58 protein-coding genes, 1 tRNA gene and 1 pseudogene (2 of these 60 only partly in view) are annotated in these 57,006 nt (G+C 67.4%); 8 read left to right on the top strand and 52 right to left on the bottom strand.

The window, feature by feature from the left end; genetic code table 11:
* From truA to HEP85_RS23675, 36 genes are all read right to left on the bottom strand, one after another.
* Positions 1-801 carry the 5' portion of a tRNA pseudouridine(38-40) synthase TruA gene (gene truA, locus HEP85_RS23850; RefSeq protein ID WP_168529669.1) on the bottom strand. It extends 66 nt beyond the left edge of the window, so 801 of the gene's 867 nt are visible here — the first part of the coding sequence; its start codon is at positions 799-801; its stop codon lies off the left edge, out of view.
* 91 nt (positions 802-892) lie between these two features.
* Positions 893-1,390, bottom strand: a complete 498-nt coding sequence (rplQ, locus tag HEP85_RS23845; protein WP_168529668.1) for a 50S ribosomal protein L17 — start codon at positions 1,388-1,390, stop codon at positions 893-895.
* Positions 1,391-1,564: 174 nt separating this feature from the next.
* A complete protein-coding gene (locus HEP85_RS23840; RefSeq protein WP_003966937.1) occupies positions 1,565-2,587 on the bottom strand; it encodes a DNA-directed RNA polymerase subunit alpha in 1,023 nt (340 codons plus the stop codon).
* 154 nt (positions 2,588-2,741) lie between these two features.
* On the bottom strand, positions 2,742-3,146 hold the full coding sequence (gene rpsK / locus HEP85_RS23835; protein ID WP_006376016.1) for a 30S ribosomal protein S11: 405 nt from the start codon (positions 3,144-3,146) through the stop codon (positions 2,742-2,744).
* A 64-nt stretch (positions 3,147-3,210) separates the two neighbouring features.
* Positions 3,211-3,591 carry a 30S ribosomal protein S13 gene (gene rpsM, locus HEP85_RS23830; RefSeq protein WP_148010033.1) on the bottom strand — a complete coding sequence of 127 codons (381 nt, stop codon included), beginning with the start codon at positions 3,589-3,591 and terminating at the stop codon, positions 3,211-3,213.
* A gap of 210 nt (positions 3,592-3,801) precedes the next feature.
* On the bottom strand, positions 3,802-3,915 hold the full coding sequence (gene rpmJ, locus HEP85_RS23825) for a 50S ribosomal protein L36 (RefSeq protein WP_003974245.1): 114 nt from the start codon (positions 3,913-3,915) through the stop codon (positions 3,802-3,804).
* Between the two features lie 70 nt (positions 3,916-3,985).
* Positions 3,986-4,207 (bottom strand): translation initiation factor IF-1, encoded by a 222-nt coding sequence (gene infA, locus HEP85_RS23820; protein ID WP_003948620.1) that lies wholly within the window; start codon positions 4,205-4,207, stop codon positions 3,986-3,988.
* 187 nt (positions 4,208-4,394) lie between these two features.
* Positions 4,395-5,231 carry a type I methionyl aminopeptidase gene (gene map, locus HEP85_RS23815; protein ID WP_168529666.1) on the bottom strand — a complete coding sequence of 279 codons (837 nt, stop codon included), beginning with the start codon at positions 5,229-5,231 and terminating at the stop codon, positions 4,395-4,397.
* A gap of 114 nt (positions 5,232-5,345) precedes the next feature.
* Complete coding sequence (locus tag HEP85_RS23810; protein WP_168529664.1) at positions 5,346-6,008, bottom strand: adenylate kinase; 663 nt, start codon at positions 6,006-6,008, stop codon at positions 5,346-5,348.
* Complete coding sequence (gene secY / locus HEP85_RS23805; protein WP_168529662.1) at positions 6,008-7,324, bottom strand: preprotein translocase subunit SecY; 1,317 nt, start codon at positions 7,322-7,324, stop codon at positions 6,008-6,010. The genes HEP85_RS23810 and secY overlap by 1 nt, the downstream gene beginning before the upstream one ends.
* A gap of 224 nt (positions 7,325-7,548) precedes the next feature.
* Positions 7,549-8,004 carry a 50S ribosomal protein L15 gene (gene rplO / locus HEP85_RS23800; protein ID WP_007443991.1) on the bottom strand — a complete coding sequence of 152 codons (456 nt, stop codon included), beginning with the start codon at positions 8,002-8,004 and terminating at the stop codon, positions 7,549-7,551.
* A 2-nt stretch (positions 8,005-8,006) separates the two neighbouring features.
* On the bottom strand, positions 8,007-8,189 hold the full coding sequence (rpmD, locus tag HEP85_RS23795; RefSeq protein WP_060901490.1) for a 50S ribosomal protein L30: 183 nt from the start codon (positions 8,187-8,189) through the stop codon (positions 8,007-8,009).
* Between the two features lie 2 nt (positions 8,190-8,191).
* A complete protein-coding gene (gene rpsE / locus HEP85_RS23790; protein ID WP_055513610.1) occupies positions 8,192-8,794 on the bottom strand; it encodes a 30S ribosomal protein S5 in 603 nt (200 codons plus the stop codon).
* 41 nt (positions 8,795-8,835) lie between these two features.
* A complete protein-coding gene (gene rplR / locus HEP85_RS23785; RefSeq protein WP_067367094.1) occupies positions 8,836-9,219 on the bottom strand; it encodes a 50S ribosomal protein L18 in 384 nt (127 codons plus the stop codon).
* A gap of 3 nt (positions 9,220-9,222) precedes the next feature.
* Positions 9,223-9,762 carry a 50S ribosomal protein L6 gene (gene rplF, locus HEP85_RS23780; RefSeq protein WP_168529660.1) on the bottom strand — a complete coding sequence of 180 codons (540 nt, stop codon included), beginning with the start codon at positions 9,760-9,762 and terminating at the stop codon, positions 9,223-9,225.
* Positions 9,763-9,786: 24 nt separating this feature from the next.
* Entirely contained in the window at positions 9,787-10,185 is a 399-nt protein-coding gene (gene rpsH, locus HEP85_RS23775; RefSeq protein ID WP_055614920.1) for a 30S ribosomal protein S8, read from the bottom strand.
* A 210-nt stretch (positions 10,186-10,395) separates the two neighbouring features.
* A complete protein-coding gene (locus HEP85_RS23770) occupies positions 10,396-10,581 on the bottom strand; it encodes a type Z 30S ribosomal protein S14 (protein WP_003948630.1) in 186 nt (61 codons plus the stop codon).
* Between the two features lie 5 nt (positions 10,582-10,586).
* Positions 10,587-11,144 carry a 50S ribosomal protein L5 gene (gene rplE, locus HEP85_RS23765; protein ID WP_148010026.1) on the bottom strand — a complete coding sequence of 186 codons (558 nt, stop codon included), beginning with the start codon at positions 11,142-11,144 and terminating at the stop codon, positions 10,587-10,589.
* Positions 11,144-11,467 (bottom strand): 50S ribosomal protein L24, encoded by a 324-nt coding sequence (gene rplX / locus HEP85_RS23760; protein WP_168529657.1) that lies wholly within the window; start codon positions 11,465-11,467, stop codon positions 11,144-11,146. The genes rplE and rplX overlap by 1 nt, the downstream gene beginning before the upstream one ends.
* Positions 11,468-11,469: 2 nt before the next feature.
* Entirely contained in the window at positions 11,470-11,838 is a 369-nt protein-coding gene (gene rplN, locus HEP85_RS23755) for a 50S ribosomal protein L14 (protein WP_003992364.1), read from the bottom strand.
* A 103-nt stretch (positions 11,839-11,941) separates the two neighbouring features.
* Positions 11,942-12,226, bottom strand: coding sequence for a 30S ribosomal protein S17 (gene rpsQ / locus HEP85_RS23750; RefSeq protein ID WP_168529655.1), 285 nt, complete (start codon positions 12,224-12,226; stop codon positions 11,942-11,944).
* Positions 12,226-12,450, bottom strand: a complete 225-nt coding sequence (gene rpmC / locus HEP85_RS23745; protein WP_003998824.1) for a 50S ribosomal protein L29 — start codon at positions 12,448-12,450, stop codon at positions 12,226-12,228. Before rpmC ends, rpsQ begins: the two co-directional genes overlap by 1 nt.
* A complete protein-coding gene (gene rplP, locus HEP85_RS23740) occupies positions 12,450-12,869 on the bottom strand; it encodes a 50S ribosomal protein L16 (RefSeq protein ID WP_010986348.1) in 420 nt (139 codons plus the stop codon). The genes rpmC and rplP overlap by 1 nt, the downstream gene beginning before the upstream one ends.
* 5 nt (positions 12,870-12,874) lie before the next feature.
* Positions 12,875-13,723 carry a 30S ribosomal protein S3 gene (gene rpsC / locus HEP85_RS23735; RefSeq protein WP_168529653.1) on the bottom strand — a complete coding sequence of 283 codons (849 nt, stop codon included), beginning with the start codon at positions 13,721-13,723 and terminating at the stop codon, positions 12,875-12,877.
* Positions 13,723-14,070 (bottom strand): 50S ribosomal protein L22, encoded by a 348-nt coding sequence (gene rplV, locus HEP85_RS23730; RefSeq protein ID WP_006604878.1) that lies wholly within the window; start codon positions 14,068-14,070, stop codon positions 13,723-13,725. Before rplV ends, rpsC begins: the two co-directional genes overlap by 1 nt.
* 41 nt (positions 14,071-14,111) lie before the next feature.
* Complete coding sequence (gene rpsS, locus HEP85_RS23725; protein WP_168529651.1) at positions 14,112-14,393, bottom strand: 30S ribosomal protein S19; 282 nt, start codon at positions 14,391-14,393, stop codon at positions 14,112-14,114.
* Between the two features lie 12 nt (positions 14,394-14,405).
* Positions 14,406-15,242 carry a 50S ribosomal protein L2 gene (gene rplB / locus HEP85_RS23720; protein WP_168529649.1) on the bottom strand — a complete coding sequence of 279 codons (837 nt, stop codon included), beginning with the start codon at positions 15,240-15,242 and terminating at the stop codon, positions 14,406-14,408.
* A 39-nt stretch (positions 15,243-15,281) separates the two neighbouring features.
* Complete coding sequence (gene rplW / locus HEP85_RS23715) at positions 15,282-15,698, bottom strand: 50S ribosomal protein L23 (protein ID WP_168529647.1); 417 nt, start codon at positions 15,696-15,698, stop codon at positions 15,282-15,284.
* Positions 15,698-16,354, bottom strand: a complete 657-nt coding sequence (gene rplD / locus HEP85_RS23710; RefSeq protein WP_168529645.1) for a 50S ribosomal protein L4 — start codon at positions 16,352-16,354, stop codon at positions 15,698-15,700. The genes rplW and rplD overlap by 1 nt, the downstream gene beginning before the upstream one ends.
* A gap of 4 nt (positions 16,355-16,358) precedes the next feature.
* Positions 16,359-17,003 (bottom strand): 50S ribosomal protein L3, encoded by a 645-nt coding sequence (gene rplC, locus HEP85_RS23705; RefSeq protein ID WP_168529643.1) that lies wholly within the window; start codon positions 17,001-17,003, stop codon positions 16,359-16,361.
* A 17-nt stretch (positions 17,004-17,020) separates the two neighbouring features.
* A complete protein-coding gene (gene rpsJ, locus HEP85_RS23700; RefSeq protein ID WP_003948644.1) occupies positions 17,021-17,329 on the bottom strand; it encodes a 30S ribosomal protein S10 in 309 nt (102 codons plus the stop codon).
* Positions 17,330-18,205: 876 nt separating this feature from the next.
* Complete coding sequence (locus tag HEP85_RS23695; protein WP_168533948.1) at positions 18,206-18,703, bottom strand: hypothetical protein; 498 nt, start codon at positions 18,701-18,703, stop codon at positions 18,206-18,208.
* Between the two features lie 106 nt (positions 18,704-18,809).
* Positions 18,810-20,615: an alpha/beta hydrolase gene (locus HEP85_RS23690; RefSeq protein ID WP_168529641.1), complete on the bottom strand. Its 1,806-nt coding sequence runs from the start codon at positions 20,613-20,615 to the stop codon at positions 18,810-18,812.
* A gap of 8 nt (positions 20,616-20,623) precedes the next feature.
* Positions 20,624-21,067, bottom strand: coding sequence for a hypothetical protein (locus HEP85_RS23685; protein ID WP_168529639.1), 444 nt, complete (start codon positions 21,065-21,067; stop codon positions 20,624-20,626).
* Positions 21,068-21,272: 205 nt separating this feature from the next.
* Positions 21,273-22,373 carry a type VII secretion-associated serine protease mycosin gene (gene mycP / locus HEP85_RS23680; protein WP_369657817.1) on the bottom strand — a complete coding sequence of 367 codons (1,101 nt, stop codon included), beginning with the start codon at positions 22,371-22,373 and terminating at the stop codon, positions 21,273-21,275.
* Positions 22,374-24,216: 1,843 nt separating this feature from the next.
* Positions 24,217-24,783, bottom strand: a complete 567-nt coding sequence (locus HEP85_RS23675) for a hypothetical protein (RefSeq protein WP_348772507.1) — start codon at positions 24,781-24,783, stop codon at positions 24,217-24,219.
* Between the two features lie 452 nt (positions 24,784-25,235).
* Here HEP85_RS23675 and HEP85_RS23670 point away from each other — a divergent pair.
* Together HEP85_RS23670 and HEP85_RS23665 are read left to right on the top strand one after the other, a co-directional pair.
* Positions 25,236-26,101: pseudogene (locus HEP85_RS23670) on the top strand (helix-turn-helix domain-containing protein).
* Between the two features lie 350 nt (positions 26,102-26,451).
* Positions 26,452-27,702, top strand: a complete 1,251-nt coding sequence (locus HEP85_RS23665; RefSeq protein ID WP_168529635.1) for a cytochrome P450 — start codon at positions 26,452-26,454, stop codon at positions 27,700-27,702.
* Between the two features lie 163 nt (positions 27,703-27,865).
* Here HEP85_RS23665 and tuf read toward each other — a convergent pair whose 3' ends face one another.
* From tuf to rpsL, 4 genes are all read right to left on the bottom strand, one after another.
* The gene (gene tuf, locus HEP85_RS23660; protein ID WP_153289127.1) at positions 27,866-29,059 is read right to left on the bottom strand and encodes an elongation factor Tu; all 1,194 of its coding nucleotides are present in this window, start codon (positions 29,057-29,059) and stop codon (positions 27,866-27,868) included.
* 143 nt (positions 29,060-29,202) lie between these two features.
* Positions 29,203-31,332 (bottom strand): elongation factor G, encoded by a 2,130-nt coding sequence (gene fusA, locus HEP85_RS23655; RefSeq protein WP_168529633.1) that lies wholly within the window; start codon positions 31,330-31,332, stop codon positions 29,203-29,205.
* Between the two features lie 39 nt (positions 31,333-31,371).
* Positions 31,372-31,842: a 30S ribosomal protein S7 gene (gene rpsG, locus HEP85_RS23650; RefSeq protein ID WP_003992340.1), complete on the bottom strand. Its 471-nt coding sequence runs from the start codon at positions 31,840-31,842 to the stop codon at positions 31,372-31,374.
* A 3-nt stretch (positions 31,843-31,845) separates the two neighbouring features.
* Positions 31,846-32,217: a 30S ribosomal protein S12 gene (gene rpsL, locus HEP85_RS23645; protein WP_003948652.1), complete on the bottom strand. Its 372-nt coding sequence runs from the start codon at positions 32,215-32,217 to the stop codon at positions 31,846-31,848.
* A gap of 458 nt (positions 32,218-32,675) precedes the next feature.
* On the opposite strand from rpsL, the gene HEP85_RS23640 reads away from it, so the two are divergent.
* The 5 genes from HEP85_RS23640 to HEP85_RS23620 all read left to right on the top strand — a co-directional run bounded on the left by HEP85_RS23640 (position 32,676) and on the right by HEP85_RS23620 (position 40,755).
* Entirely contained in the window at positions 32,676-33,482 is an 807-nt protein-coding gene (locus HEP85_RS23640) for a Crp/Fnr family transcriptional regulator (protein ID WP_369657816.1), read from the top strand.
* A gap of 1,185 nt (positions 33,483-34,667) precedes the next feature.
* On the top strand, positions 34,668-36,935 hold the full coding sequence (locus tag HEP85_RS23635; RefSeq protein ID WP_369657815.1) for a hypothetical protein: 2,268 nt from the start codon (positions 34,668-34,670) through the stop codon (positions 36,933-36,935).
* Positions 36,936-37,012: 77 nt separating this feature from the next.
* A complete protein-coding gene (locus tag HEP85_RS23630) occupies positions 37,013-38,650 on the top strand; it encodes a hypothetical protein (protein WP_369657814.1) in 1,638 nt (545 codons plus the stop codon).
* A 168-nt stretch (positions 38,651-38,818) separates the two neighbouring features.
* On the top strand, positions 38,819-39,448 hold the full coding sequence (locus HEP85_RS23625; protein WP_168529629.1) for a Pycsar system effector family protein: 630 nt from the start codon (positions 38,819-38,821) through the stop codon (positions 39,446-39,448).
* 47 nt (positions 39,449-39,495) lie between these two features.
* Positions 39,496-40,755 (top strand): M48 family metalloprotease, encoded by a 1,260-nt coding sequence (locus HEP85_RS23620; RefSeq protein ID WP_168529627.1) that lies wholly within the window; start codon positions 39,496-39,498, stop codon positions 40,753-40,755.
* 57 nt (positions 40,756-40,812) lie between these two features.
* Here HEP85_RS23620 and HEP85_RS23615 read toward each other — a convergent pair whose 3' ends face one another.
* The 12 genes from HEP85_RS23615 to HEP85_RS23560 form a co-directional block, all read right to left on the bottom strand.
* Positions 40,813-41,346 (bottom strand): DUF1707 and DUF4190 domain-containing protein, encoded by a 534-nt coding sequence (locus HEP85_RS23615; RefSeq protein ID WP_248002048.1) that lies wholly within the window; start codon positions 41,344-41,346, stop codon positions 40,813-40,815.
* Positions 41,347-41,508: 162 nt separating this feature from the next.
* The gene (locus HEP85_RS23610) at positions 41,509-45,408 is read right to left on the bottom strand and encodes a DNA-directed RNA polymerase subunit beta' (RefSeq protein WP_168529625.1); all 3,900 of its coding nucleotides are present in this window, start codon (positions 45,406-45,408) and stop codon (positions 41,509-41,511) included.
* Between the two features lie 111 nt (positions 45,409-45,519).
* Entirely contained in the window at positions 45,520-49,005 is a 3,486-nt protein-coding gene (rpoB, locus tag HEP85_RS23605) for a DNA-directed RNA polymerase subunit beta (protein ID WP_168529623.1), read from the bottom strand.
* A 638-nt stretch (positions 49,006-49,643) separates the two neighbouring features.
* Positions 49,644-50,024 carry a 50S ribosomal protein L7/L12 gene (rplL, locus tag HEP85_RS23600; RefSeq protein WP_168529621.1) on the bottom strand — a complete coding sequence of 127 codons (381 nt, stop codon included), beginning with the start codon at positions 50,022-50,024 and terminating at the stop codon, positions 49,644-49,646.
* 109 nt (positions 50,025-50,133) lie between these two features.
* Positions 50,134-50,664 (bottom strand): 50S ribosomal protein L10, encoded by a 531-nt coding sequence (rplJ, locus tag HEP85_RS23595; RefSeq protein WP_164373166.1) that lies wholly within the window; start codon positions 50,662-50,664, stop codon positions 50,134-50,136.
* A 291-nt stretch (positions 50,665-50,955) separates the two neighbouring features.
* Positions 50,956-51,789 (bottom strand): DUF1396 domain-containing protein, encoded by an 834-nt coding sequence (locus tag HEP85_RS23590; protein WP_168533940.1) that lies wholly within the window; start codon positions 51,787-51,789, stop codon positions 50,956-50,958.
* Between the two features lie 120 nt (positions 51,790-51,909).
* Positions 51,910-52,809, bottom strand: coding sequence for a hypothetical protein (locus tag HEP85_RS23585; protein ID WP_168529619.1), 900 nt, complete (start codon positions 52,807-52,809; stop codon positions 51,910-51,912).
* A gap of 167 nt (positions 52,810-52,976) precedes the next feature.
* Positions 52,977-53,702, bottom strand: coding sequence for a 50S ribosomal protein L1 (gene rplA, locus HEP85_RS23580; RefSeq protein WP_067367164.1), 726 nt, complete (start codon positions 53,700-53,702; stop codon positions 52,977-52,979).
* A 105-nt stretch (positions 53,703-53,807) separates the two neighbouring features.
* Positions 53,808-54,242 (bottom strand): 50S ribosomal protein L11, encoded by a 435-nt coding sequence (gene rplK / locus HEP85_RS23575; protein ID WP_019072313.1) that lies wholly within the window; start codon positions 54,240-54,242, stop codon positions 53,808-53,810.
* A 168-nt stretch (positions 54,243-54,410) separates the two neighbouring features.
* Positions 54,411-55,322, bottom strand: a complete 912-nt coding sequence (gene nusG, locus HEP85_RS23570) for a transcription termination/antitermination protein NusG (RefSeq protein WP_168529617.1) — start codon at positions 55,320-55,322, stop codon at positions 54,411-54,413.
* Between the two features lie 77 nt (positions 55,323-55,399).
* Complete coding sequence (secE, locus tag HEP85_RS23565; protein WP_153289137.1) at positions 55,400-55,681, bottom strand: preprotein translocase subunit SecE; 282 nt, start codon at positions 55,679-55,681, stop codon at positions 55,400-55,402.
* Positions 55,682-55,790: 109 nt separating this feature from the next.
* A tRNA-Trp gene (locus tag HEP85_RS23560) sits at positions 55,791-55,863 on the bottom strand.
* Positions 55,864-56,111: 248 nt separating this feature from the next.
* Between HEP85_RS23560 and HEP85_RS23555 the strand changes: the two genes are divergently transcribed.
* On the top strand, positions 56,112-57,006 hold the 5' portion of the coding sequence (locus HEP85_RS23555) for a pyridoxal phosphate-dependent aminotransferase (RefSeq protein WP_168529615.1). It continues 332 nt past the right edge of the window; the window shows 895 of its 1,227 coding nt (coding positions 1-895); its start codon is at positions 56,112-56,114; its stop codon lies beyond the right edge, outside the window.

The raw sequence follows: 57,006 nt of genomic DNA, 5'->3' as shown, positions 1-57,006 counted from the left end.
GGCCAGCAGCTCGTCGGCGGGATAGCCGACCTCCTCCAGCGTCAGCCCGTGCGGCCGTACGACATGGACGGCCGAGTCCCGTACGGCGGCGGCCAGCACCTTGGCGGGCCACTCGGGCCCGCGGTGGCCGTCCCCCACGAACAGCAGCGCCCCGATCAGCGAACGCACCATGTTGTGGCAGAAGGCGTCGGCGCGGACGGTCGCGGTGATGATCCCGTCGTCCCCGCGCACCAGGCTCAGCTCCTGGAGCGTACGGATGGTCGTCGCGCCCTCACGCTTCTTGCAGTAGGCGGCGAAGTCGTGCTCGCCCACGAGCCCGGCCGCCGCCTGGTTCATGGCGTCGACGTCCAACGGCCAGTCGTGCCACAGGACGTGGTCGCGCAGCAGCGGATCCACACCCCCGGCGTTGTCGGTGACGCGATAGGCGTAACGCCGCCAGATCGCCGAGAAACGCGCGTTGAACCCGGCGGGCGCCTCGGCCAGGGCCCACACCCGCACGTCCTTCGACAGCCGCCCGGCCAGCCGCTTCAGCAGCTTCTCCCGGTGTTCGGCCCACAGCTCCGCCGGCAGATCGACGTGTGCCACCTGCCCGCGCGCGTGCACCCCGGCGTCGGTGCGCCCGGCGACGGTCAGCTCGTACGTGGTGTCCTTCGTCCGCGTCACCGTCCGCAGCGCGTCCTCGATCTCGCCCTGGACGGTCCTGCGGCCCCCGGCCTGCTTCGCCCACCCGGAAAACTCGCTCCCGTCGTACGACAGGTCCATCCGCACCCGTACGAACCCGGGCTCCGCTTCGTCACTCACTCCTGGATCCTCTCAAGCCCGGCTCTCCTGCCGGAACGCGAAAGCGGGCCCGCCCCCGAAGGGACGGACCCGCTCACAGCAAGGCAGTGCCTCAGGCGTCCTTCGACTCCTCGGCAGGAGCCTCAGCGGCGTCCTCGACCTTGGTGTCCTCGACCTTGGCCGGAGCCTCGGCGTCCTTGGCGGAACGCTTGGTGGCCGCCTCGGCCTCACCGGTGGCCTGCTGGGCCACGGTCAGGGCCTCCACCAGCTCGATGACAGCCATGGGCGCGTTGTCGCCACGGCGGTTACCGATCTTGGTGATACGGGTGTAGCCACCCGGGCGGTTCTCGTAGCGCGGGCCGATCTCGGTGAAGAGCGTGTGCACGATGCTCTTGTCCGTGATCACCGAGAGCACCTGACGGCGGTTGTGAAGGTCACCCTTCTTCGCCTTGGTGACCAGACGCTCCGCGTACGGGCGCAGGCGACGGGCCTTCGCCTCGGTGGTGGTGATGCGGCCGTGCTCGAAGAGCGACTTCGCGAGGTTCGCGAGGAGCAGCTTCTCGTGCGCGGCGCTGCCGCCCAGACGGGCACCCTTGGCGGGCTTCGGCATGGTGTTTCTCCTAGGTGTCTGCCCCGGCCGTACGAGGTACCGAGGTCAGTATCCGAGCAGACGGTCGCCTGTCGGAGATCCAGGTCCCCGAAGGGGCCTGGAGGGGGCGCGGGGAACTGCGCGACAAACCACAGCGCACCCGCGCCCTACAACCGGACCAGTGGCCCCGAGCTCTTAGTACTGCTCGGTCTCCACGAAGCCCGCGTCCGCGTCGTCGTCGGCGCCGAAGGCGTCGGCGGCGGCGGTCGGGTCGAATCCGGGCGGGCTGTCCTTGAGGGCCAGGCCCATGCCGGCCAGCTTCGCCTTGACCTCGTCGATGGACTTCGCACCGAAGTTGCGGATGTCCAGGAGGTCGGCCTCGGAGCGGGCGACGAGCTCACCCACGGAGTGGATGCCCTCACGCTTGAGGCAGTTGTACGACCGAACGGTGAGCTCGAGCTCCTCGATCGGCAGGGCGAGATCAGCGGCGAGGGCGGCGTCCGTGGGGGACGGGCCCATGTCGATGCCCTCGGCGTCGATGTTGAGCTCACGGGCGAGACCGAACAGCTCGACCAGGGTCTTACCGGCCGACGCCATGGCGTCACGGGGACGCATGGCCTGCTTGGTCTCGACGTCGACGATCAGCTTGTCGAAGTCGGTGCGCTGCTCGACACGGGTCGCCTCGACCTTGTAGGTGACCTTCAGAACGGGCGAGTAGATGGAGTCGACCGGGATACGGCCGATCTCCTGGCCCACCTGCTTGTTCTGCACGGCGGAGACGTAGCCGCGACCGCGCTCGACGGTCAGCTCCATCTCCAGCTTGCCCTTGCCGTTGAGCGTGGCGAGGACGAGGTCGGGGTTGTGCACCTCGACACCGGCCGGGGGCGCGATGTCGGCGGCGGTGACGAGACCCGGACCCTGCTTGCGCAGGTACATCACGACCGGCTCGTCGTGCTCCGAGGAGACGACGAGCTGCTTGATGTTGAGGATCAGGTCGGTGACGTCCTCCTTGACGCCCGGCACGGTGGTGAACTCGTGCAGCACGCCGTCGATGCGGATGGACGTGACCGCCGCACCCGGGATCGAGGACAGGAGGGTCCGACGCAGGGAGTTGCCGAGGGTGTAACCGAAGCCCGGCTCCAGCGGCTCGATCACGAACCGGGAGCGGAATTCGTCGACGACCTCTTCGGTCAACGAGGGACGCTGAGCGATCAGCATGTGTGGATCAGATCCTTCTTTCGTGGACGCCCGCTATTTGACGCCCGACAAAACCGTACGTTTTCACCGTACGGGTACTGCAAGGGTACGGGCGATACGGCCCTTTTACGGAGCCGTACCGCCCGGAAACCTCAAACCGACAAGCGGCCGTGCGTCAGACGCGGCGGCGCTTGGGCGGACGGCAACCGTTGTGCGGGGTCGGCGTCACGTCCTGGATGGAGCCGACCTCGAGACCGGTCGCCTGCAGCGAACGGATCGCCGTCTCACGACCCGAGCCCGGGCCCTTGACGAAGACGTCGACCTTGCGCATGCCGTGCTCCTGCGCGCGGCGGGCGGCCGACTCGGCGGCCATCTGCGCGGCGAAGGGGGTGGACTTGCGCGAGCCCTTGAAGCCGACGTGGCCGGCGGAGGCCCAGGAGATCACGTTGCCCGCGGGGTCCGTGATCGAGACGATCGTGTTGTTGAACGTGCTCTTGATGTGAGCGTGCCCGTGAGCGACGTTCTTCTTTTCCTTGCGGCGCACCTTCTTGGCAGCGCCCTGACGACCCTTGGGGGGCATCTATTACTCCTACGGGAGGTGGTCGGTCCTACAGCGAAGACCGCTGATAAGCGTCCGCTGAGGACTACTTCTTGCCCGGCTTCTTCTTACCGGCGATGGCGCGACGCGGGCCCTTGCGGGTACGAGCGTTCGTGCTGGTGCGCTGACCGTGGACGGGCAGGCCACGACGGTGGCGCAGACCCTGGTAGCAGCCGATCTCGACCTTGCGGCGGATGTCGGCCTGAATCTCGCGACGGAGGTCACCCTCGGTCTTCAGGTTGGCGTCCACGTACTCGCGGATCTTGACCAGCTCCTCCTCGGAGAGGTCACGAACGCGGGTGTTCGGGTTCACGCCGGTCTCGGCCAGCGTCTGCTGGGAAAGGGTCCGGCCGATGCCGAACACGTAGGTCAGGGCGACCTCCACACGCTTTTCGCGCGGGATGTCAACACCGGAAACGCGTGCCATTCAATGGCTCCAGTTGTCGTTCGGAGGTCTTCCGCAGAACCGGATCCCGCCCGCCGTCCTCTTCGCTGCTGAAGATTCGGTACGAACCGGGTCCCCGGCCTCCGACCGGGGGTGTCAGGCCTGATGGGAATCAGCCCTGGATTCTGCGTATGAACATGTACTGCTTGCGTCGCGCGAAGTATCTGCGGGTGCAGAAGGTGCGGTCGTGCGTCAGCCCTGGCGCTGCTTGTGGCGCGGGTTGTCGCAGATGACCATGACCCGACCGTGACGGCGGATCACCCTGCACTTGTCGCAGATCTTCTTGACGCTCGGCTTGACCTTCATTAGGTGAGGTTCTCCGGGTCAGTGCCACCACCCGCGTCCCGGAACCGGGAACACGGAGTAAGGGCAAGATCTACTTGTACCGGTAGACGATCCGGCCACGCGTCAGGTCGTACGGAGACAGCTCCACCACGACCCGGTCGTCAGGGAGGATGCGGATGTAGTGCATACGCATCTTGCCGCTGATGTGTGCCAGAACCTGGTGGCCGTTCTGGAGCTCAACCTTGAACATGGCGTTCGGAAGAGACTCGACGACAGTGCCCTCGATCTCGATGGCACCTTGCTTCTTGGCCACGCTTCGCCCTTCGAATCGACTACCTTGATCGACTCCGTGCGAGCGCATGCAGGCATGCGGGTGCACGAGAGCCGACGAGTCAGTCTACGTCAGGGCACTCGGAAAGACGAATCGAGGAAGAATGCCCCATCCGGGAGATCCTTAACCTGGTCCCCCCGGTGATTGAGCGCGAGCCGGCCGAGGCCGGCTACGCCAGCGGGTCCGGCGCCGCCGTCACGCCGTACTCCGCCAGCTTCGCCCTGCCGCAGTCCGGAGCCGTCAGGACCAGCGGGCCCTCCTCCGTGACCGCCACCGAGTGCTCCCAGTGCGAGGACCACGTACCGTCCGTCGTGATGACGGTCCAGTCGTCCTCCAGCACCTCGGTCTTCGGCGTACCCAGGGACACCATCGGCTCGACGGCCAGGCAGAGACCGGGGACGAGCTTCGGGCCCTTGCCGCGCCGGCGCTCCACGTAGTTCAGCAGGTGCGGGTCCATGTGCATCTCGGTACCGATGCCGTGGCCGCCGTAGTCCTCGATGATCCCGTAGCGGCCGCCACCCGGCTTCGGCTGGCGGCGGATGTACGTCTCGATCGCGCGGGAGACGTCGACGAGCCGGTTCCCCGGCTTCATCGCCGCGATACCCGCCCACATCGACTCCTCGGTCACCCGGGAGAGCTCGACCAGCTCAGGAGCGTGGCCGGAGCCCACGAACGCCGTGAACGCCGCGTCCCCGTGCCAGCCGTCCACGATCGCGCCCGCGTCGATGGAGATGATGTCGCCGTCCTTCAGGACGGTCTTGTCGTCCGGGATGCCATGCACGACGACCTCGTTGGCCGAAGTGCAGATGGTCGCGGGGAACCCCCCGTATCCCAGGAAGTTCGACTTCGCGCCGTGTTCCGCGAGTACCTTGCGCGCCACCTCGTCGAGGTCCCGCGTCGTCGCACCCGGCACCGCCGCCTCGCGCGTGGCCGCGTGCACGGCGGCTACGACCAGGCCCGCCTCACGCATCTTGGCGATCTGCTCGGGGGTCTTGATCTGCACCATGGCGGCCCGCGCTCTCCGTCTTCTCCGTCAACCGACTGCGTACACGAACAACTACCTGTACAACACTACGGCCGCGACGCCCCGGAGGGCACCGCGGCCGAAGCAGCGTGACGACTACTTGTCGTCGGCCTTGCTCTTGAGCGCCTCCATGGCGCGCGCCGTGACTTCTTCCACCTTGCCGAGCGCCGAGATCGTGACGACCAGGCCCTGGGCCTTGTAGTAGTCGATGATCGGCTCGGTCTGTGTGTGGTAGACCTCCAGCCGCGTGCGGACGGTCTCCTCGGAGTCGTCGTCGCGCTGGTACAGCTCGCCGCCGCAGATGTCGCAGACACCGTCCTGCTGCGGCTTCTTGTACTCCACGTGGAAGACGTGGCTCGAGTCCTTGCGGCAGATACGGCGGCCGGCGATGCGCTTGACCACCTCGTCCTCGGGGACCTCCAGGTCCAGCACCGCGTCCAGCTTCATGCTCTCGGCCTTCAGCATCTCGTCGAGCGCCTCGGCCTGCGAGACGTTACGAGGGAAGCCGTCCAGCAGAAAGCCGTTCGCGGCGTCGGGCTGCTCCATGCGGTCCTTGGCCATCCCGATGGTGACCTCGTCCGGCACCAGGTTGCCGGCGTCCATGTACGCCTTCGCCTGCTTGCCGAGCTCCGTGCCCTGGCTGATGTTGGCACGGAAGAGGTCGCCCGTGGAGATGTGCGGAATCCCCAGGTTCTTGGCAAGGAACGCGGCCTGCGTTCCCTTCCCGGCACCGGGCGGCCCGACGAGGACGATTCGCATCAGCGGAGGAACCCTTCGTAATTGCGCTGCTGAAGCTGGCTCTCGATCTGCTTCACCGTCTCAAGGCCCACACCCACGATGATCAGGATGCTGGTACCACCGAACGGGAAGTTCTGGCTTGCCCCGAAGCCAACCAACGCCATCGTCGGTACGAGAGCGATCAGACCCAGATACAGCGACCCCGGCCAGGTGATCCGGTTGAGTACGTAACTCAGGTACTCAGCGGTCGGCCGGCCAGCCCGGATGCCCGGGATGAAGCCACCATACTTCTTCATGTTGTCGGCTACTTCCTCGGGGTTGAAGGAGATCGCCACGTAGAAGAACGCGAAGAAAACGATCAGGAGGAAGTACATGGTGATGTAAATCGGGTGGTCGCCCTTGGTCAGGTTCTGCGTGATCCAGGTCTTCCAACCGGAGTTGCCCTTGGAGAACTGGGCGACCAGCGCCGGGATGTAGAGGAGCGACGACGCGAAGATGACGGGGATCACACCCGCCTGATTGACCTTCAGCGGGATGTACGTGGACGTACCCCCGTAGGACCGGCGGCCGATCATGCGCTTCGCGTACTGGACGGGAATGCGGCGCTGAGCCTGCTCGACGAAGACCACCAGGCCGACCATGACCAGGCCGACGAGGATGACGGTGCCGAACTCGATCCAGCCTCCGGCCAGGGTGCCCTGGGTCTTGATGGCCCACAGCGCGGTCGGGAAGCTCGCGGCGATCGAGATGAACATCAGAATCGACATGCCGTTGCCGATGCCGCGGTCGGTGATGAGCTCGCCCAGCCACATGACGACGCCCGTACCGGCGGTCATGGTGACGACCATGACGACGGTCTGGAAGATCGACTGGTCCGGCACGATCTGGTTGGCCACCTGGCAGCCGCTGAACAGGGCGCCGCTGCGCGCGGTCGCGACCAGACCGGTGCCCTGGAGGATGGCGAGAGCCACCGTCAGATACCGGGTGTACTGCGTGATCTTCGCGGTACCGCTCGAGCCCTCCTTCTTCAGGGCTTCGAGGCGCGGGATCACCACCGTCAGCAGCTGCAGAATGATGCTCGCCGTGATGTACGGCATGATACCGAGCGCGAAGATCGTGATCTGCAGCAGCGCGCCACCACTGAACAGGTTGACCAGACCGAACAGCCCCTGGTTGCCCTTCGAGGCCGCGTCGATACAGGTCTGGACGTTCTTGTAGTCGACGCCTGGGATCGGAATGTGCGTACCGATCCGGTAGACCACGATGATGGCGAGAGTGAAGAGCAGCTTCTTGCGCAGGTCGGGCGTCCTGAACGCCCGGGCGAACGCGGTGAGCACGGTGCCTCCTGCGACCCCCGCGCAACTGCGTCAAGGGTGATGGTCTTGAGGTTCGACGAATAGGTATCGGTCAACTGCCGCCCAGCGGGACGCCGGACGAAAGTCGGCAGTGCAGGCCACCTTACCGGCGACACCGCCCCCCTTGGAACGACCAACCGGGGATGCCCCATTTGTTGGGGCATCCCCGGTCGGGATCGCTCAAGTCATCGAGGCGCCTGAAGTGATCAGACGAGCTCGGTGACGGTACCGCCGGCGGCGGTGATCTTCTCCTTGGCGGAGCCGGAGACGGCGTCGACCGTCACCTGCAGCGCCACGGAGACCTCGCCCTGGCCGAGGACCTTGACAAGGCTGTTCTTGCGAACGGCACCCTTGGCGACGAGACCCTCGACGGTGACCTCGCCACCCTCCGGGTACAGCGCGGCCAGCTTGTCGAGGTTCACGACCTGGAACTCGGTCTTGAACGGGTTCTTGAAGCCCTTCAGCTTCGGGAGGCGCATGTGGAGGGGCATCTGCCCGCCCTCGAAGCGCTCCGGAACCTGGTAACGGGCCTTCGTGCCCTTGGTACCACGACCGGCCGTCTTACCCTTCGACGCCTCACCACGACCCACACGGGTCTTGGCGGTCTTGGCGCCCGGGGCGGGACGGAGGTTGTGGATCTTGAGCGGGTTGTTCTCCGCCATGATCAGTCGACCTCCTCAACCGTCACGAGGTGGCGGACGGTGTGCACCATTCCGCGGAACTCGGGGCGGTCCTCCTTGACGACCACGTCGTTCAGGCGCTTGAGCCCGAGCGAACGCAGCGTGTCGCGGTGGTTCTGCTTGCTACCGATGTACGACTTCGTCTGCGTGATCCTGAGCTGAGCCATGATTACGCACCCGCTCCCGCACGCGCACGCAGCAGAGCCGCCGGGGCGACGTCCTCGAGGGGCAGACCACGGCGAGCCGCGATCTCCTCGGGACGCTGCAGACCCTTGAGGGCCGCCACCGTCGCGTGCACGATGTTGATCGCGTTGGACGAGCCGAGCGACTTCGACAGGATGTCGTGAACGCCGGCGCACTCGAGCACAGCACGCACCGGGCCACCGGCGATAACGCCGGTACCGGGGGAAGCAGGCTTGAGCAGGACGACGCCCGCGGCCTTCTCGCCCGTGATCGGGTGCGGGATGGTGCCCTGGATACGGGGGACCTTGAAGAAGTGCTTCTTGGCCTCCTCAACACCCTTGGCGATCGCGGCCGGCACCTCCTTGGCCTTGCCGTAACCGACACCGACGGTGCCGTCACCATCGCCCACCACGACCAGCGCGGTGAAGCTGAAGCGACGACCACCCTTCACGACCTTGGCGACGCGGTTGATCGCGACGACGCGCTCAACGTACGCGGTCTTCTCGGCAGCAGCGCCGCCGTCACGGCCCTTCCGGTCCCGCCGCTCGCCGCCACCGGCACCGCTTCCGCGGCGCTGGGGTCCAGCCATTGGAATTACCTCTCTCTGTTTCCGCTAGCTACGGAACCGACTCAGAACTTGAGTCCGGCTTCGCGGGCGGCGTCCGCCAGAGCGGCAATGCGCCCGGCGTACTGGTTACCACCACGGTCGAATACGACAGCCTCGACACCGGCGGCCTTGGCGCGCTCGGCGACCAGGGCGCCGACCGACTTGGCCTGCGCGGACTTGTCGCCCTCGCCACCACGGACCGTGGTGTCCAGGGTCGACGCCGACGCGAGGGTGTGACCCTTAACGTCGTCGATGACCTGGGCCACGATGTGGCGGTTGGAGCGCGTCACGACCAGGCGAGGACGTTCAGCCGTACCCGAGATGTGCTTACGGATCCGGATGTGACGACGCTTGATGGCAGCACGCTTGTAAGCGTCGCCCTTAGCAATCTTGACACCGTATGCCATGGCTTACTTACCCGCCTTTCCGACCTTGCGCCGGACGACTTCGCCCTCGTACTTGACGCCCTTGGCCTTGTACGGGTCGGGCTTGCGCAGCTTGCGGATGTTGGCCGCAACCTCGCCGACCTTCTGCTTGTCGATTCCCTCGACCGAGAAGTGCGTCGGGTTCTCGACCTTGAACGAGATGCCCTCGGGCGCCTCGACCGTGATCGAGTGGCTGTAGCCGAGCGAGAACTCCAGGTTGGAGCCCTTCGCCAGGACGCGGTAACCGACACCGCTGATTTCGAGCTTCTTCACGTAACCCGTGGTCACGCCGGTGATCATGTTCGCCACCAGCGTGCGGGACAGGCCGTGCAGGGCCTTGTTCTGACGCTCATCGTTCGGGCGGGTGACGTTCAGAACGCCTTCCTCACCCTTGACGATCTCGATCGGCGCGACGACGGTGTGGGAGAGGGTGCCCTTGGGGCCCTTCACCTGGACCGTACGGCCATCGATGGTGACGTCCACGCCGGCGGGAACCGTGATGGGGAGCTTGCCAATACGCGACATAGCTGTTTCCTCCGTTCCCTTCCGCTACCAGACGTAGGCGAGGACTTCTCCGCCTACGCCCTTCTTGCCGGCCTGCTTGTCGGTGAGGAGACCGTGCGACGTGGAGATGATCGCCACGCCGAGGCCACCGAGCACCTTGGGCAGGGAGGTGGACTTCGCGTACACACGCAGACCCGGCTTCGAAATCCGCTTGATGCCCGCGATGGAGCGCTCACGGTTCGGGCCGAACTTCAGCTCGAGGACGAGCTTCTTGCCGACTTCGGCGTCCTCGACCTTCCAGCCGGTGATGAAGCCCTCCTGCTGGAGGATCTCCGCGATGTGCGACTTGATCTTGCTGTGCGGCATCGCGACATCGTCGTGGTACGCCGAGTTCGCGTTACGCAGACGGGTCAGCATGTCTGCGATCGGATCAGTCATGGTCATGAATTGGCCTTCGGCCTCTCTCGCCGGGGTTTCCTGTATGCGCCATCCCTCTCCCCACTCAGTGGCGGGACGGGTGCGGTGCGGGGACCTACGGCGTAGTAAGTCGTACGGGCGTCAGGCGCCCAACCCTCCTAGCCTAAGCCATGGAGGGGTGGGCACCCGACAGCGCCCTTTACTTACCGAGAGCCTCTGGAATCCCGAAGTACGGGACTACCAGGAGCTCTTGGTCACGCCCGGCAGCTCGCCACGGTGAGCCATCTCACGAAGGCAGACGCGGCACAGGCCGAACTTGCGGTACACGGAGTGCGGACGACCGCAGCGCTGGCAGCGCGTGTAGCCACGCACACCGAACTTGGGCTTACGAGCAGCCTTGGCAATCAGAGCCTTCTTCGCCATCTCGCTTACGCCTCCTTGAAGGGGAAGCCGAGGTGACGGAGAAGGGCACGGCCCTCAGCGTCGTTGGTCGCCGTGGTCACCACGGTGATGTCCATACCCCGGACGCGGTCGATCTTGTCCTGGTCGATCTCGTGGAACATGACCTGCTCCGTGAGACCGAAGGTGTAGTTGCCACGGCCGTCGAACTGCTTGGGGGACAGACCGCGGAAGTCGCGGATGCGCGGCAGCGCGAGCGACAGGGTGCGGTCCAGGAACTCCCACATGCGGTCGCCACGAAGCGTGACGTGGGCACCGATCGGCTGACCCTCACGCAGCTTGAACTGCGCGATGGACTTGCGGGCCTTGGTGATGGCCGGCTTCTGACCGGTGATCGTGGTCAGGTCACGGACGGCACCGTCCATGAGCTTCGAGTCACGGGCGGCGTCGCCGACACCCATGTTGACCACGATCTTGACGAGGCCCGGCGTCTGCATGACGTTCTCGTAGGAGAACTCTTCCTGCAGCTTCGCCGCGATCTCCTCGCGGTACTTCGTCTTGAGACGCGGAGTCGTGGTGGTAGCCATCAGATGTCCTCACCCGTCCGCTTGGCAACGCGGATCTTGTTGCCCTCGTCGTCGAAGCGGTAACCGACACGCGTGACGACCTTGTTGCCGTCCTTCTCCACGACGAGCTGAACGTTGCTCACGTGGATCGGGGCCTCGGTCGTCACGATGCCGCCGGCCTGCGAACCGCTGGCGGTCGGGCCGGCCTTGGTGTGCTTCTTGACCCGGTTGACACCCTCGACCAGGACGCGCTCGTCGCGCGGGTAAGAGGCAATGACCTTGCCCTGCTTGCCCTTGTCCTTGCCGGTGATGACCTGAACCGTGTCACCCTTCTTGATCTTCATGCTTACAGCACCTCCGGCGCGAGCGAGATGATCTTCATGAACTTCTTCTCGCGCAGCTCACGGCCGACAGGGCCGAAGATACGGGTGCCACGAGGGTCGCCGTCGTTCTTCAGAATGACGGCGGCGTTCTCGTCGAAGCGGATGTACGAGCCGTCCGGACGGCGGCGCTCCTTCACGGTGCGAACGATGACGGCCTTGATGACGTCACCCTTCTTCACGTTGCCACCGGGGATCGCGTCCTTGACGGTGGCGACGATGACGTCACCGATGCCCGCGTAGCGGCGACCGGAGCCACCGAGCACACGGATGCAAAGGATTTCCTTCGCACCAGTGTTGTCGGCGACACGCAGTCGCGACTCCTGCTGGATCACGTCTATCTCCTGATTTGTCTGCCGGTTCCCGGGGCGGGGCCGACCTTACGGCGGCCCCGCCCCGAGCCTGGCGGAACGAACCTGAGGGAAACCCCTCAGGTAATTACTTGGCCTTCTCGAGGATCTCGACGATGCGCCAGCGCTTCGTCGAGGACAGCGGACGCGTCTCCATGAGGAGGACACGGTCGCCGACACCCGCGGCGTTCTGCTCGTCGTGGGCCTTCAGCTTGCTCGTACGGCGGATGACCTTGCCGTACAGGGCGTGCTTGACGCGGTCCTCGACGGCGACGACGACGGTCTTGTCCATCTTGTCGCTGACGACGAGACCCTCACGGGTCTTGCGGAATCCGCGCGCCTCAGTCGTTTCAGTCACGTTGCTCTCGCTCATCAGGCGCTCTCCACCGTTTCGATGCCCAGCTCGCGCTCACGCATCAGGGTGTAGATCCGCGCGATGTCCTTGCGGACGGCCTTGAGCCGACCGTGGTTCTCGAGCTGACCGGTCGCCGCCTGGAAGCGGAGGTTGAACAGCTCTTCCTTGGCTTCGCGAAGCTTCGCGAGAAGCTCCTCGTCACCCAGTTCGCGCAGCTCGGACGCCTTGGTACCGGCCGACATCACGCTTCACCTGCCTCGCGCTTGACGATCCGGCACTTCATCGGCAGCTTGTGGGCTGCGCGAGTGAGGGCCTCACGGGCGATCTTCTCGTTGGGGTAGGACAGTTCGAACATGACCCGGCCCGGGTGCACGTTCGCGATCCACCACTCCGGCGAACCCTTACCGGAACCCATGCGGGTCTCGGCAGGCTTCTTCGTGAGCGGGCGGTCCGGGTAGATGTTGATCCAGACCTTGCCGCCACGCTTGATGTGGCGGGTCATCGCGATACGGGCGGCCTCGATCTGGCGGTTCGTCACGTACGCCGGCGTGAGGGCCTGAATGCCGTACTCGCCGAACGAAACCTGCGTACCGCCCTTGGCCTGACCACGGCGCTTGGGGTGGTGCTGCTTGCGGTGCTTGACCCTACGGGGGATCAGCATGTCGGTCAGGCCTCCGTTCCGGTGCTCTCAGCCGGAGCGGCAGCCGCCGGAGCCTCGGCCTTGGGGGCCTCGGCAGCGGGCGCGGACTGCTGCTGCGGCTTGCGGCCGCGGCCGCCACGCTCGCCACCACGGCCACCGCCGCGGGCAGGACGGTCGCCGCCCGCACCGCCACCACGGGCCGGGCGGTTACCCGCACGGGCCGCGGCGTTCTCGGCGCGGACCTCGGCGATGTTCTTGACGTCGCCCTTGTAGATCCAGACCTTCACACCGATACGGCCGAAGGTCGTCTTGGCCTCGAAGAAGCCGTAGTCGACGTTCGCACGGAGCGTGTGCAGGGGCACACGGCCCTCGCGGTAGAACTCCGAGCGGGACATCTCGGCGCCGCCGAGACGGCCACCGCACTGGATCTTGATGCCCTTGGCGCCGGCCTTCATCGTGCCCTGCATGCTCTTACGCATGGCGCGACGGAAGGAGACGCGGGAGGACAGCTGCTCGGCAACGGCCTGAGCAACCAGCTGAGCGTCGGTCTCGGGGTTCTTGACCTCGAGGATGTTCAGCTGGACCTGCTTGCCCGTGAGCTTCTCGAGGTCACCGCGGATGCGGTCGGCCTCGGCGCCACGGCGGCCGATGACGATGCCGGGACGCGCGGTGTGGATGTCCACCCGCACGCGGTCACGGGTGCGCTCGATCTCAACCTTCGAGATACCGGCGCGCTCCATGCCGGACGACATCATCCGACGGATGGCGACGTCTTCCTTGACGTAGTCCTTGTACAGCTTGTCGGCGTACCAGCGGGACTTGAAGTCCGTGGTGATGCCGAGCCGGAACCCATGCGGGTTAACCTTCTGGCCCATTACCGGGTTCCTTCCTTGCTGCTGACGACCACGGTGATGTGGCTGGTCCGCTTGCGGATCCGGTAGGCGCGGCCCTGGGCACGCGGACGGAACCGCTTCAGGGTCGGACCCTCGTCGACGTACGCCTCGGAGATGACGAGGCTGCCGGCGTCGGTGTGGTCGTAGTTGTGTGCGGCGTTGGCAATGGCGCTGTCAAGCACCTTGCCGACCGGCACGCTCGCGGCCTGCGGGGCGAAACGCAGGACCGCCTGAGCCTCCGTGGCATCCATGCCACGGATAAGGTCCACCACGCGGCGGGCCTTCATGGGCGTAACGCGGATGTACCGCGCCTGGGCCCTGGCTTCCATGGTTGTCCTTCCAGTGTCTGTCATGGTCATTCCACCCCGCGTTAGCGGCGCTTCGACTTCCGGTCGTCCTTGACGTGACCCCGGAAGGTGCGCGTCGGCGAGAACTCGCCGAGCTTGTGGCCGACCATCGACTCGGTGACAAACACCGGGATGTGGATCTTGCCGTTGTGCACCGCGATCGTGTGACCGAGCATGGCCGGGATGATCATCGAGCGACGGGACCAGGTCTTGATGACGTTCTTGGTACCGGCTTCGTTCTGTACGTCCACCTTCTTGATCAGGTGGTCGTCGACGAAGGGCCCCTTCTTGAGACTGCGCGGCATCTAAACCCGCTCCTAGCGCTTCTTGTTCGTCTTGCGGCGGCGGACGATGTACTTGTTCGAAGCCTTCTTCGGCGAACGAGTACGACCCTCCTTCTGACCCCACGGGGAGACCGGGTGGCGACCACCGGAGGTCTTGCCCTCACCACCACCGTGCGGGTGGTCAACCGGGTTCATCGCCACACCGCGGACGGACGGGCGAACGCCCAGCCAGCGCTTACGGCCGGCCTTACCCCAGTTGATGTTGCTCTGCTCGGCGTTGCCGACCTCGCCGACCGTGGCGCGGCAGCGCTGGTCGACCAGGCGGATCTCACCCGACGGCATGCGGAGGTGGGCCATGGTGCCCTCCTTCGCGAGCAGCTGCACCGAGGCACCGGCGGAGCGGGCGAACTTGGCACCGCCACCGGGACGGATCTCGATCGCGTGGATCGTGGTACCGACCGGGATGTTGCGGAGGGCCAGGTTGTTGCCCGGCTTGATGTCGGCCCCAGGACCGTTCTCCACGCGGTCGCCCTGCTGCAGGTTGCGCGGGGCGAGGATGTAGCGCTTCTCGCCGTCCGCGTAGTGCAGCAGCGCGATGCGCGCGGTGCGGTTGGGGTCGTACTCGATGTGCGCGACCTTCGCCGGCACGCCGTCCTTGTCGTGACGACGGAAGTCGATCACTCGGTAGGCGCGCTTGTGTCCGCCACCCTGGTGGCGAACGGTCACACGACCGGCGTTGTTACGGCCGCCCTTGCTGTGCAGCGGGCGGACCAGCGACTTCTCCGGCGTGGACCGCGTGACCTCGACGAAGTCGGCGACGGAGGAGCCACGGCGGCCCGGCGTCGTCGGCTTGTACTTGCGGATTCCCATTTCTCAGTCCTCGTCCGATATTCGGACCAGGGCGCTCCGTTAGGAGGCCTGGCCGAAGATGTCGATACGGTCGCCCTCAGCGAGGGTCACGATGGCGCGCTTGGTGTCAGCACGCTTACCGAAACCGCTCTTGGTCCGCTTGCGCTTACCCTGACGGTTGATCGTGTTGACGCCGGTGACCTTGACCGAGAAGACCGCCTGGACGGCCTGCTTGATCTGGGTCTTGTTGGCGCCCGGCGCGACGACGAAGGTGTACTTGCCCTCGTCGAGCAGCGCGTAGCTCTTCTCGGAGACGACCGGCTTGAGCAGAACGTCACGGTGGTCCGTGAAGCTCTTGCTCATCGGCGTCTCTACGGTGTTCTTGCCCTCGGCCTCGTGGCGCTTCGCCTTGGCGACGCGCGCGACCTTCTTGGCCTTGGCGGCCTTCGAGGCAATGCTCGGGTGACGCGTAGCCATCAGGCTTCGCTCCCTTCGGTGTCAGCGGCCTGGGGGCCAGACACGAAGGACTCGAAAGCGGCCTGGGTGAAGACCACGTCGTCCGAGACGAGAACGTCGTACGTGTTCAGCTGGCCCGGCTCCAGGATGTGGACCTGGGGCAGGTTGCGCGCGGAAAGCAGCGCGGCCTCGTCGGAGCGCTCGATGACCAGGAGCACGTTCTTGCGCTCGCTGACCTTGCCGAGGAAGCTCTTCGCGGCCTTGGTGGAGGGGGTCTCGCCCTCGATCACGCCGGTGATGACGTGGATGCGAGCGTTGCGGGCCCGGTCGGTGAGGGCGTGGCGCAGGGCCGCGGCCTTCATCTTCTTCGGGGTCCGCTGCGAGTAGTCACGCGGGGTGGGGCCGTGAACGACGCCACCGCCGGCGAACTGCGGCGCGCGGGTCGAACCCTGACGGGCGCGGCCGGTGCCCTTCTGGCGGTAAGGCTTCTTACCACCACCGCGGACCTCGCCACGACGCTTGACCTTGTGCGTGCCCTGACGGGCGGCGGCCAGCTGCGCGACGACGACCTGGTGAAGCAGCGGGATGCTGATCTTCTCTACATCGAAGATCTCGGCCGGGAGCTCAACGGTCCCGGCGCTGTCGCCGGAGGGCGACTGAATGTCAATGGTGCTCATGTCCTCAGGCCCCCTTGGCCGCGGTACGGACCAGGACGAGGCCGCCGTTCGGACCAGGGATCGCTCCCTTGATGAGGAGCAGGCCCTTCTCCGCGTCAACGGCGTGAACGGTCAGGTTCTGGGTGGTGACCCGCTCGTTGCCCATGCGGCCCGCCATGCGGACGCCCTTGAACACACGGCCCGGGGTGGCACAGCCACCGATGGAGCCGGGAGAGCGGTGCTTGCGCTGGACACCGTGTCCGGCGCCGAGGCCCTTGAAGTTGTGACGCTTCATGACACCGGCGAAGCCCTTGCCCTTGCTCTTGCCGGTCACGTCCACCTTGAGGCCGGCCTCGAACACCTCAGCGGTGATCTCCTGTCCGAGGGTGTACTCGCTGGCGTCAGCGGTACGGATCTCGACGAGGTGGCGGCGGGGAGTGACGTCGGCCTTGGCGAAGTGACCCTTGAGGGGCTTGTTCACCTTGCGCGGGTCGATCTCGCCGAAGGCGATCTGGACCGACTCGTAGCCGTCGGAGTCATTCGTACGGACCTGGGTCACGACGTTCGGGCCGGCCTTGACGACGGTGACGGGAACAACACGGTTGTTCTCGTCCCACACCTGCGTCATGCCGAGCTTCTCGCCCAGGATGCCCTTGATCTGCTTACCCATTCTCAGATCACCGGCCCTTAGAGCTTGATCTCGATGTCGACACCGGCCGGGAGGTCGAGTCGCATCAGAGAGTCAACGGTCTTGGGCGTGGGGTCGAGGATGTCGATCAGGCGCTTGTGCGTGCGCATCTCGAAGTGCTCGCGCGAGTCCTTGTACTTGTGCGGCGACTTGATGACGCAGTACACGTTCTTCTCAGTGGGCAGCGGCACCGGGCCCGCGACCGACGCACCAGTGCGCGTCACCGTCTCGACGATCTTCTTCGCCGAGGAGTCGATGACCTCGTGGTCGTAGGCCTTGAGCCGAATGCGGATCTTCTGTCCCGCCATGGCTACTCAGTAGTCCTTTGTCTCGTGAAACGCTCTGGAACCCGGGGGTTCGCGTTCCTTGTCTCCGACCCACGCGGTCGGGTGTGTCGCGCTCCTGCCGCACAGATATCCGCAAAGGATTTCCCTGCTCAGGGACGCGGCTCAGCCCAAAAGACAACCGCGGGACCGGGGGCTGAACACCCACCGGGCGCCTGGTCTGCACCCCGCTGACACTTCCCGGAAGATTCCCGTACGTCCGCCCCAGCGCTGCCTTACGACAGATGAGGCGACGAGTACTGTGGGACTCGCTTCCGGTCCCCCCGGCGGGAGGCGCGCAGCATCGGCACTCGACCGAGCAACCCCGCTAGTCTGCCATACGGTGCGGGGGGCTGGCCAATCGAGCCGAGGATCGTACCCCTTGGGTGACGTGGGTCAAACCCGGTGCGCCGCGACCTCCGCCAGGAGACCGGCCCGGCGACCCCTCAGCGGCCTCGGCGCGAGTGCCCTCACGCGCCTCGGACCGTCAGCGCGTCGCTGGAAGAGCTCCCGCTGAAACGAGGGTTCCGGGCTTCCAACATTGGCCATGGCCGTGTCCAAAGATCGGGCGCACTCGACATAGGCAGCGAGACCCAGATGGTCATAGGGCTAGGCCTCGATCCGGACGGCATCACCGGTTCCTGGCGGCTGGCCCGCCCGGTTCGGTCTGCTGCTTGCCTACCTCGCAGCCGGGCCAATCGAGGTCCGATTCAAGCAAGTCGAGTGCGTCGCAGACCGAATACCGAAAAGAAACATCTCGAATTCACTTCGGCGATCGGGTGGCCCCCACGGCACACCGACCGCGGAGCATGACCCTGGACTCGGGCACGACCGTCGACGACTGTTTACTGTCGGGGACTTTCAGAAGCGCTCGACTTTTTCGCCGTCCGGGACCTTGTAGCAACCGGAGACGACGGTCAAACTCAGCTTCGGTGGGTCGTTCTTCGACATTTGAACGATGCTGACGCCAGCCTTCTTCCCACTGTTGTCGGCGGTCAGGTTGATGTTCTTGTTCTTGCTGGTGTCCGGTCCGTATTCGACGATTTTCCACCCGTGCCTCGGGAGTTCCACCTTGAGCCTTTTCATCGCCAAATCGAGATCACCAGCCGATGCCGGATAGAAGCTCCACGGGTGAAAGATCCGGAAGTACGTCTTCGCATCTTTCCCCGGACAGTCCATTACCCCCGGATGGCTGTCGGATGCCTTTCCTTTGACACCAATCAGGTCATAGATGCCACTGGACAGCTTCTCCATCACATCGGAGGCGTCACTCGAAGTGCTTGTGCCAGCCGAGGAGATTTCGTCCGACCTTTTATCAGTCATGCTGCATCCGGTGATGGTCGCGAGGGCAAAGGGCATGGCGAGCACACATAGGCTCGGTCTAGTCTTCACGTCAGGGAGCCTTGCATCTTCGGGCTGGACTGGCGGCTGATCATCTCGTCATCTCCTCCGGGTACAAGTGTTGCTACTTCACATGCGCCCAGGGGTCGGGCGGCGGCTTCAACACCACTGAGTCACCCTTGCCGACCACGACCAGAGCCTGATTCCTCAGGCTCTTGGAGCGCTCATCCCAGTAGCCGCTGTGTCCATCGGTGTCCGTGGTCATCTGGTTGGCACCAAATTCGTGATCGCTGGGGATAATGAATCCGTCGCCACCATGCCCCCACCGGCCGAGATCCGGAACCGGATCTCCGTCGGCCTCCTCGTTCCATACATGCCCCTTTGGCACGTCCATTTCATCTGCACCAGAAACTCTGACGCCGGGACTTCCCGCGAATACAACGTCATCGGCGTTGAGGTGCCCTGTCTGGGCCGAAGCACCGACCAAGGTCGATCCGTAAGAGTGACCGATCACGGTACGGTGGGGTTCCGAATCGCCGGAATGCGACGTTCCAAGTCCGTCCATGAAGTGGTTGAAAGCCGGCGCACCGTCGTATGCATAATTTGAAAACGGCGCATCCTTGACGACACTGTCAGGTGCGTCGTAGCCGAGCCAGGTGATCGTGGAAACCGACTTCCCATCGGCCTCATCATTGGCTGCATGCCAGACGTTTACCATCCGGTTGATGTTCCCATCGATGTTTCCCAGCTCGGAAGTTGTGCCGGGAACATAGACTGCTTGGTAATCCGCAGTGTCGGGATTTCCATTGGCGACGATTGCGCGACCGTCCCCTTCAGTACTGAATCCGAGCAGGTATGCCTCGGGCAGTCCATTTTTCCCGGTCGCGTCGAATCGACTCTGGATCGCGTTTATACCATCGAGGGACTTATGGGCGTTCTTTCGTGCCTCCTCCCAGTCCTTCCACTCCTGGGATTCCACATTGACACCCTTCATCACGGTCCCGGTATAGGGGTCAATGTAGGTCTGGAACCTCTTGGGCTCCGGGTGCTCCTTCAGCCAGGCGTCGTAATCGCCCTGCGCAACGCCATGGGCCTCGGCGAGCACCATCCGGTTCGCTTCGTCCCGAACTGTGGAGGGTAGCCCGTCGAGCGCACCCACGGAGTCGGGCTGCATCGAGACCCATGCGGCCTGTTCCTCCGCGCTGAGTCCCTTCCACCACTCCGCGTTGTCCTTCGGGCTGCCGTTCGTGGGTGGCTGGGGCAGCGAGTCGAGATACTTCTTGCCCGCCTCGCTCACACCCTTCGTGTCCGAGGAAGCGTCGGCCCAGTCCTTGTCGGAGACGGTGAGATCGTCGTCCGCCTTCAGCGCCCGCAGTTTCGGCGCCCACTTCTCGTCGGCCTCCGTCGCCTCCTTGAGGGCAGCGGCCATCAGGTCCGCGTAGTCCTGCGCGAGGCGGTGGTTGGGGTTGGGGTCGAAGTTGGCCGACTGACGGCCCACCGCGGAGGCCGTGTCATCCGTCAGGCCGCTCACCGTGCCGCCTTCGGGGACCTTGCCGTCCTCGCCCTCTTCTCCACTCGACGGATAAGTGATCGAGCCGTCGGCATTCACGGTGAGCCTCGCCGCCTGCGCGCCTTCGAGCGCCGCGTCGAGCTTGCTTTTTGCCGCTCCCACCTCGTACGAGAAGGCTTCGAGGGCTGCACTGACGAGACCGCATTCGACCTGGACGTAGTGGAAGTTCTTGCCCAGTTCCTTCAGCTGATTAATCGCGGCAGTCGCTGCCTCGCCTTTCAGGGAGTTCCTCATGGCCACGGCGATCTGGTTGTCTACACGGTCCTTTGCCGCGCTCGCCATGTCGGAGGTGCTGCGGTATCCGTCAGCCGCAGCCGAGAACTCGGTCGGCTTTAGGGCTTTGAGTGTTGCGAGGTCCACGAGTCTCGCTACCGCCCCTTGTCCCGTCCACCGACAGTCTGCGTATCCGCGTACGCGACCTTCAGGTTGCCGATCTCGGCCTCGATCGCCTCATCGGTCTTCAGCTGGTCGTTGCCCGCCTTCTCCAACAGACCCGACAGGTTCCCACAGCGCCCGCTCACGCTCTTTACGTAGCGCTCCCACGAGTTGTGGACGTCCTTCTGAGCACCGGCAGTGAGGCAGCCGGCGTCGTCGCCAAGCCCCTCCTGACCGCCCATCAACTTCCCGAGCCCCTTGCTGATGCTCTCACGGAGTGAACCGACGTCCTGGCCTGCCTTGGACCAGGCCGGCTTGTTCGAAACAAGCGTGCCGGTGTCACCGCCCGGGTCAAGTGGTACGTGGTTGAGCTGCATCCGGGCAGCGTGTCTCTCTGCCGCCTCAGTTTTGAGTTGCTCCCACTCCTCCCACGGCATGCGTGGTTCCTCCCCCGTGATTCGTCGTGCACCAAGAAGGTGCTGCAAGCGTGCGACAGCAACGGTGCTGTGATCGAGAAGTACCGTAGCGTCATTTCGTCGGCCCTCTCATCCGTGGCGATGACCATGCCGACTGAGTACCTGTACTCATCCATGCCTGGATTGGTCCTCGCCCTAGTCCCTGTGTGCCGGTTGGGCCGTCGATCTAGGCAGCGGAACGCCGACGTATGCCTACGACGGCTGCAATCGCACCGCCGAGCAGCACGACGGCAGTGATGCCCAGTGCGGTCCAGAGGACGCTGCCACCACTGTCCTTGGAGGAGACCTCGGTTGCGGAGTTGTCGTCCTTTGCCGGAGCGCTTGTGTCCTTGGACTCCGAGGTACTCGCGGACGAGGAAGCCGGGGTCGCCGTTGCGAAGTCCGGGAGCGGGTATTTGTCGGCGGGGCCGGGGTTTCCGGGGTTCTGCAGGGCGATGCGCGGACGGACGATGCCGTAGCCGATAGAGTCGTTGCGCTTCGCACCGTCCGTGGGGCCGCCGGCGGTGTTGAGCATGACGCGGAGGACCTGGTTGTTCATCCAGGTCGGGTGCTTGGACCAGATCAGGGCGGCACTGGCGGAGGCCAGGGCGGTGGCGTCGCTGGTGCCGTGGGAGCGGCACAAGTCCGTGCCGTTCGGGCATACGGAGTACATCTCTTCGCCAGGCGCGGCGATGTCGACCTGCGGGCCGTACTCGGACTCGGTGGTCTTGCGGAGGTCTTTGCCGACCGCGCCCACGCCGACCACGCCCGGAGTCGCGGCGGGGTATTCCACTGGGTTTCCCTTGTCCTCGCTGCCGCTGTTTCCGACGCCGGCAAAGATCAGCGAGCCCTTGTCCAGCGCGTACTTCACAGCGTCGGTGAGTTGCTCCGACCCTTCGGACACCGCCATCGAGATGTTGATCACCTGCGCGCCGTGGTCAACGGCGAAACGAATCCCGCGGCTCACGGTCTCACTGAACTCCTTGGTGTATCGGGCGCCGTCCAATCCCCTATCAGGTGTCCGTACCGGGAGGATCTTGACTCCTGGTGCGAGTCCGAAGGTGCCAGCGCCTCCGGTGGCCTTGCCTGTGCCGGCGATCAGAAGGGCCATCCCGGTCCCATGCCCGTCGTAATCCGTGTGCTCGTCGCCGGGTGAGTCTGGTGCCTCGTCCATGCCAGGGAGTACCTGGCCCTTCAGGTCGTGCAAGCCGGCGTTCACGCCCGAGTCGATGACGGCCACGGTGATGCCCCTGCCCGTGCTGGTCTGCCACATCTGCTCGGCCTTCATGGCCGTGAGGTGCCACTCCCGCTCCCGGATGGACTCCGCGTAGGCGGGCGTGGCCGCAATGCCCAGCAACAGCAGGCCCACGGCTCCGGAGACGGCACTCCCAAGTCGGGCATTCCTTATCGTGCTGGCAGGCATCTGCTTCCTCTGGGTCTCATGTGCAGGGTCGGTCGACTTCTGGTGGCTAGGTCTCCAAGCGGCCTATTGCTGCCCGGTCTCCTGCTCCTCGGTTCGGGTGCCGTCCCTCTTTTCCCGCTCGTTATTCCGTCTCAGCGAGTTCGATGTCCGGGAGCCGTTCGGCGGCGCGCCCGTACGCCCGACAGCGCTCGACGTGGGCGTAGTGCCATCGGAGTCCTGGTTTCGCACCAAACCCGAGCCACCGCGGGTGAACAGCCCGGTCCCCGAGCGTTTCTGCGGCTGTGGGCGGCCACCCACCACGCCGCTCTCTGGACCGGTTCCCATGCCCCGCAACTCAGGTGTCACGCGCTGTCCGTTACGCGCTCCACCGGCACCCGCAGGCCGCTTTGGACCACTGGCACCGCGATCAGGCGTGCTGGGTGTTTCACCCCCCACGACGGTGCCGCGCGTCAGGCGACGGGAAGGCTGAGCAGCAGGCGGTCCCGGTGCCGGTGACGTGGGACGGCCCCCGACAATGCCGCCGCTGCCCGGCGCCCGTCCGGGAGTTGCGACTGCCATCCCGCGTCCCAAGGGGACCGCAGGCCGACCTCCGACTACCGGACGTGCCGCGCCTGTCGGGCCCCCCGGCTCGGCCACACCTCCGATACCCGATACGCCTCGGGAGACCGGTCCCGTCGGTCCACGCCTGGGCTGAACCGCAGGACGGCCGCCAGCCGTCGCGCGCTCCGGACCCGGCAGGCGTCCGGGCGAACCCGGCACGCCACTCGGCATCGGTGGAATCGTCCCCGTGGGAGGCGAACCACCGAGCTCAGCCCCTCCACTACTCGGCGGTCCGGCCGGACTCACGGGAGGTGCTGAGTGCGTCTGCGGCAGTGCCTGCGCCCCGTCGATCTTCACGCCCACATGGGCCGAGGCCTCGGGACGCGATCGTTCAACTGTCCCCAGCGAACCGGGTTCATCGCTCATCCCTCGTCCGCGCCCAGTGGCCTCGGTCACAGTCCTAGACGCCCCGGATGAGAACGAGGCGGACCCCGTGTGTCTGCTTGATGGCGTGCCGACGGCCTCACCTCCGGTCGACACGACTTCGTTTGACCAAACACTTTGCGGATCAGGCTGAATCACCTTCGGCGGCGGCGGGAACCTGGGCCTCTCCAGCCCGTCCAACTGTGTCGCAGACAGCCGGTACGCCTGGCCCAGCTTCGTCATCTGGGCGGCGGCCTCCTGGCGGACCTTCTCCTTGTCGGCGGCGAGGGCCGCGAGTTCGGTCGTGGACTTGTGGCTCACCGTCGCCGCGTCGGGGTCGTTGTGGGCCGCTGTCGCCGCGTCCAGGTTCGCCTGGGCGCCGGCCTTGTCGCGGGGGATCGACACCTGGGCCTGGGCGATCGCGTCGGAGGCGTGTCCCAGCCAGGTCGCCGAGTCCTCGCCGAAGTCGCCCAAGCGCAGGGTCGCGTTGGCTAGGTCGCCGGTCCAGGTGCGGAACGCGTCCGCACCCTCGCCCTTCCATTCCACGTACTGTGGGCGGACCTTGAGCTCTTCCGCGATCTTGCGGATCTCCTTGGCGGCCGCGGTCAGCCGCGCGGCGGCGGCCTGCACCGTGCCGGCGTTCGCCTGATCGAGCCACGCCAGCATCTGTTCGTGGCTCATGTCCTCGAAGGACGTGGCGCCACCAGCTCCCTCGCCGGACATCAGCAATCTCCCATCGAAGCCATCAGATGCTGCCACCCGAGTCGCCGCCCGCCGCCGGCCGGTCCGGTTTCGCGTCACCGCCGCCGTAGCTCTTCTTCGGAAGGCCGGGGTCGTATTCCCCGCCGTAGTGGTGCGTGGTCTCCGCGCTGATCGCCGCCATGCGGTCGCGCACGTCCAGATCGATGTTCCGGTAGCCCTTGTGCGCGGCCAGCACCGCGATGTTCATGCCCTCCATCGAGTCGGACAGCAGCTTCGACAGGCTCTCCAACTCGGTGATCACCGTCTCGTACGAGCTGAACAGGCCGGACGCCTCCGTCCACGCGCCAGCTCCACCACCGAACTGGTGCCGGACCAACTGCTCCTGGCCCACCTCACCCGGACCGGCCGCCGAACCCTTCAGATCCCGGATCAGATCGTCGACGCGCTTCCGGAACTTCGTGAACGACGACAGCTCCGTGACCACATCACCGACAGCGTCCCGCGCCGCGTCGAACACGCCCGACGCCCACGACGACGGTCCGGGCACCGCCCCGCTATCACTCGGCAACACAATCTCTCCCCCGTACAGCCAAAACAGCCGAAGCTTCACCAGCAACTCTAGCCAGCAGCTGTGACAGTCCACAGCCGGCCTCTGGCAGAGAGTGACCGGAATCGGGCCATTCCGAGGAGCGGCTCGGCCGGTCGCCGAGTCTGGTGAGGAAGGGCATGGCTCCACTCAACCCCGCCGCAGGAGACGGCACATGAGTGCCCGTACTCAGTCCGGCCTCCTCCCGCCGGAACACAGCGGGTCGTACTCCGGTGCGGCCCGCGCCCTTTCCAAGCAACACGAGAGGGAAAGGACCCCACCAAGCCCCACCCCTCCCTCCCGTCTGTCGCGCAAACTCACTCCCGCGAGTGAATATGCCAACTCGGCTGGATTCGGGACCGGTTGCCTGCCCTACGCTCAGCGCGACGCAACACAACCGCAGACATGCGACGGCCCCCGCCGGGACTGGCATCCCGAAGCGAGGGCCTGACCACCGAGGAAGAAGGACCTTCCTGATGGATACGCAAAACCCTAGCGCGCACTCGCGCGCCCAGTCCCGTATCGCGGGCAAAAATCACCACAGGGCCACGCAGCCGCACGCCCGTCCCGGCGGTGTCATCCACGACAACACCCGCCACACCACCCGCTTGACGGTGATCGGCAACCACCTCGCCCAGCACCCCGAGCTTTCAGGACTCGCGATCGGGCTGGCCGTCTACATCCAGTCCCTCCCCACAGGCGCCCGCGTGGACATCAAGACCCTCGCCGCGCGCTTCCCCGAAGGCCCCACCCGTATCGCGGGCGCCCTGCGCGAACTCGAAACCCACGGCTACCTCCGTCGCACCCGCGAGCGCACCCCTGGCGGCCGCATCGTCACCCGCACGATCTCCTGCAACCAGCCCGGACACCACGGGACGGCAGCCGGCACCCCCAGGAGCCCGGTCGTCCGGCTTAAGTACCGGGGAAACGCCCGCCCCGCAAGCTCCTCCCCACCGTTCCCCGGCCCGCGTACCCCTCCCCCACCCTTCTCCGGACCGCCACCGAACTCCTCGCCGGGCTCCGCCGCCACGACCCCCGCCTCCTCCTCTCCACCACCGACGCCGAGCACCTGGCCCCCGGGGTCGCCGCCTGGCTGGAACGCGACCTCACCGCCGACGCCGTACGACGCGCGCTGACCGTGGACCTGCCACCGGAAGACCTACGCCGACCAGCCGCTCTCCTCGCCCACCGGCTAGCCGCGCAGTTGCCGCCTCCGCCGCCGTTCCGCGTGCCCGCGTCGCCGCCGGCCGTACGGCAGCCGCTCCGGAACTGCGAGGGCTGTGACCGCGCCTTCCGCTCCCCCGTGCCAGGGCGCTGCCGCGACTGCCGATCCGATCTTTGATGCCGGAGGATCTTGTAGCCCCCGCCGGTACCCCGGACGGGGCGAACGAGTTCGAAGGCGTCATGCGCCACCCCGGCAAGAAGGACGCCGGCGCAGCCTTGGCCGGGCGCAGCCTTGGCCGGGCGCAGCCTTGGCCGGGCGCAGCCTTGGCCGGGCGCAGCCTTGAAGAACCGCGCCCGCTCGGGGCAGCTCCGACACGTCCCTCGACTTCGGCGTGCTCGAAGGCGGGAGCAGCCGGGGGGCTGACCCGCACGGCGGCGATCTCCGCTCCCCACCAGGCGTAGCCCGTCATCACTCCGCCTGGAGCACTCCCGCGCGACACCTCACCCTCGCCCCACGATGCTGAACGCATGGCAGAAGAAACCATCACACTCCCCGAGCGGCCCGAGCAGCCCCTTCCGCCTGTCCGGGACTGGCCCGCCGGTGAGCTGAACGCCACCGAGTTCGAACCGGTGCTCGCGGAGCTGATGCGGGAGGGGCCGCTGACGCGGATCCGGCTGCCGCACGGCGAAGGCTGGGCGTGGCTGGCGACGCGTCACGACGACGTCAAGATGATCACGAACGACCCCCGGTTCAGCCGGGCGGAAGCCGCCGTCCGCCAGGTCACCCGGCTGGCGCCGCACTTCGCGCCGCGGCCCGGCGCGCTGGCGTGGGCCGACCAGCCCGACCACAACCGGCTGCGGCACGCCGTCTCGGCCGCCTACACGGTGAGCGCGGTCAAACGGCTGCGTCCCCGTGCGCAGGAGATGCTCGACGCCCTGGTCGACGACATGGTGCGGGACGGATCGCCCGCCGATCTCATCGCGCGGGTCCTCGAACCCTTCCCGATCTCGGTCGTCTGCGAGGTCATGGGCGTGCCCCTGGACGAACGGCAGAAGCTGCACGACTGGACGCGGGAGATCATCTCCACCGCGGGAGGCGCCGATGCCGCCGAGCTCGCCAAGAAGGGGCTGTTCGGGTGGATCGGGCAGGCCGTCCGCGCCCGCCGCGACGGTGAGGGCGGGAGCGCCGGCGGGAGCGAGGACGTCCTGTCGCTGCTCGGTGCCGCCGTGCGGCGGGGCGAACTCGGCGAGGAGGAGGCGGTCAGCGTCGCCGGCCCGCTCCAGATCGGCGGGGAGGCCGTCACCAACAACTCCGGCCAGATGTTCTACCTCCTGCTGAGCCGCCCCGACCTGCTGGACCGCCTGCGCAACGACCCCGCGTCGCGCCCCGCGGCCGTCGAGGAGCTCCTGCGCTACATCCCGCACCGGGCTTCCGTCGGCCTGCCCCGGATCGCCACGGAGGACGTCGATCTCCACGGTGTCCGCATCAGCGCGGGTGACGCCGTGTACGTCTCGTACCTCGCCGCGAACCGCGATCCGGCGGTCTTCCCCGACCCCGACCGGATCGACCTCGACCGGGACGCCGGCGCGCACGTGGCGTTCGGCAACGGTCCGCACTTCTGCACGGGCGCCGTCTTCTCCCGTATGCAGATCGAACTGCTCATCGACACCCTGCTGGAGCGCCTCCCGGGCCTGCGCCTCGCCGTGCCCGCCGATCAGGTCCCCTTCCGGCAGCGCACGATGATCCGCGGCCCGCTGACGTTGCCCGTCGCCTGGTGAGGTGAGGTGACGGGAGATGAGGTGACGTCTCGGACGGGCGCCCCCGGGAATTGCCGGGGGCGCCCGTTCGTGTCCGGAACGCGAAAGGGCCCGTACGACCGAAGTCGTACGGGCCCCTTCAAGGAGCTCGCGAGGAGCTACCAGGAGATCAGATCGACAAGAACTACTTGTTGATCTTGATGACCTGGCCGGCGCCCACGGTCCGGCCACCCTCACGGATGGCGAACTTCAGGCCCTCCTCCATGGCGACGGGCTGGATGAGGGAGACCGTCATCTCGGTGTTGTCGCCCGGCATGACCATCTCGGTGCCCTCGGGGAGGGTCACAACGCCCGTCACGTCCGTCGTGCGGAAGTAGAACTGGGGACGGTAGTTGTTGAAGAACGGCGTGTGACGGCCGCCCTCGTCCTTGGACAGGATGTAGGCCTGGGCCTCGAACTCGGTGTGCGGCGTGACCGAACCGGGCTTGATGATGACCTGGCCGCGCTCGACGTCCTCGCGCTTGATGCCACGGAGGAGCAGACCGACGTTCTCGCCCGCCTGGCCCTCGTCGAGCAGCTTGCGGAACATCTCGATGCCGGTGACCGTGGTGGTGGTCTTCTCCTGCTTGATGCCCACGATGTCAACGGTCTCGTTGACCTTGAGGACACCACGCTCGATACGACCGGTGACGACGGTGCCACGACCGGTGATCGTGAAGACGTCCTCGATCGGCATCAGGAACGGCTTGTCGACGTCACGCTCGGGCTGCGGGATGTTCTCGTCGACGGCCTTCATCAGGTCGAGGACGGACTGGCCCCACTCCTTGTCGCCCTCAAGGGCCTTGAGCGCCGAGACCTTGACGACCGGAAGGTCGTCGCCCGGGAACTCGTACTCGGAGAGCAGCTCACGGACCTCGAGCTCGACGAGCTCCAGGATCTCCTCGTCGTCCACCATGTCGGCCTTGTTGAGGGCGACAACGATGTACGGAACGCCGACCTGGCGGGCCAGGAGCACGTGCTCCTTGGTCTGCGGCATCGGGCCGTCCGTCGCGGCGACAACGAGGATGGCGCCGTCCATCTGCGCCGCACCCGTGATCATGTTCTTGATGTAGTCCGCGTGACCGGGGCAGTCGACGTGGGCGTAGTGACGGGTCTCCGTCTGGTACTCGACGTGCGCGATGGAGATGGTGATACCGCGCTGGCGCTCCTCAGGAGCCTTGTCGATCTGGTCGAAGGCCGAGGCCTCGTTCAGGTCCGGAAACGCGTCATGCAGCACCTTGGTAATGGCGGCCGTGAGGGTCGTCTTACCGTGGTCGATGTGACCGATGGTGCCGATGTTGACGTGCGGCTTAGTCCGCTCGAACTTCGCCTTCGCCACTGGGGTCCTCCTACGGAGTGGTTCTGTACGCCTTACTCATCGGCGCCAGGTGATCTTTGCTGGGGTGCCGCCCGCCGGGGTTCTCCCTTACCGGTTGAGCCCCGGCGGTCGGTGTCAAGCCTAAAGCGTGCAAACGGTGTGCGTTACTCGCCCTTGGCCTTCGCGATGATCTCCTCGGCGACGTTCCGGGGAACCTCGGCGTAGGAGTCGAACTGCATCGAGTAGCTTGCGCGACCCGACGTCTTGCTGCGGAGGTCTCCGACGTAGCCGAACATCTCCGAGAGGGGCACGAGGCCCTTCACGACACGGGCACCGGCCCGCTCCTCCATGGCCTGGATCTGACCACGGCGGGAGTTGATGTCGCCGATGACCTCACCCATGTAGTCCTCGGGCGTGGTGACCTCGACGGCCATCATCGGCTCGAGCAGCACGGGGCTGGCCTTGCGCGCGGCCTCCTTGAAGGCCTGCGAACCGGCGATCTTGAACGCGAGTTCGGAGGAGTCGACCTCGTGGTAGCCACCGTCGAGAAGAATGACGCGGACGCCCGTCATCTCGTAGCCCGCCAGGATGCCGAACTGCATGGCCTCCTGCGCACCGGCGTCCACCGACGGGATGTACTCCCGCGGGATACGGCCACCGGTGACCTTGTTCACGAACTCGTACGCCGGACCATCGGTCTCGGTGATGGGCTCGATCGCGATCTGCACCTTGGCGAACTGACCGGTACCACCGGTCTGCTTCTTGTGCGTGTAGTCGTGACGCTCGACGCCCTTGCGGATCGTCTCGCGGTACGCGACCTGCGGCTTGCCGACGTTGGCCTCGACCTTGAACTCGCGCTTCATACGGTCGACCAGCACCTCGAGGTGCAGCTCGCCCATACCACCGAGGATGGTCTGGCCCGTCTCCTCGTCCGAGTGGACGTGGAAGGAGGGGTCCTCCTCCGCGAGACGCTGGATGGCGACACCCAGCTTCTCCTGGTCACCCTTGGACTTGGGCTCGATGGCGACCTGAATGACCGGCGCCGGGAAGTCCATGGACTCCAGGATGACCGGGTTCTTGTCGTCGGACAGCGTCTCACCGGTGGTGGTCTGCTTCAGGCCCATGACCGCGACGATGTCGCCGGCGCCCACCGCCTCGATCTCCTCACGCTTGTTCGCGTGCATACGGTAGATCTTGCCGATGCGCTCCTTCTTGCCCTTGACGGAGTTCAGCACCGCGGTGCCAGTCTCCAGGCGGCCCGAGTAGACCCGGACGAAGGTGAGCTTGCCCAGGTGCGGGTCGCTCATGATCTTGAACGCGAGCGCGGACAGCGGCTCGTCCACGGACGGCTTGCGCTTGACGACCAGCTCGGGGTCCTTCACGTCGTGGCCCTCGATGGCCTCGACGTCGAGCGGGGTCGGCAGGTAGCGCACGACCGCGTCGAGCAGGGGCTGGACGCCCTTGTTCTTGAACGCGGTGCCACAGAACACCGGGGTGACCGTGACGCCCTTGGACTTGCCGGACGCGATGGTGATGCGACGGATCGCGGCGTACAGCTGCTCCTCGGTGGGCTCCTGGCCCTCCAGGAACAGCTCCATGATCTCGTCGTCGTTCTCCGCGACGGCCTCGACCAGCTTGCCGCGGTACTCCTCGGCAGCCTCGGCGTGCGTGGCCGGGATGTCGACGACGTCGTACATCTCGCCCTTCGCCGCCTCGGCGGACCACACGAGCGCCTTCATGCGGACCAGGTCCACAACGCCCTTGAAGTCCATCTCGGCACCGATCGGAAGCTGCATGATCAGCGGCACCGCACCGAGGCGGTCCTTGATCATGTCGACGCAGCGGTGGAACTCCGCGCCGGTCCGGTCGAGCTTGTTCACGAAGCAGATGCGCGGCACGCCGTAACGGTCGGCCTGACGCCACACCGTCTCGGACTGCGGCTCGACACCGGCGACACCGTCGAACACCGTGACGGCACCGTCGAGGACGCGGAGCGAACGCTCCACCTCGACCGTGAAGTCCACGTGACCCGGGGTGTCGATGATGTTGATCGTGTAGTCGTTGTCCTCAAGCGGCCAGTGACAGGTGGTGGCAGCAGAGGTGATCGTGATGCCACGCTCCTGCTCCTGCTCCATCCAGTCCATGGTGGCAGCGCCGTCGTGGACCTCACCGATCTTGTAGCTGACGCCGGTGTAGAAGAGGATCCGCTCGGTGGTGGTCGTCTTGCCCGCGTCGATGTGGGCCATGATCCCGATGTTGCGGACCCTGGCCAGGTCAAGTGAAGTGGTAGCCATAAGGCTTCGGTCTTCTCTCGGTCTCGATGTGGGTAGCGACTACCAGCGGTAGTGCGCGAAGGCCTTGTTGGACTCGGCCATCTTGTGGGTGTCCTCGCGCTTCTTCACAGCGGCACCGAGGCCGTTGGACGCGTCGAGAAGTTCGTTGAGCAGACGCTCGGTCATGGTCTTCTCGCGACGGGCGCGGGAGTAACCGACGAGCCAGCGCAGCGCGAGCGTGTTGGCGCGACCGGGCTTGACCTCGATCGGAACCTGGTACGTCGCACCACCGACACGGCGGGACTTGACCTCGAGGGTCGGCTTGATGTTCTCCAGCGCGCGCTTCAGCGTGATGATCGGGTCGTTGCCCGTCTTCTCACGCAGACCCTCCATGGCGCCGTAGACGATGCGCTCGGCGGTGGAGCGCTTGCCGTTGAGCAGCACCTTGTTGATGAGGGAGGTCACCAGAGGGGAACCGTAGACCGGGTCGATGATGACCGGGCGCTTCGGGGCGGGGCCCTTACGAGGCATTTTCTACTTCTCCTTCTTGGCGCCGTAGCGGCTGCGGGCCTGCTTGCGGTTCTTGACACCCTGGGTGTCGAGCGAGCCGCGGATGATCTTGTAGCGAACACCCGGCAGGTCCTTCACACGGCCGCCGCGCACGAGCACGATGGAGTGCTCCTGCAGGTTGTGTCCCTCACCCGGAATGTAAGCGGTGACTTCGATCCCGCTGGTCAGACGCACACGCGCGACCTTACGCAGGGCCGAGTTCGGCTTCTTCGGGGTGGTCGTGAACACACGCGTGCAGACGCCGCGACGCTGGGGCGAACCCTCGAGTGCGGGCGTCTTGTTCTTCTCGACCTTGTCCTGCCGGCCCTTCCGGACCAGCTGCTGGATCGTAGGCACTACTTCTCCGGTTTCTGTGTGCCGAATGGTGAAGCTAACCTGGAACGCCACCGACCCACGCGGTCGGGTGTGTCGAATACTGCAGATTCCCGCCGCGAGGCGAAAAGGGCGCAGATTACGGTGGCCGGTTACGGCTCGCCTTGCGGTTTGAAGGCACGCACGCGAGCCAGGGCACACCCCAGGCACAAGGTCTGAGCGTACCCACCTCACGGACTTCGGTCAAAACAAATGCTGTCCAGGCCGACACGCCGGACTTCCCGCCCCCCTCCGCCGGGGCCGCCCACCGCGTCCGCGACGACCTGTCCAGGCCCTCGCGACCGTCGCTCGGCAGGCCGTGCCGAGGCCGCCACGGCCCGGCACACAGGCCGCGCATCCTGGCCGGATCACGCCCTTTCGGGCTCGGCGGTCTTGCGCTTTCAGTACGTTGATCCGTCCGCTGCGAGGACTGGGGGACGAGCATGACGACAGGGACGGTGGCCCATCCGTCGGACGACGGGGGCCTGGACGACCGGGTGCCCTTCCTGGCCCGGCTGGAGGCCGACGACCGTTCGGCGCTGCTCGGACTCGGCCGCACGCTGGACTTCGCCCAGCGCATCATCCTGCTGCACCAGCACGAGCCGTCCGCGCACGTCCTCTTCCTCGTGACCGGCTGGACCAAGGTCACCGCCTCGGCCGCCAACGGGTACGAGGCGCTGCTCGCGCTGCGCGGTCCCGGTGACATCGTCGGGGAGTCCGCGGTGCTGACCGGCCGGCCGCGGTCGGCGACGGTGACCGCGCTGGAACCGGTGCGGGCGGTGGCCGTGGAGCACGAGCGCTTCCGTGACTTCCTCAGCCGTTCACCCGACGTCTCCTTCGCGCTCCTCGGCCTGACCGCGGACCGCACCCGGGCGGCCGACCGGCGGCGGCTGGAGTTCGCCTCGATGAGCGTGCGGCAGCGTTTCGCGGTCCTGCTCCTGGACCTGGCCCGGACCCACGGCCGCCGGACGGCCGAGGGCATCGAGCTCGCGGTGCCGCTGAGCAAGCAGGAACTGGCGGGCTCGGTCGGCGCGTCGCGCGAGATGGTGCAGCGGCTGCTCAGAGAACTCCGCGACAAGCAGGCCGTCTCCACGGGGCGCCGCACGCTGCTGATCCTGCGCCCCGACATACTCCGCCGCATCGCGGCCACGGAGTTCCCGGTCGAAGCGGGATCCCGTCCCCTCAGGTCCCTCGGGAGGGGGGAGGGGGAGGGACAGCTGCCGCGGGGCGGGGCGGACGGGGCGGCGTAGGCGCGGCGGGCGGCGCCAGGAGGGAAGCGGGGGCGCGGGCGCAGTCAGGGGCGCCGGTGGAGTCGGTGAGCGTCGTCCGGGGTGACCGAGGAGACGGCTCGCCCCCGTGTTCCCTCGACGCCCCCTCGGTGTCCCCCAGTGACCCCTCGCCCCCCGAGGCCCATCTGTGCACACGGTCACACTCCGAGTGGGTCATCCGCCCTCACGGCCCGGGGCGTCCCGCCATCAGGCTGCTGCTCTGCACGGCACACCTCCGAGAGGCGATCATGACCCACCCCGTGAGCCGCACGATCCTGTTGCTGGACATCGAGAGGTTCAGCGACCGGGACGACGTGGAGCAGGCGTACCTGCGGCGCATGCTCTACGACATCACCGACCGCGCCCTGGAGCACGCCGGCATCGACGAGACCCGACGGCTGCGTGCCGACCGCGGCGACTCCGTGATGGCACTCATCGACGCGAACGCCCCGGTGACCACCCTGCTGCGCGCGCTGCTCACGGAGGTCCCGGCCCAGCTGAGGACCGTCAACCGCATGGCGTCCCGCTCCGCCCAGATCCGCCTGCGCGGCGTCCTCGCCACCGGCTACGTCGCGGTCGACGCGCTCGACGGCTGGGTCGGATCCGACCTGAACCACGCCTGCCGGCTGCTGGACGCCCACCACCTGCGTGCCGCCCTGCGCGAGCGCGCCGACGACTTCGCGCTCTGTGTCTCCGACGCGCTCTACACCGGCGTCGTACGGCACGACCACCCCGGAGTCCCGGCCGCCGACTTCCGCCCGATGACGGTGGACAGCAAGAACGGCCCGCTGAAGGCCTGGCTGCACGGACCGCTCCCCGGCGACCCGGCGCCCACACGAGACCACGGTGACACGGGGGCGGGGGAGACCGGGGCGCCGGGCGGTTCGGGGACCGCCCGGCGCCCGCGGTCCCCGCGGGGCGGCCCCGGCGAGGACCGCCCGGCGCTTAAGCCGGATCAGGGGGAGCCCCGGCGCCGGGCCCCACGCTCCGCATCGACGGCGGCTCCGTCGACATCAGCGGTGGGGTGTTCGGCGGCAACCAGTACGGCGGGATCAGCGGCGGCCACTTCAGCGGCGACGTCACCTTCGGCACGCCCGGCGACCGGGAGCGGGGCGGCCGGAAACACGGCGGCCAGACACACGGCGACCCGGAGCGGGGTGGCGGCGCGTGAGTACCCAGGATGGCGGGCCAGGGTTCTCCGGCTTAAGCCCGCGCCCCGGCCCCGACGCCCCGGGCTCCGGACACGGCGGCCCCGGCCCGGCGGCGGACCAGCCCTCCGCGGCCCCCGTACCCGAGGACACCCCCCGCGGCGACGACCACGACGCGTCCGAGGAACACGACCAGCCACAGAACGCCTGGTCGGCGCGGCGTGACCTGGTCGACCACAGCCCCCGGACCATGAACGTCGGCGCCAGGGCCCGCTTCGGCGGCGGTCTGCTCGGGGGTGACCAGCACGGCGGTATCAGCGGCGGTCACTTCACCGGCGACGTGTTCATGGGCGGCAGGACGGAGATCTACCACCTGGGGGCGGCCGGCACGGCCTCGCCCGGACCGTCCGCCGGCGAGGTCCCGCGCTCCACCCTGGAGCGGTTGGACGGCAGTTTCGTCGCCGCCGACGGGGTCATGGCCGACCTTCTCGACCGGCTGCGCCGCGACCGTGTCCTGGTCCTGTCCGGCGCCCGTTTCACCGGCAGACGCACGGCCGCCCTGATGCTCCTGCACCGCCTCGGCGCCGCCCCCGTCCGCACCCTGGTTCCCGACACCGCCCCGGGCGCGCTCGCGGACGGGTTCACGGCGGAGGCGGAGGAGAAGCGCGACGGCGACCCCGCGCGCGGGTACGTCCTGTGCGACCTCGCCACCCGCCGGGACCGCCCGCTGCGCGAACCCCACCTGCTCGCCGCCCGGGACCGCCTCGTCGAGCAGGACGCCTATCTGGTGATCACCGTCGGCCCCAGCGCCGCGCTGGAGGACGTCCCCGCCGTCCGCTGGGAGCCACCGGCCGCGGCCGACGTCCTCGCCACCCATCTGCGCGCCCGCACCGACGAGGAGAGCGCCGCCAAGCTGCTCGGTCTCCCCGACGTCACCGAATTCCTCGACCGCGGCCACCAGTTGCGCGAGGTCGCCGCCTTCGCCCGGCTGCTCGGGCGGTACGCGGCCGGGGAGGTGACCGAGGACGCCGTGGCGCGGTTCTCGCTCGTGTCGCTGGAGAACCAGGTCCAGGAGTGGTTCGAGGAGGACGAGACGTCGATCCACCTGCGGGACAAGGCGTTCCTCGTCGCACTGGCCGCCTTCGACGGCGGCCCGTACGCCCTCACCGCCGAACTCAGCGATCTGCTCTACCGGTTCCTCCAGGAGACCGAGAACCGGGCCCGCGTCCCGGAGGTCCCCGTCTTCGGCACGCACGTCGGCAAACGCCTCCAACTGGCCCGCGCCCACCGCTACGAGGAGGACGAGCACACCGAATGGGGTCCGGTGACCCAGCGGAAGGCCGCGTTCCGCGACGACCGGGCCTCCCTGGTGCTGCTGCGCGAGGTGTGGACGGGCCACCCGTCCGCCCGGCCCGCCCTGATCGCCTGGCTGCGCCGGCTCGCCGACGACGGGCGCCCCCTGGTCCGTACCCGGGCCGCCTCCACCGTCGCCGTCCTCGCCCGTACCGACCTGCCCTCCGCGATGGCCCTGGTCATCCAACCCTGGGGCACGTCCAAGCTGTTCCGGCACCGGCTCGTCGCCGTCAACGCGCTCACCCTCGCGCACCTCGTCGGTACGCCCAACATCCCGCGCATCCTCGACGACTGGTGCACCCACGACGATCCGCGGCTGCGCTGGGTGGCGGCGCGGGCGTACGCGCTGATCGGACCCGAGCGGCCGGTACAGGCGCTCGCCGCGCTGCGCGGCGCCGTCCGCCGCCTGTACACGGACGCCCCCGACGACCTGGACGGCGAGATGGCGCGTGAACTCGCCGAGGCCGTGGAGCTGTTGCTCCTCTCCCCCGCAAGCGACCTCGTGCTCACCGAGCTGCTCGGCCGCCTCGACGACGACCGTGCCGTGCACGACCTGACCCTCGGCGGCTTCGTCAACGCCTGCCGCCGCACCGAGGACGACGAGCGGTACGGCACCCCGCTGGTCCTCGGCTGGTACGCGCGGGCGGCGACCGAGGGCGCCGCGGCCGCCCACGGCATCCCGGCCCTGTGGCGGGCGGCCCTCGCCGACCCCCGGGCCACCCGGCACGCGCTCGACGTGCTGCGCGAGTGGGTACTGATCGCCGACCGGACGCCGGCCACCGAATGGGCACTGGCCGCCCTGCTGCCCGCTCTCGTCACCACGAGCGCCGAGCACCAGCGGCTGAGCCATCTGCTGCGGACCATGCCCGGCGAGGACGGAGCGCCCCCGCCCCTGGTGGCCGCCCGGCTGCTGACCACCCTTCCGGCCCGCTGACCGGGGCCCGCCGCCAGACCCTTCCGACCCAGGCGACCGGAGGCGAAACGCCCCGGCGTTCCCGAGGAGACACGCACATGCCCACCTTCAACCGCCCGCCCGAGTGGCAGCAGCAGGCGGACCGGCACTCCGACCTGGTCGACCCGGTGCTCACCGTGCGCCAGCTGTCGCGCTTCGAGCTCTCGCTGAAGCATCTGGTCCGCATCGACCACGCCCTGGTCTTCTCCACTCCCAAGGGCGGCTACGAGACGTATCTGCCGCCCCGGCGGCCGACGCGCAGCGAGATCGCGGCGAAGCGGTACTCGGCCGTCTACGAGGTGGACATGGGCGTACACCCCCACTCGGCCGAACTCACCCTGCCGAGTGACAACGACGCCTTCGAGTTCACCGCGGTCCTCGACCTGTCCTGGCAGGTCCTCGATCCGGGCCGGTTCGTGGAGAGCGGCCACCGCAACGTACCGGCGACGCTCATCGGCGAACTCCAGCAGGCGGCCCGGCCGGTGAGCCGCCGCTTCGCCATCGCGGACAGCGCGGCGGCCGAACGGGAACTGCTCCAGGCGGTCACCGTGCTCGGGCCGCTCGGGGCGCCGGCGGGACTTCAGGTCACCTGGACCCTGCGGCTCCGTCGCGACCAGGCGAACATCGAGCACCAGCAGCGGCTGCAGGCCATCGACTACTCCGCCGCCGAACAGGTGCGGGGGGCACAGCGCGGCATGGAGGTCGACGTCGAGGCCGACCGCAGGTTCCGGCAGCAGGACGCCCTGCAGATCGACCGGGCGGCGGCGTACGGCGGCCGGCAGCAGGAACTCGCGCTCCAGCAGCAGCGGTGGCAGCACGAGCAGGCGCTCCTGCACAGCGGGCAGCAGCATCAGCTCGCCCTCCAGCAGGGGCGCCAGCAGATCGAACTCCAGAAGCTGGAGGAGGAGAAGATCGCCTTCTACCAGTGGCACCTCCAGCAGGGCGGTGTCCATGCCTGGGCGCTGCACCTCGCCCAGCGCCCGGAGGACTCCCACCTCGTCATGTCCAGCATGCGCGAGGACCAGCTCCGGATGATCCAGGCCCAGATGGACCTGGTGAAGCAGCTGCTGAGCGGCGACACCGCCGAGGGCTACGAGCTGGAGGGCCCGAAGCAGCTGGCCCTGCGCACGGTCAGCGACATCCTCAACCAGCGCCTCCCGGGGGTCCCGCAGACACCTCCCCTCCTCCCGTCCGCCGCCGGTCCGGCGTACCCGGACCCGGACCCGCCGCTGCCGGGATACGCGCCCAGCGGACCCGGCCGGGCCGAACCCCCGGTTCCCGCCGGGCCGCCGCTCCAGGACCCCCCGGCGCAGGCCCCCGGCCTCGACGGCCATCTCGCGCCGACGCGTACGCCCACACCCGCGCCGACGCCCACTTCCGCACCCGCGCCGGCACCCGGAGCAGGCCCCGCCGCCGCGCAGCCGTACGGGCCGTACGGCGGGCAGACGGGCCCGGCGACGGGTCAGTACACCGGCGCCCAGCCGGGACCGGCGGGGAGCCCGTACGGGGCCCCTGGCGGTCCCACCTGGCAGGCCCCGCAGCCGTACGCCCCGCCGCCCCCGCTCCTGCCCCCACTGGTGCCTCCGGCCTCTTACCCGGGCGTTCCCGCCCCGTCGGCCGGGCCCGTCGCGCCCGAAGCCGCAGCCTGGCAGCCGCCCCCGGGCTACGGCAGCACCCCGACCCTGCTTAAGACATGACGTGGCAGCCGTCGCCCACCCGGCCGACGGCACCCCCCGGCCCGGCCGTCCGGGCCCGGACGGACCGGGACCCGCCGAACCGAGAACTGCCGAACAGATGCCCGGCGGGCCGAGGTCCGACGGATCAGGGCCCGCCGAGCCGGACGCCGGCGCCCGGGAGGACGGCGCATGACCGCACTCGACCCGGTGCCCGTCCCGGCGCCCGCCACCGGCCCGGACGGCGACCCGGCGGCTCCGCACGGAGCACCGCCCGGAGGCCCCGCCGCCGGTGCTCCCCTTCCGAGCCGCCACCCGGACGGCACCACGCCCGAGATCGTCCGTCTGTGCGAGCGCCTCCTCGCGGACCTCCGCGCCGAGATCACCCGCGCCGACAGCAAGGCATCGGTACTGGTCGCGGCTCTCGGCATGACCGCGGGCGTCTTCAGCGGTCTGCTCGCGGGGCACGACTGGACCCCGGCCGCGCTCTCCGTCCCGGGTGCGGCGCTGTGCTGGGCGGGTGTCGGCTCCCTCGCCCTGTCCCTGCTCGCCCTGCTGCTGGCCGTGCTCCCGCGCTACGGGGCCCCGGCCTGGGCGCCGGGGCACCCGCTGTCGTACTTCGGCGACATCCAGCAGGCCGTACGGCTCGGCTGTCTGCGGACCGCCCTCGCCGACACCGGGCGCGATCCCACCGGAGGCCTCGCGAAGGCCCTCACCGAGACGAGCCGGATCGCCGCGCGCAAACACCAGTGGATCCGCGCCGGGCTGATCGCCTTCTGCGTCGGCACGCTCCTGCTGCCCGCCTCACTGCTGATCGGCTGACACCGGCCGGCCGTACTCCCCGCTCGTCCCCACGCAAAGGAAGCGTCGTGACCCAGCCACCGTCCTCACCACCGGAGTACCCCCAGTACCCCGCGCCACCCCAGTCCCCAGTGCCCCCGCCCTACCCGGGACAACAGCCCCCGCCCTATCCCGGTGAACGGCCCCCGCCCTATCCCGGCGAACAGCCCCCCGCGTATCCGGGTCAACAACCCCCGTCGTATCCAGGCCAACACTCGCAGGCCCCGCACCACCCACAACCCCCGCGATACCCGCAGGCCGCCGCACCCCCGTCCCAGCCCGCGTACCCGCACGCCGCCACACCCCCGGCCCCGCCCCTCTCCCCCGGCGACCCCGCCCACCCGCACCACATCAGCACCGACCACGGCCGCGTCCACATCCGCAGTCAGCAGCGCCGCACCGACTCAACGGCTGTCGGCAATCTGCTGCTCCACCTGCCGAACTTCCTCTGCAGCCTGTTCGTCGTCGGCCTGTTCTCCGCCTTCTTCGGCGACCTCGGGTTCCTCGTGGTCCTCGCCTGGCTGGCCAGCGGCGCTCTGGTGTTCCACCGGCCCACGGAAAGCGCCATCGCGCGCCGTCTGCTCCGCCTGCGCTACCCCACGCCGCAAGAACGAGCCAAACTCGAACCGGTCTGGCACGAGGTCACCGCACGCGCCGGTGTCGAGGGCCGTACCTACGAACTGTGGGTGGAGGACAGCGACGGCCTGAACGCGGTCGCCGCCGCCGGCCACATCGTCGGCGTCACCCGCTTCGCCATGAACCATCTCCCCAACGGGGAACTCGCCGCGGTCCTCGCGCACGAACTGGGCCACCACGTCGGCGGCCACGCCTGGTCATCCCTGCTCGGCTACTGGTACGCGCTGCCCGGCCGGCTCGCCTGGCGGGTCCTGCGCGGGTTCGCGAGCATCGTCTTCAAGGTGTCGCGCGCGTTCTCCTGCTTCGGGGCCGCGTTCGTGGTGCTGGTCCTCGGCGGCCTCGCCCTGGCGACGGTCAGCACCCTGTACGGACTTCCGCTGCTCGTCCTGGCCGTGCCGTACGCCCTCGCCGCCGTCGGGCGCCGGGCCGAACTCCGCGCCGACGAGCACGCCGCTGCCCTCGGCTTCGCCCCGATGCTGGCCGCCGTCCTGCACAAGCTGCACCAGCAGGAGCAGTACGAGACGGCCGCGCTCACCGCCCGCAACGGAGGGGTGGCACCGCGGGAGAGCTCGCTCAGCAAGCTGCTCTCGTCCCACCCGGACCACTACACACGGCTGCACCACCTCCAGCCGTATCTCCAGCCACCCGGCTGACGACACCGGGGCGGCCCGAATCACCGGCCGCCCCGCCGACGCCCGGAGGCCGGCCGTTCAGCCCCCGGCCGCCACCGCCGCGATCATGGCCAGCATCAGGAACAGCGCCCAGCCCGCGACCGACAGCCAGCCCAGTACGAGACCGGTCATCGCGAGGCCATCACCGCTCTCCCCGGTACGGCGCATCTCCGAGCGCGCCGAGTGTCCCAGGACCACCGCGGGGATGCCGGTGGCGCCGAGCGTCACCACGGTGAGCAGGCCGCAGACCATGGCGCCGACCGCCTTCCCGTTGGTCATCGGCCGCGGCGCGGGCAGGAACGTCTGCGGGACGACGGCCCCGGGTCCGGCCGTCATCGGTACGGGACCCTGCGGCAGGTCGCCGACGAGCACGGCCAGCTCACCCACCGTCCGGGCCGCGTACGCCCGCGCCACTCGTTTCTCGAACTCGGCCTGCTCCAGGCGGCCTTCGCCGAAGCCGGCTCTCAGCACATCCACCGCCCGCTCCCGGTCGGCGTGCGACGCGAGCATCGACGGCCCGCCCTGCCCCTGCCCCTGCCCCTGCCACGGCTGCCACGGCGTCGGGTACGACACGGAATGCCTCCCCCCAGACGGATTCCTCCATCATGCTCCGACGCGGCATTTCCGGCACGGGTTCCGCATGACGTCCGTACGGCGGTACGGACGTCGCGGAACCGGAGAACGCCGACGGGCGGCCACCCACGAAGGGTGACCGCCCGTCAGTTGACTTACGCCTTACTGGTTGTACGGACCGTAGTCGTAGTCCTCCAGCGGAACGGCCTGGCCGGAGCCCGTGCCGAACGGCGAGTAGTCGATGTCGTCGTAACCGACGGCCGAGTACATCGCGGCCTTGGCCTCTTCGGTCGGCTCGACCCGGATGTTGCGGTAGCGGGACAGACCCGTACCGGCCGGGATGAGCTTACCGATGATGACGTTCTCCTTGAGGCCGATCAGGGAGTCGGACTTGGCGTTGATCGCCGCGTCCGTCAGAACCCTGGTCGTCTCCTGGAAGGACGCCGCCGACAGCCACGACTCGGTCGCCAGCGAGGCCTTGGTGATACCCATCAGCTGCGGACGGCCGGAGGCCGGGTGGCCGCCTTCCTGCACCACACGACGGTTCTCGGTCTCGAACTTCGAACGCTCGACCAGCTCGCCGGGCAGCAGCTCCGCGTCGCCCGACTCGATGATCGTCACGCGGCGCAGCATCTGCCGGATGATGATCTCGATGTGCTTGTCGTGGATCGACACACCCTGCGAGTTGTAGACCTTCTGGACCTCGCCGACCAGGTGGACCTGGACCGCGCGCTGACCGAGGATCCGCAGCACGTCGTGCGGGTTGGTGGCACCGAAGGTGAGCTTCTGGCCCACCTCGACGTGGTCACCCTCACGCACCATGACCTTGGCACGCTTCGAGATCGGGAACGCCGTCTCGTCGCTGCCGTCGTCCGGGGTGACGACGATCTTCTTGGTCTTCTCGGTCTCCTCGATACGGATGCGGCCGGCCGCCTCCGAGATCGGGGCGACACCCTTGGGCGTACGAGCCTCGAAGAGCTCGACGACACGGGGCAGACCCTGGGTGATGTCGTCACCGGCCACACCACCGGTGTGGAAGGTACGCATCGTCAGCTGGGTACCGGGCTCACCGATGGACTGGGCGGCGATGATGCCGACCGCCTCACCGATGTCGACCAGCTTGCCGGTGGCCAGCGAACGGCCGTAGCACATGGCGCAGGTACCGACGGCGGACTCGCAGGTCAGGACCGAGCGGGTCTTGACCTCCTCGATGCCGTGCTTGACCAGCTCGTCGATGAGGACGTCGCCGAGGTCGGTGTTGGCCGGGGCCAGCACCTTGCCGTCGACGGTGATGTCCTCGGCCAGCGCACGGGCGTACACGCTGGTCTCGACGTTCTCCGCCTTGCGCAGCACGCCGTCCGCGCCGCGCTCCGCGATGTGCAGCTTGAGGCCACGGTCGGTGCCGCAGTCCTCCTCGCGGATGATGACGTCCTGGGAGACGTCGACCAGACGACGGGTGAGGTAACCCGAGTCGGCGGTACGCAGAGCGGTGTCCGCCAGACCCTTACGAGCACCGTGGGTCGAGATGAAGTACTCCAGCACCGACAGGCCCTCACGGAAGGAGGCCTTGATCGGACGCGGGATCGTCTCGTTCTTGGCGTTCGACACCAGACCACGCATACCGGCGATCTGACGCATCTGCATCATGTTTCCTCGGGCACCCGAGTCAACCATCATGAAGATGGGGTTCGTCTTCGGGAAGTTCGCGTTCATCGCCTCGGCGACCTCGTTGGTCGCCTTGGTCCAGATCGCGATGAGCTCCTGCGTGCGCTCGTCCTTGGTGATCAGACCACGCTCGTACTGCTTCTGGACCTTCTCGTCCTGCGCCTCGTAGCCCTTGACGATCTCCTTCTTCGCCTCGGGAACGACGATGTCGGAGATGGCCACGGTGACGCCGGAGCGGGTGCCCCAGTAGAAGCCCGCCGCCTTCAGGTTGTCGAGCGTCGCCGCCACGATGACCTTGGGGTAGCGCTCGGCCAGGTCGTTGACGATCTCGCCGAGCTGCTTCTTGCCCACCGAGTAGTCGACGAACGGGTAGTCCTCGGGCAGCAGCTCGTTGAAGAGCGCACGGCCCAGGGTCGTACGGAGACGGAAGGTGTCACCCTGCTGCCACTCGGGCTCGCCCTCCTCCTGCGCCGGCGGGGTCCAGCCGCGCGGCGGGATGGTGCCCACCGGGAAGCGGATGTCGACGGCCGACTGGAGAGCGAGCTCCCCGGCGTCGAACGCCATCGTCGCCTCGGCGGTCGAGCCGAAGGCACGGCCCTCGCCCTTGACGTCGCGCAGCTCGCCGTCCGTGGTCAGGAAGAACAGACCGAGGACCATGTCCTGGGTCGGCATCGTGACCGGGCGGCCGTCGGCGGGCTTGAGGATGTTGTTCGAGGACAGCATCAGGATGCGGGCCTCGGCCTGCGCCTCCGCGGAGAGCGGCAGGTGGACGGCCATCTGGTCACCGTCGAAGTCCGCGTTGAACGCGGTGCAGACGAGCGGGTGGATCTGGATGGCCTTGCCCTCGACCAGCTGCGGCTCGAAGGCCTGGATGCCGAGGCGGTGCAGCGTCGGCGCACGGTTCAGCAGAACCGGGTGCTCGGCGATGACCTCTTCCAGGACGTCGTACACGACCGTGCGGCCGCGCTCGACCATCCGCTTGGCGCTCTTGATGTTCTGCGCGTGGTTCAGGTCGACCAGGCGCTTCATCACGAACGGCTTGAAGAGCTCCAGCGCCATCGCCTTCGGCAGACCGCACTGGTGCAGCTTCAGCTGCGGACCGACGACGATCACGGAACGCGCGGAGTAGTCCACACGCTTGCCGAGCAGGTTCTGACGGAATCGACCCTGCTTGCCCTTGAGCATGTCGGAGAGCGACTTCAGCGGACGGTTGCCGGGGCCCGTGACCGGGCGACCACGACGGCCGTTGTCGAAGAGCGCGTCGACGGCCTCCTGGAGCATGCGCTTCTCGTTGTTCACGATGATCTCGGGGGCACCGAGGTCGAGAAGGCGCTTCAGACGGTTGTTGCGGTTGATCACGCGGCGGTACAGGTCGTTCAGGTCGGAGGTCGCGAAGCGGCCACCGTCCAGCTGCACCATCGGACGCAGGTCCGGCGGGATGACCGGCACGCAGTCGAGCACCATGCCCTTGGGGCTGTTGCTGGTCTGCAGGAACGCGGAGACGACCTTGAGGCGCTTGAGCGCTCGGGTCTTCTTCTGGCCCTTGCCGGTGCGGATGATCTCGCGGAGGCGCTCGGCCTCCTCGTCGAGGTCGAAGGACTCCAGGCGCTTCTGCAGCGCCGCGGCACCCATCGAACCGTCGAAGTACGTGCCGAAGCGGTCACGCAGCTCGCGGTAGAGGAGCTCGTCGCCCTCCAGGTCCTGGACCTTGAGGTTCTTGAAGCGGGTCCACACCTCGTCGAGACGGTCGATCTCGCGCTGCGCACGGTCGCGCAGCTGCTTCATCTCGCGCTCGGCACCCTCGCGCACCTTGCGGCGCACGTCGGCCTTGGCACCCTCGGCCTCCAGCTCGGCCAGGTCGGTCTCGAGCTTCTTGGCGCGGGCTTCCAGGTCGGCGTCGCGGCGGTTCTCGATCTGCTGACGCTCGACGGAGACGTGCGCCTCCAGCGAGGGCAGGTCGCGGGTGCGGCGCTCCTCGTCGACGAACGTGATCATGTACGCGGCGAAGTAGATGACCTTCTCGAGGTCCTTCGGGGCGAGGTCGAGCAGGTAGCCCAGACGCGACGGGACGCCCTTGAAGTACCAGATGTGGGTGACGGGAGCGGCCAGCTCGATGTGGCCCATCCGCTCACGGCGCACCTTGGCGCGAGTGACCTCGACGCCACAGCGCTCACAGATGATGCCCTTGAAGCGGACGCGCTTGTACTTGCCGCAGTAGCACTCCCAGTCCCGGGTCGGACCGAAGATCTTCTCGCAGAAGAGTCCGTCCTTTTCGGGCTTGAGGGTGCGGTAGTTGATGGTCTCGGGCTTCTTGACCTCGCCGTGGCTCCACTGACGGATGTCGTCAGCGGTGGCCAGACCGATCCGGAGCTCATCGAAGAAGTTGACGTCGAGCACTATGCGTCAATCCCTCTCAGGGTTGTAAGTCATGGGGTCTGATACGGGGGTCCTGGGGCCGGCCGGGGGCTCATCGAAGTTCATCGTCGAGCCCCCGTGTCCGGACTCCCGTCAGACCTCTTCGACGCTGCTCGGCTCGCGCCGGGACAGGTCGATGCCGAGCTCCTCCGCCGCGCGGAAGACGTCCTCGTCGGTGTCACGCATTTCGATGGACATACCGTCGCTGGACAGCACCTCCACGTTGAGGCAGAGAGACTGCATCTCCTTGATGAGCACCTTGAAGGACTCGGGGATGCCGGGCTCGGGGATGTTCTCGCCCTTGACGATGGCCTCGTAGACCTTCACGCGACCGGTCACGTCGTCGGACTTGATGGTCAGCAGCTCCTGGAGGGCGTAAGCGGCGCCGTACGCCTCCAGCGCCCACACCTCCATCTCACCGAAGCGCTGGCCACCGAACTGGGCCTTACCACCCAGCGGCTGCTGGGTGATCATCGAGTACGGACCGGTCGAGCGGGCGTGCAGCTTGTCGTCGACCAGGTGGTGGAGCTTGAGGATGTACATGTAGCCGACCGAGATCGGCTCCGGGAACGGCTCGCCGGAGCGGCCGTCGAACAGCGGCGCCTTGCCGGTCGGGAGCACCATGCGCTCGCCGTCACGGTTCGGGATCGTGTGGTTCAGCAGACCGGCCAGCTCGTCCTCACGCGCACCGTCGAAGACGGGGGTGGCGACGTTGGTACCGGGGGCGACCACGTCGGCCTCGATGGCCTGCAGACGCTGCGCCCAGTCCTCCCCGAGGCCGGAGACGTCCCAGCCGCGGCTGGCGAGCCAGCCGAGGTGGATCTCCAGGACCTGTCCCGGGTTCATTCGGGACGGGACACCGAGGGGGTTGAGGATGATGTCGACCGGGGTGCCGTCCTCCAGGAACGGCATGTCCTCGATCGGCAGGATCTTCGAGATGACGCCCTTGTTGCCGTGGCGGCCGGCGAGCTTGTCACCGTCCGTGATCTTGCGCTTCTGCGCCACGTAGACACGAACCAGCTGGTTCACGCCCGGCGGCAGCTCGTCGCCCTCTTCACGGTCGAAGACGCGGACGCCGATGACCTTGCCGATCTCGCCGTGCGGCACCTTCAGCGAGGTGTCGCGCACCTCGCGCGCCTTCTCACCGAAGATCGCGCGGAGCAGGCGCTCCTCGGGGGTCAGCTCGGTCTCACCCTTGGGCGTGACCTTGCCGACGAGGATGTCGCCGGCGACGACCTCGGCACCGATACGGATGATGCCGCGCTCGTCGAGGTCGGCGAGGACCTCCTCGGAGACGTTCGGGATGTCCCGGGTGATCTCCTCGGGGCCGAGCTTGGTGTCACGGGCGTCGACCTCGTGCTCCTCGATGTGGATCGAGGAGAGGACGTCGTCCTGCACGAGGCGCTGCGACAGGATGATCGCGTCCTCGTAGTTGTGACCCTCCCACGGCATGAACGCCACGAGCAGGTTCTTGCCGAGCGCCATCTCGCCGTTCTCGGTCGCCGGGCCGTCGGCCAGTACCTGGCCGGCGACGACCCGGGCGCCCTCGTCCACGACAACCTTCTGGTTGACGGACGTGCCCTGGTTGGAGCGGGAGAACTTGTGCAGGCGGTACGTGGTGTACGTGCCGTCGTCGTTGGCGGTGGTGACGTAGTCCGCGGAGACCTCCTGGACCACACCGTCCTTCTCCGACTTGAGCACGTCGCCGGCGTCGACGGCGCAGCGGTACTCCATGCCGGTGCCGACGAGCGGCGCCTCGGACTTGATGAGCGGAACGGCCTGGCGCATCATGTTCGCGCCCATGAGGGCACGGTTGGCGTCGTCGTGCTCCAGGAACGGGATCATCGCGGTCGCGACCGACACCATCTGGCGCGGCGAGACGTCCATGTAGTCGACGTCCTCACCGGGGACGTAGTCGACCTCTCCGCCACGACGGCGGACCAGGACGCGGGACTCCTCGAAGCGGAGCTCGTCGGTCAGCGGCGCGTTGGCCTGCGCGATGACGAACCGGTCCTCTTCGTCGGCCGTCAGGTAGTCGACGTCGTCGGTGACGACACCGCCCGTGACCTTGCGGTACGGGGTCTCGACGAAACCGAACGCGTTGACCCGGCCGTAGGAGGCGAGCGAGCCGATCAGACCGATGTTCGGGCCTTCAGGCGTCTCGATCGGGCACATGCGGCCGTAGTGCGAGGGGTGCACGTCACGGACCTCGAAGCCGGCCCGCTCACGGGAGAGACCACCCGGGCCGAGCGCCGACAGACGGCGCTTGTGGGTGAGACCCGACAGCGGGTTGTTCTGGTCCATGAACTGCGACAGCTGGCTGGTGCCGAAGAACTCCTTGATGGAGGCGACGACCGGCCGGATGTTGATCAGGGTCTGCGGCGTGATCGCCTCGACGTCCTGGGTCGTCATGCGCTCGCGCACGACGCGCTCCATACGAGCCAGACCCGTGCGGACCTGGTTCTGGATGAGCTCGCCGACGTTGCGCAGACGACGGTTGCCGAAGTGGTCGATGTCGTCGGTCTCGACGACGATCGAGGTGCCGTTGTTACCAACGGTCTCGGTCTCACCGGCGTGCAGCTTCACCAGGTACTTGATCGACGAGATGATGTCCTCGACGGTCAGGATGCCGGCGTCCAGCGGGGCTTCGCCGCCCAGCTTCTTGTTGACCTTGTACCGGCCGACCTTGGCGAGGTCGTAGCGCTTCGGGTTGAAGTAGAGGTTCTCCAGAAGCGTCTGCGCGGCCTCACGGGTCGGCGGCTCGCCCGGACGCAGCTTGCGGTAGATGTCGAGCAGCGCGTCGTCCTGGCCCTGGGTGTGGTCCTTCTCCAGGGTGGCGCGCATGGACTCGTACTCGCCGAACTCCTCGAGGATCTGCTCGGTGGTCCAGCCGAGAGCCTTCAGGAGAACGGTGACGGACTGCTTGCGCTTGCGGTCGATGCGGACACCGACCATGTCGCGCTTGTCGATCTCCATCTCCAGCCAGGCGCCCCGGGACGGGATGACCTTGGCGGAGAAGATGTCCTTGTCGGACGTCTTGTCGATGGAGGAGTCGAAGTAGACGCCCGGCGAGCGGACCAGCTGGGACACCACGACACGCTCGGTGCCGTTGATGACGAAGGTGCCCTTGTTGGTCATGAGCGGGAAGTCGCCCATGAAGACCGTCTGGGACTTGATCTCGCCGGTCTCGTTGTTGGTGAACTCGGCGGTGACGAAGAGCGGGGCCGCGTACGTGAAGTCGCGGTCCTTGCACTCGTCGATGGAGTTCTTCGGGGGCTCGAAGCGGTGGTCGCGGAACGTCAGCGACATCGACCCGGAGAAGTCCTCGATCGGGGAGATCTCCTCGAAGATCTCCTCCAGACCGGACTTCGTGGGGACGTCCTGTCCGCTGTCCAGAGCCGCCTCGACACGAGCCTTCCACGCTTCGTTTCCGAGCAGCCAGTCGAAGCTCTCGGTTTGCAGCGCAAGAAGGTTCGGAACCTCGAGGGGCTCCTTGATCTTTGCAAAGGAGATGCGCAGCGGGGCGGTGCTGGCGCCGTTGTTCGTATTCGCGGTCGAGGCAGTGCGCGAGGCGGCCAAGAGGGGGTCCTTCCGAGGGCTCGGACTCACTACGCGCGTACCGGCCCCCCACAGGGGCACAGAGACAGACTGTTCCCGACTCAGCCTAAAAGGCCAGGTCAGAGATAATCCGGTCGTCGGTGCTCAAGCGAGGGCATGCCCCTGGTGACGGGCAGGAGGCAGCTAACAGGCAGCGCAAAGGGTCAGTGTAGCCACTAGGCCCACTGATGTCCAGTCCCGGTTTTCTGAGACCCTCGTTGTCGTCAACACCTGCGGCAAGCCACGCCCTCAATGCACATCGATACTGCCCTCTTCGTCGCCGATCCATGCCTCGGATCCGGATCGTTGTGACGACGCGTCCTGAGAATTGCGCGCTGCGTGCCGTTCGTCAAGGCCCCCCATGCCCAAAGCAAGTGCCGCGATCGTCACGTGCAACCTGTCTTGCAGCCCGTCTTGCAGCCCGTCACGGGCTCGGCCGGAGGCACAACGAAGATCACCATACTCGTCGCGAACCACAGTGCAAGGCAGCCGCTGCCGGACCCCATGAACGCCGAAGAGCGACCACCCAGTTGGGTGATCGCTCCTCGGTGCGTCAGCGTTACAGCGCCACGCGGGCGACTGTGACAGCTCGCGAGGGAGCCCTCAGCGGGCTCCTGGGACTACTTGACCTCGACGGAGGCGCCGGCGCCCTTGAGGGACTCGGCAGCCTTCTCGGCGGCCTCCTTGGCGACCTTCTCGAGGACGGGCTTCGGAGCGCCGTCGACGAGGTCCTTGGCCTCCTTCAGGCCCAGCGAGGTCAGCTCACGCACGACCTTGATGACCTGGATCTTCTTCTCGCCGGCACCCGTGAGGATGACGTCGAACTCGTCCTGCTCCTCCGCGGCCTCGACGGCGGCGGGGCCGGCCGGACCGGCAACGGCGACCGCGGCGGCGGCGGTGACGTCGAACTTCTCCTCGAAGGCCTTCACGAACTCGGAGAGCTCGATGAGGGTGAGGTTCTCGAACTGCGCGAGCAGCTCTTCCTGGGACAGCTTCGCCATGATGGCGTCCTTCCACTTATTCGGCAGGTGCCGGATGTACTGGTGAGGCGGGCGTACGTTCGGCCCGCTGCGACCGTCGCCTCAGGCGGCGGTCAATGCGCGAGCCGAATTACTCGGCACCGCCCTGCTCGGCCTGCTTGGCACGAAGCGCCTCCGCGGTGCGGACGAACTTCGAGGGAAGCGCCTGGAAGAGCTGAGCAGTCTGCGTCTGCTTGCCCTTGAAGGCACCCGCCAGCTTGGCGAGCAGAACCTCGCGGGACTCGAGGTCCGCAAGCTTCTTGATCTCGTCGGCGGACAGCGCCTTGCCGTCAAGGACACCGCCCTTGATGACGAGGTTGGGGTTGTCCTTGGCGAAGTCACGAAGACCCTTCGCCGACGTCACCGGGTCACCGGTGATGAAGGCGACCGCCGTCGGACCGTTGAACAGGTCGTCGAGCGTGGAGATCCCGGCCTCGTTGGCCGCAATCTTGGTCAGCGTGTTCTTCACCACGGCGTACTGGGCGTCTTCACCGAGCGAACGGCGCAGCGTCTTGAGCTGCGCCACGGTGAGACCCCGGTACTCGGTCAGCACAGCGGCGTTCGAGCTGCGGAACTGGTCCGCGAGCTCGGCTACCGCGGCAGCCTTGTCGGGCCTTGCCATAGAGCGTCGGCCTCCTTCCGGGTGATGAGGACCGCTCGGAAGGGGCTGGGCAAACGAAACGCCCCGGCGCAGGCGCACGGGGCGTAGCTCGACCGGTATGTCCGCAAGCTGGGCAAGCGAACTCCGGGAGCGTATCCACGGTCACCTACGCGGGTCGTCCGCAGTTTCAGCGGATCCTTCGGCCACCCTGCCCTCTTGCGAGCGCAAAGCAACGACCAGCGGTCTTTGGCTTCTGGGGAACAGTACGTGAAGGGCGCACTGTCAAGCAAATCCGCTCGACAGCGCCCGGGTTCAGCCCGCCTGGGCGTCCTTCATCATCGCGGCCAGGTCGACGGTGTCCTTGGCCGGCGGGGCCTTCACCGTCACCGGCTTGTTGTAGTCCAGGAAGGTCAGGGTCACGTCGAACGGGCCCTTGTCGGCGGCGGCGCGCACCCGCACCTGCTTGGTGTGGTCGTCCGGTCCGATCCACATGTCCATCGTGAGCTTGTCGGCGCCCAGGTCCTCGTACTGCTTCAGGCTCTTCTCGCGCTTCTCCCGCGTCGCCTTGTCCTCGTCCTTGAGGCTCGCGCGGAGGTCGTCGAGGGTGACGGTGCCCTTGTAGTGCGTGGTCGATACGCCGTCGACCTTCTCGGTGCCGACCTTCTTCACGTCCTTGGACCCGGTCAGGTAGGTGGACTCCTGGGACGGGTCCTGGCCGGCCTGGCTCGGCAGCTTGCCTGCGCCGGGGCCTCCGGCCGCACCGGAGAGGTCGAACTTCATCCAGCTCTTGCCGTCCAGCTCCTTGGCCACGGCCTGTCCGCCGCCCAGGTACATCGCCTTGTCGACGACCCGGATCTCCATCCTGCCGTCGGCGCCCTGGTCGAGCGCGTTCATCTTCATGCTCATGGCCAGCGGCTTCATGCTCATCGCGGCCTCGGCCTCGACCCGGCCGGTCTCCGGGACCTTGCCGGTCATCCGGTAGGTGAGGGACGTGATGGCCTCGGTGTTCTTGGCCGCCGCGGCGACGGCCGCGGCGGGCGTCATCTTCGGCGACTCGTCACTCTTCGCACAGGCGACGGCACCGCCTCCGAGGACCAGGGCGGCGAGCGCCGCCCCCGTAGCGCCACGACGCACGGAACCACGCACAGAAAACATCAGGATCCCCCCAGGGAACACATGAACGATTCACAGATTTGATGCGAGCGTAGCCCAGGGGGGTGCGAGTGGTCTTCCGAATTCTTTTGGCTTTCTTGAACCTCGGCGGCCTCAGCCCGCGGCACCCTGCGTCTTCAGCAGGTCCTTGAAGTCGGCCGTGTCGCTCGCCGGGGGCGCCTGGCTGGAGACCTTCACCCCGTAGTCGGTGTAGTACGTGGTCGAGGACATCGTGCCGGTCGAGAGGTCGCCCTTGGAGACGGCCTTGACCAGCAGGTCGTCGCCGTCGACCCAGATGTCGACGTCCTCCGTCGTGATGCCGGCCTGCGTGAACTGCTTCTTCAGGTCGGCGAGCTGGCCCGCGGAGAGGTGCGAGCTCCTCGCGGCGAGGTCCGAGACGTCGACCGTGCCCGCGTAGTGCGTGGTCTGCTTGCCGCGGACCTTCTCCTCGCCGACCTTCTTCACGTCACCGGAGGCCAGCAGGAGCTTCACCGACTGGTTCGGCGAGCTGTTCTGCATCTGGTCCTTGAGGAGGGCTCCGGAGCCGCCCCCGAGCTTCGCCAGGTCGTCGTACCCGTACCGGATCCAGTGCTTGCCGCCGGCCTGCCGGGCGAAGGTCTCGCCCATCTTCGCGTAGTAGGCGTCGGACAGATAGCGGGCCTGCATGGACGTCACGCCCGCCTTGCGCATGGTGTCGGCCATCGTGCCGCCGGTGTAGGTGATCGTCATGTCGCCGGTGAGTCCGTCGCCCCAGCCCATGACGCCGTCCGACTTCATGGACATCAGCGTGCCCATGGTCGTCGTCGACTCGACCTTGGCCGAGTCCGCGCCGTCGGTGGACTTCTCGGCGGACTGAAGCGCCGCTATGGGGCTGACGCGGGTCGGGCTCTTGTGAGCCGCCTTGTCGTCCTTGCCGCTTCCCCCCGACGAGCCCGAGGAGCAAGCGGCCACTGTCGTCAGCGCGCTCACCAGAGCGATCGCGAGGGTCACGCGGCGCACGGTCGTGCTCTTCATCTGTCCCCACCCCTATGCAGATCCTGAGAGCTGCACGCTAGCGCAGCCCACTGACACCCGTATCTGAATATGTGTCCAGGAATGGGGACGGGCCCCGCACCTCGAAAGGTTGCGGGGCCCGTACCAAGAACGCGTATGCGACGCGGTCACCGGGGTGAGCGGAGGGCTCAGACGGCGGCCGGGTCCTCCTCGACGAGGAGGTTGCGGGTGCGGTTCGGGTCGACGGGAACGCCGGGGCCGATCGTGGTGCTGATCGCGGCCTTCTTGATGTAGCGACCCTTGGCGGCCGACGGCTTCAGACGAAGGATCTCGTCGAGCGCGGCGCCGTAGTTCTCCACCAGCTTGGCCTCTTCGAAGGAGGTCTTGCCGATGATGAAGTGGAGGTTCGAGTGCTTGTCGACGCGGAACTCGATCTTGCCGCCCTTGATCTCGGTCACGGCCTTGGCCACGTCCGGGGTCACGGTGCCGGTCTTCGGGTTCGGCATCAGACCACGCGGGCCGAGGACACGGCCGAGGCGGCCGACCTTGCCCATGAGGTCCGGGGTGGCGACGACGGCGTCGAAGTCCAGACGGCCCTTCGACACCTCGTCGATGAGCTCGTCGGAGCCGACGATGTCGGCGCCCGCGGCGAGTGCGGCCTCGGCACGGTCACCGGTCGCGAAGACCAGGACCCGGGCGGTCTTACCGGTGCCGTGCGGGAGGTTCACGGTGCCACGGACCATCTGGTCGGCCTTGCGCGGGTCGACACCCAGACGGAAGGCGACCTCGACGGTGCCGTCGAACTTGCTCGTGGAGGTCTCCTTGGCGAGACGGACGGCCTCGAGCGGGGCGTAGAGCTTCTCCCGGTCGATCTTGGCGTCCGCAGCGCGGAGAGACTTGCTGCGCTTGCTCACTACTGCTCCTGATGTGTTCTGAGGAGGCGTGGTGCGGGCCGAGCAGGCCCTGCCACGGTCGTTCTCGATGTGCGGCTCGCGCCGCGTGTCCTACGAAGGTGGGCGTCAGCCCTCGACCGTGATGCCCATGGAACGGGCGGTGCCGGCGATGATCTTCGACGCGGCGTCCAGGTCGTTGGCGTTCAGGTCGGGAAGCTTGGTCGTGGCGATCTCACGGACCTGCGCCTGGGTGATCTTGGCGACCTTGGTCTTGTGCGGCTCGCCCGAGCCCTTCTCGACACCAGCGGCCTTGAGGATCATCTTCGCGGCCGGCGGAGTCTTGGTGACGAAGGTGAAGGAGCGGTCTTCGTAGACCGTGATCTCCACCGGGATCACCCAGCCACGCTGCGACTCGGTCGCGGCGTTGTAGGCCTTGCAGAACTCCATGATGTTGACGCCGTGCTGACCGAGCGCGGGGCCGACCGGCGGGGCCGGGTTCGCCGCACCGGCGTTGATCTGGAGCTTGATAAGCCCCGTGACCTTCTTCTTCTTGGGAGGCATGTGCTCTCTCCGGGTCCTAGTGAGAGTTTTCAGCTTCCGTCCGGTTCATCCGGATGGAGGCATACCGCACAACGATAACGGGTATCCATGCGGGGCCAAAAACCGAGCAGGTCAGACGGGCTGCGTGAGCCCGTCTGACCTGTTCGGAAGACGTACGTCCAGAAGCCGCTAGTTCTTCTGGATCTGGTCGAAGGAGAGCTCGACCGGGGTCTCGCGGCCGAAGATCTCGACGAGGCCCTTGACCTTCTTCGAGTCGGCGTTGATCTCGTTGATGGTCGCCTGCAGCGTGGCGAACGGACCGTCGGTGACGGTGACCGAGTCGCCGACCTCGAAGTCCAGCACCTGGACCTCGACCTTGCGCTGCGGAGCGGGCTTGCCCTCGGCCTCGGCGGCCTCACGCGCGGCCTTCTCCTCGGCCTCCGGGGCGAGCATCTTCACGATCTCGTCCAGGGTCAGCGGGTACGGGTCGTAGGCGTTGCCCACGAAGCCGGTGACGCCGGGAGTGTTACGGACGACGCCCCAGGACTCGTTCGTCAGGTCCATGCGCACCAGCACGTAGCCGGGGAGCTTGTTCTGGCGAATGGTCTTGCGCTCGCCGTTCTTGATCTGCGCGACCTCTTCCTGCGGCACCTCGGCCTGGAAGATGAAGTCCTCGACGTTCAGCGAGACGGCGCGCTGCTCGAGGTTGGTCTTCACGCGGTTCTCGTAACCGGCGTAGGTGTGGATGACGTACCACTCGCCGGGGAGGGTGCGGAGCTCCTCGCGGAGGGCCTCGACGGGGTCGACGGGCTCGGCCGGCTCGGCCTCCGCCTCATCGGCGTCCTCGTCCTCGACGTCCTCGGCGTGCTCGTCCTCGGCGGTCTCGTCATTCTCGGTGAGAGCGTCCGCGGGGACGTCCTCGTCCTCGACGTCCTCACCGGACTCGTCCTCGACGTGCAGGGCCGTTTCCTCGGCGGGCTCGCCGGCGGCGGCATCGGCAGCCTCGAACTCGTCCACGACGTCCGCTCCCTCGACGATGTCGAGCTCGTCGTCAACGGACTCGACCGACTCGCTGGCGTCGTTCAGGTTCGGGTCAGACACGGTGGCTGCTTCTTCCTGGATACATGGGGGTGGAACACGCGAAAGGGGCGCCGGTGACGGCGCCCTTCGCTCTCGGCTCAGCCGAAGACGTACTTGGCGGCGTGGTTGAGCCCATAGTCAATCACGGTCACCAGGCCAATCATGATGACGACGAAGACGATCACCACTGTGGTGTACGTCGTCAGCTGATTGCGAGTCGGCCAGACGACCTTGCGGAGCTCCGCGACGATCTGGCGATAGAAGGTGGCGAGGCGCTTCAGCGGGCCCTTCTTGGCACGCTTACCACCCTTGCGAGCCTTCTTTTTGGACTCGGGCGCCTCGGCATCAGGCATGTCGATGGAGCCCACGGCGTCCGTCACTCGTCCTCACCTGATTCCGGGTCGTGGCCGTGCCGCGCCCGGTTGAGCCGCACGGCGGTGCATTGCAGTACGTACATGCGTGCACACATCCTGGCGAAGGAGTGTGTAGCAGGGCCGGAGGGACTTGAACCCCCAACCGCTGGTTTTGGAGACCAGTGCTCTACCAATTGAGCTACGACCCTTTGATTTCCCCCAACGTACCGCATCCGCCCGAGTGCTCGCTGTGCGCACGGTGGGTGCGGCCGGTGAAGGCCAACGAGGTGAGAGTGTACGTGGTCCGGGGCCGGTCGTCGAACAGAAAGTGTCCGTAAGGGCTTTGTCCGTCGGAGATCGACGGGTGGGCCCCGCGCGTCCGGACTGGTGTTCTCACACTGTTCAGTCTGTGAAACCCGCGTGCCGGGGGCGTTTCCGGTCTGAAACGATGGGCCCCATGAGCGCTGCAACCCCTCCCACCGAGCGCCGGGTCTCCGCCCGAGTCGGCGCGATCTCCGAGTCCGCCACTCTCGCCGTGGACGCCAAGGCCAAGGCCCTCAAGGCCGCCGGGCGGCCGGTGATCGGCTTCGGCGCCGGTGAGCCCGACTTCCCGACCCCGGACTACATCGTCCAGGCCGCCATCGAGGCCTGCTCGAACCCGAAGTACCACCGCTACACGCCGGCCGGCGGCCTGCCCGAGCTGAAGGCCGCCATCGCCGCCAAGACCCTGCGCGACTCCGGCTACGAGGTGGAGGCCGCCCAGGTCCTGGTGACCAACGGCGGCAAGCAGGCCATCTACGAGGCCTTCGCCGCCCTCCTCGACCCGGGCGACGAGGTCATCGTCCCGGCTCCTTACTGGACGACCTACCCGGAGTCCATCCGTCTGGCCGGCGGTGTCCCGGTCGAGGTCGTCGCCGACGAGACCACCGGCTACCGCGTGTCGGTCGAGCAGCTGGAGGCCGCCCGCACCGAGCACACCAAGGTGCTGCTCTTCGTCTCCCCGTCCAACCCGACGGGCGCGGTCTACACCCGCGAGCAGGTCGAGGAGATCGGCCGCTGGGCCGCCGACAAGGGCCTGTGGGTCCTGACCGACGAGATCTACGAGCACCTGGTCTACGGCGACGCCGAGTTCCACTCCGTGCCCGTGGTGGTGCCCGAGCTCGCCGACAAGTGCATCGTCGTCAACGGCGTGGCGAAGACGTACGCCATGACCGGCTGGCGCGTGGGCTGGGTCATCGGCCCCAAGGACGTCATCAAGGCCGCGACCAACCTCCAGTCGCACGCCACCTCGAACGTGTCCAACGTGGCCCAGGTCGCCGCCCTGGCCGCCGTCTCCGGCGACCTGACGGCCG

The organism is Streptomyces sp. RPA4-2, from assembly GCF_012273515.2.
Classification (GTDB): Bacteria; Actinomycetota; Actinomycetes; order Streptomycetales; family Streptomycetaceae; genus Streptomyces; species Streptomyces kaempferi.
The sequence above is the reverse complement of the archived record's forward strand: the minus strand, read 5'-3'. Positions and strand labels throughout refer to the sequence as shown.

Coding starts and splice junctions, on each gene's coding strand:
- rplE (WP_148010026.1), bottom strand. CDS start 11,144: ATGGCTACCACCACGACTCCGCGTCTCAAGACGAAGTACCGCGAGGAG.
- rpsQ (WP_168529655.1), bottom strand. CDS start 12,226: ATGAGCGAGAGCAACGTGACTGAAACGACTGAGGCGCGCGGATTCCGC.
- rplF (WP_168529660.1), bottom strand. CDS start 9,762: ATGTCGCGTATTGGCAAGCTCCCCATCACGGTTCCCGCCGGCGTGGAC.
- rpsG (WP_003992340.1), bottom strand. CDS start 31,842: ATGCCTCGTAAGGGCCCCGCCCCGAAGCGCCCGGTCATCATCGACCCG.
- rplQ (WP_168529668.1), bottom strand. CDS start 1,390: ATGCCGAAGCCCGCCAAGGGTGCCCGTCTGGGCGGCAGCGCCGCGCAC.
- HEP85_RS23665 (WP_168529635.1), top strand. CDS start 26,452: ATGGCAGAAGAAACCATCACACTCCCCGAGCGGCCCGAGCAGCCCCTT.
- HEP85_RS23810 (WP_168529664.1), bottom strand. CDS start 6,008: ATGCGAATCGTCCTCGTCGGGCCGCCCGGTGCCGGGAAGGGAACGCAG.
- rpsK (WP_006376016.1), bottom strand. CDS start 3,146: ATGCCCCCCAAGGGTCGTCAGGGCGCTGCCAAGAAGGTGCGCCGCAAG.
- rpsS (WP_168529651.1), bottom strand. CDS start 14,393: ATGCCGCGCAGTCTCAAGAAGGGGCCCTTCGTCGACGACCACCTGATC.
- HEP85_RS23585 (WP_168529619.1), bottom strand. CDS start 52,809: ATGAAGAGCACGACCGTGCGCCGCGTGACCCTCGCGATCGCTCTGGTG.
- rpmD (WP_060901490.1), bottom strand. CDS start 8,189: ATGGCTCAGCTCAGGATCACGCAGACGAAGTCGTACATCGGTAGCAAG.
- rpsC (WP_168529653.1), bottom strand. CDS start 13,723: ATGGGCCAGAAGGTTAACCCGCATGGGTTCCGGCTCGGCATCACCACG.
- map (WP_168529666.1), bottom strand. CDS start 5,231: ATGGTGCAGATCAAGACCCCCGAGCAGATCGCCAAGATGCGTGAGGCG.
- HEP85_RS23695 (WP_168533948.1), bottom strand. CDS start 18,703: ATGCCCTTTGCCCTCGCGACCATCACCGGATGCAGCATGACTGATAAA.
- rplX (WP_168529657.1), bottom strand. CDS start 11,467: ATGAAGATCAAGAAGGGTGACACGGTTCAGGTCATCACCGGCAAGGAC.
- rplR (WP_067367094.1), bottom strand. CDS start 9,219: ATGGCATACGGTGTCAAGATTGCTAAGGGCGACGCTTACAAGCGTGCT.
- rplB (WP_168529649.1), bottom strand. CDS start 15,242: ATGGGAATCCGCAAGTACAAGCCGACGACGCCGGGCCGCCGTGGCTCC.
- HEP85_RS23625 (WP_168529629.1), top strand. CDS start 38,819: ATGACCGCACTCGACCCGGTGCCCGTCCCGGCGCCCGCCACCGGCCCG.
- rpsE (WP_055513610.1), bottom strand. CDS start 8,794: ATGGCTGGACCCCAGCGCCGCGGAAGCGGTGCCGGTGGCGGCGAGCGG.
- rplO (WP_007443991.1), bottom strand. CDS start 8,004: ATGGCGGAGAACAACCCGCTCAAGATCCACAACCTCCGTCCCGCCCCG.
- rpsJ (WP_003948644.1), bottom strand. CDS start 17,329: ATGGCGGGACAGAAGATCCGCATTCGGCTCAAGGCCTACGACCACGAG.
- rpsM (WP_148010033.1), bottom strand. CDS start 3,591: ATGGCACGCGTTTCCGGTGTTGACATCCCGCGCGAAAAGCGTGTGGAG.
- rplJ (WP_164373166.1), bottom strand. CDS start 50,664: ATGGCAAGGCCCGACAAGGCTGCCGCGGTAGCCGAGCTCGCGGACCAG.
- rplK (WP_019072313.1), bottom strand. CDS start 54,242: ATGCCTCCCAAGAAGAAGAAGGTCACGGGGCTTATCAAGCTCCAGATC.
- HEP85_RS23770 (WP_003948630.1), bottom strand. CDS start 10,581: ATGGCGAAGAAGGCTCTGATTGCCAAGGCTGCTCGTAAGCCCAAGTTC.
- rplD (WP_168529645.1), bottom strand. CDS start 16,354: ATGAGCACCATTGACATTCAGTCGCCCTCCGGCGACAGCGCCGGGACC.
- fusA (WP_168529633.1), bottom strand. CDS start 31,332: ATGGCTACCACTTCACTTGACCTGGCCAGGGTCCGCAACATCGGGATC.
- rplP (WP_010986348.1), bottom strand. CDS start 12,869: ATGCTGATCCCCCGTAGGGTCAAGCACCGCAAGCAGCACCACCCCAAG.
- rplC (WP_168529643.1), bottom strand. CDS start 17,003: ATGGGTAAGCAGATCAAGGGCATCCTGGGCGAGAAGCTCGGCATGACG.
- rpsH (WP_055614920.1), bottom strand. CDS start 10,185: ATGACCATGACTGATCCGATCGCAGACATGCTGACCCGTCTGCGTAAC.
- rplL (WP_168529621.1), bottom strand. CDS start 50,024: ATGGCGAAGCTGTCCCAGGAAGAGCTGCTCGCGCAGTTCGAGAACCTC.
- rpmJ (WP_003974245.1), bottom strand. CDS start 3,915: ATGAAGGTCAAGCCGAGCGTCAAGAAGATCTGCGACAAGTGCAGGGTG.
- mycP (WP_369657817.1), bottom strand. CDS start 22,373: ATGAAGGCCGAGCAGATGTGGCAGACCAGCACGGGCAGGGGCATCACC.
- HEP85_RS23840 (WP_003966937.1), bottom strand. CDS start 2,587: ATGCTGATCGCTCAGCGTCCCTCGTTGACCGAAGAGGTCGTCGACGAA.
- HEP85_RS23685 (WP_168529639.1), bottom strand. CDS start 21,067: ATGCCGTGGGAGGAGTGGGAGCAACTCAAAACTGAGGCGGCAGAGAGA.
- HEP85_RS23630 (WP_369657814.1), top strand. CDS start 37,013: ATGCCCACCTTCAACCGCCCGCCCGAGTGGCAGCAGCAGGCGGACCGG.
- rplW (WP_168529647.1), bottom strand. CDS start 15,698: ATGGCTACGCGTCACCCGAGCATTGCCTCGAAGGCCGCCAAGGCCAAG.
- rplV (WP_006604878.1), bottom strand. CDS start 14,070: ATGGAAGCCAGGGCCCAGGCGCGGTACATCCGCGTTACGCCCATGAAG.
- rpmC (WP_003998824.1), bottom strand. CDS start 12,450: ATGTCGGCCGGTACCAAGGCGTCCGAGCTGCGCGAACTGGGTGACGAG.
- HEP85_RS23640 (WP_369657816.1), top strand. CDS start 32,676: ATGACGACAGGGACGGTGGCCCATCCGTCGGACGACGGGGGCCTGGAC.